This is a genomic window from Actinomadura napierensis, from assembly GCF_039529375.1.
Classification (GTDB): Bacteria; Actinomycetota; Actinomycetes; order Streptosporangiales; family Streptosporangiaceae; genus Spirillospora; species Spirillospora napierensis.
In genome coordinates this window covers 56,591-106,233 of record NZ_BAAAMR010000020.1, presented here as the reverse complement: position 1 = coordinate 106,233, position 49,643 = coordinate 56,591, and the positions used below count along the sequence as shown (strand labels likewise).

49 protein-coding genes and 1 pseudogene (1 of these 50 cut by a window edge) are annotated in these 49,643 nt (G+C 69.3%); 28 read left to right on the top strand and 22 right to left on the bottom strand.

The features are described 5' to 3' along the window. Window positions 1–632: pseudogene (locus ABD296_RS14250) on the bottom strand (FtsK/SpoIIIE domain-containing protein); the annotation flags it as partial. A gap of 14 nt (window positions 633–646) precedes the next feature. Continuing rightward, on the bottom strand, window positions 647–1,030 hold the full coding sequence (locus ABD296_RS14245) for an SCO3933 family regulatory protein (RefSeq protein WP_344266284.1): 384 nt from the start codon (window positions 1,028–1,030) through the stop codon (window positions 647–649). A 129-nt stretch (window positions 1,031–1,159) separates the two neighbouring features. Here ABD296_RS14245 and ABD296_RS14240 point away from each other — a divergent pair, with 129 nt between their 5' ends. Then, window positions 1,160–1,540 (top strand): GntR family transcriptional regulator, encoded by a 381-nt coding sequence (locus ABD296_RS14240; protein ID WP_344266282.1) that lies wholly within the window; start codon window positions 1,160–1,162, stop codon window positions 1,538–1,540. Here the strand turns inward: ABD296_RS14240 and ABD296_RS14235 are convergent. From ABD296_RS14235 to ABD296_RS14225, 3 genes are read right to left on the bottom strand one after another with little or no spacing between them, the layout of a single operon-like run. Next, window positions 1,500–1,730: a hypothetical protein gene (locus ABD296_RS14235; RefSeq protein ID WP_344266279.1), complete on the bottom strand. Its 231-nt coding sequence runs from the start codon at window positions 1,728–1,730 to the stop codon at window positions 1,500–1,502. The genes ABD296_RS14240 and ABD296_RS14235 overlap by 41 nt on opposite strands. Then, window positions 1,727–1,930, bottom strand: a complete 204-nt coding sequence (locus ABD296_RS14230; protein WP_344266276.1) for a hypothetical protein — start codon at window positions 1,928–1,930, stop codon at window positions 1,727–1,729. The genes ABD296_RS14235 and ABD296_RS14230 overlap by 4 nt, the downstream gene beginning before the upstream one ends. Next, complete coding sequence (locus tag ABD296_RS14225) at window positions 1,930–2,208, bottom strand: hypothetical protein (protein WP_344266273.1); 279 nt, start codon at window positions 2,206–2,208, stop codon at window positions 1,930–1,932. Before ABD296_RS14225 ends, ABD296_RS14230 begins: the two co-directional genes overlap by 1 nt. A 240-nt stretch (window positions 2,209–2,448) precedes the next feature. On the opposite strand from ABD296_RS14225, the gene ABD296_RS14220 reads away from it, so the two are divergent. Genes ABD296_RS14220 through ABD296_RS14210 form a run of 3 tightly spaced genes read left to right on the top strand, consistent with a single transcriptional unit; the run spans window position 2,449 to window position 5,069 of the window. Continuing rightward, entirely contained in the window at window positions 2,449–3,525 is a 1,077-nt protein-coding gene (locus tag ABD296_RS14220) for a hypothetical protein (protein ID WP_344266270.1), read from the top strand. Then, complete coding sequence (locus ABD296_RS14215) at window positions 3,512–4,693, top strand: hypothetical protein (RefSeq protein WP_344266267.1); 1,182 nt, start codon at window positions 3,512–3,514, stop codon at window positions 4,691–4,693. Before ABD296_RS14220 ends, ABD296_RS14215 begins: the two co-directional genes overlap by 14 nt. After that, a complete protein-coding gene (locus ABD296_RS14210; protein WP_344266264.1) occupies window positions 4,647–5,069 on the top strand; it encodes a gamma-glutamylcyclotransferase family protein in 423 nt (140 codons plus the stop codon). The genes ABD296_RS14215 and ABD296_RS14210 overlap by 47 nt, the downstream gene beginning before the upstream one ends. Window positions 5,070–5,287: 218 nt before the next feature. Here the strand turns inward: ABD296_RS14210 and ABD296_RS14205 are convergent, their stop codons facing one another. Further along, window positions 5,288–5,611, bottom strand: coding sequence for a hypothetical protein (locus ABD296_RS14205; RefSeq protein WP_344266261.1), 324 nt, complete (start codon window positions 5,609–5,611; stop codon window positions 5,288–5,290). A gap of 349 nt (window positions 5,612–5,960) precedes the next feature. Here ABD296_RS14205 and ABD296_RS14200 point away from each other — a divergent pair, with 349 nt between their 5' ends. Further along, window positions 5,961–8,408, top strand: a complete 2,448-nt coding sequence (locus ABD296_RS14200; RefSeq protein WP_344266258.1) for a tetratricopeptide repeat protein — start codon at window positions 5,961–5,963, stop codon at window positions 8,406–8,408. A gap of 664 nt (window positions 8,409–9,072) precedes the next feature. Further along, entirely contained in the window at window positions 9,073–9,219 is a 147-nt protein-coding gene (locus tag ABD296_RS14195; RefSeq protein ID WP_344266255.1) for a hypothetical protein, read from the top strand. 559 nt (window positions 9,220–9,778) lie between these two features. Here ABD296_RS14195 and ABD296_RS14190 read toward each other — a convergent pair. The 8 genes from ABD296_RS14190 to ABD296_RS14155 form a co-directional block, all read right to left on the bottom strand. After that, complete coding sequence (locus ABD296_RS14190; protein WP_344266252.1) at window positions 9,779–10,330, bottom strand: hypothetical protein; 552 nt, start codon at window positions 10,328–10,330, stop codon at window positions 9,779–9,781. 46 nt (window positions 10,331–10,376) lie between these two features. Next, complete coding sequence (locus tag ABD296_RS14185) at window positions 10,377–11,576, bottom strand: tyrosine-type recombinase/integrase (RefSeq protein WP_344266249.1); 1,200 nt, start codon at window positions 11,574–11,576, stop codon at window positions 10,377–10,379. Next, on the bottom strand, window positions 11,573–12,574 hold the full coding sequence (locus ABD296_RS14180; protein ID WP_344266246.1) for a bifunctional DNA primase/polymerase: 1,002 nt from the start codon (window positions 12,572–12,574) through the stop codon (window positions 11,573–11,575). The genes ABD296_RS14185 and ABD296_RS14180 overlap by 4 nt, the downstream gene beginning before the upstream one ends. After that, window positions 12,574–12,921, bottom strand: coding sequence for a helix-turn-helix domain-containing protein (locus ABD296_RS14175; protein WP_344266243.1), 348 nt, complete (start codon window positions 12,919–12,921; stop codon window positions 12,574–12,576). The genes ABD296_RS14180 and ABD296_RS14175 overlap by 1 nt, the downstream gene beginning before the upstream one ends. Window positions 12,922–13,183: 262 nt before the next feature. Beyond that, window positions 13,184–13,783, bottom strand: a complete 600-nt coding sequence (locus tag ABD296_RS14170) for a hypothetical protein (RefSeq protein ID WP_344266240.1) — start codon at window positions 13,781–13,783, stop codon at window positions 13,184–13,186. Beyond that, window positions 13,780–14,220, bottom strand: a complete 441-nt coding sequence (locus ABD296_RS14165) for a hypothetical protein (RefSeq protein WP_344266237.1) — start codon at window positions 14,218–14,220, stop codon at window positions 13,780–13,782. The genes ABD296_RS14170 and ABD296_RS14165 overlap by 4 nt, the downstream gene beginning before the upstream one ends. Beyond that, window positions 14,217–15,755 (bottom strand): DUF3631 domain-containing protein, encoded by a 1,539-nt coding sequence (locus ABD296_RS14160; RefSeq protein WP_344266234.1) that lies wholly within the window; start codon window positions 15,753–15,755, stop codon window positions 14,217–14,219. Before ABD296_RS14160 ends, ABD296_RS14165 begins: the two co-directional genes overlap by 4 nt. A 141-nt stretch (window positions 15,756–15,896) precedes the next feature. Continuing rightward, a complete protein-coding gene (locus tag ABD296_RS14155) occupies window positions 15,897–16,538 on the bottom strand; it encodes a hypothetical protein (protein ID WP_344266232.1) in 642 nt (213 codons plus the stop codon). Between the two features lie 195 nt (window positions 16,539–16,733). Between ABD296_RS14155 and ABD296_RS14150 the strand changes: the two genes are divergently transcribed. From ABD296_RS14150 to ABD296_RS14140, 3 genes are all read left to right on the top strand, one after another. After that, complete coding sequence (locus ABD296_RS14150) at window positions 16,734–17,081, top strand: GntR family transcriptional regulator (RefSeq protein ID WP_344266230.1); 348 nt, start codon at window positions 16,734–16,736, stop codon at window positions 17,079–17,081. A gap of 854 nt (window positions 17,082–17,935) precedes the next feature. Further along, the gene (locus ABD296_RS14145; RefSeq protein WP_344266227.1) at window positions 17,936–18,691 is read left to right on the top strand and encodes a hypothetical protein; all 756 of its coding nucleotides are present in this window, start codon (window positions 17,936–17,938) and stop codon (window positions 18,689–18,691) included. A gap of 1,004 nt (window positions 18,692–19,695) precedes the next feature. Further along, window positions 19,696–20,877: a hypothetical protein gene (locus ABD296_RS14140; RefSeq protein WP_344266224.1), complete on the top strand. Its 1,182-nt coding sequence runs from the start codon at window positions 19,696–19,698 to the stop codon at window positions 20,875–20,877. A 287-nt stretch (window positions 20,878–21,164) separates the two neighbouring features. On the opposite strand, the gene ABD296_RS14135 is transcribed toward ABD296_RS14140, so the two are convergent. Together ABD296_RS14135 and ABD296_RS14130 are read right to left on the bottom strand one after the other, a co-directional pair. Beyond that, complete coding sequence (locus tag ABD296_RS14135; RefSeq protein ID WP_344266221.1) at window positions 21,165–21,509, bottom strand: VOC family protein; 345 nt, start codon at window positions 21,507–21,509, stop codon at window positions 21,165–21,167. A gap of 239 nt (window positions 21,510–21,748) precedes the next feature. Beyond that, window positions 21,749–22,921, bottom strand: coding sequence for a glycosyltransferase 87 family protein (locus ABD296_RS14130; RefSeq protein WP_344266218.1), 1,173 nt, complete (start codon window positions 22,919–22,921; stop codon window positions 21,749–21,751). 134 nt (window positions 22,922–23,055) lie between these two features. Between ABD296_RS14130 and ABD296_RS14125 the strand changes: the two genes are divergently transcribed. Further along, window positions 23,056–24,189 (top strand): sensor histidine kinase, encoded by a 1,134-nt coding sequence (locus ABD296_RS14125; RefSeq protein WP_344266215.1) that lies wholly within the window; start codon window positions 23,056–23,058, stop codon window positions 24,187–24,189. Then, window positions 24,186–24,851 carry a response regulator transcription factor gene (locus ABD296_RS14120; RefSeq protein ID WP_344266212.1) on the top strand — a complete coding sequence of 222 codons (666 nt, stop codon included), beginning with the start codon at window positions 24,186–24,188 and terminating at the stop codon, window positions 24,849–24,851. The genes ABD296_RS14125 and ABD296_RS14120 overlap by 4 nt, the downstream gene beginning before the upstream one ends. An 11-nt stretch (window positions 24,852–24,862) precedes the next feature. Here ABD296_RS14120 and ABD296_RS14115 read toward each other — a convergent pair whose 3' ends face one another. Then, window positions 24,863–25,246: a MarR family winged helix-turn-helix transcriptional regulator gene (locus ABD296_RS14115; protein WP_344266209.1), complete on the bottom strand. Its 384-nt coding sequence runs from the start codon at window positions 25,244–25,246 to the stop codon at window positions 24,863–24,865. A 102-nt stretch (window positions 25,247–25,348) separates the two neighbouring features. Here ABD296_RS14115 and ABD296_RS14110 point away from each other — a divergent pair, with 102 nt between their 5' ends. Then, window positions 25,349–26,794 (top strand): MFS transporter, encoded by a 1,446-nt coding sequence (locus tag ABD296_RS14110; protein ID WP_344266206.1) that lies wholly within the window; start codon window positions 25,349–25,351, stop codon window positions 26,792–26,794. Between the two features lie 591 nt (window positions 26,795–27,385). Here the strand turns inward: ABD296_RS14110 and ABD296_RS14105 are convergent. Continuing rightward, window positions 27,386–29,881 (bottom strand): VIT domain-containing protein, encoded by a 2,496-nt coding sequence (locus tag ABD296_RS14105; RefSeq protein ID WP_344266203.1) that lies wholly within the window; start codon window positions 29,879–29,881, stop codon window positions 27,386–27,388. Beyond that, window positions 29,878–30,609, bottom strand: a complete 732-nt coding sequence (locus tag ABD296_RS14100; RefSeq protein ID WP_344266201.1) for a helix-turn-helix domain-containing protein — start codon at window positions 30,607–30,609, stop codon at window positions 29,878–29,880. The genes ABD296_RS14105 and ABD296_RS14100 overlap by 4 nt, the downstream gene beginning before the upstream one ends. Before the next feature lie 234 nt (window positions 30,610–30,843). Here ABD296_RS14100 and ABD296_RS14095 point away from each other — a divergent pair, with 234 nt between their 5' ends. After that, the gene (locus tag ABD296_RS14095) at window positions 30,844–32,646 is read left to right on the top strand and encodes an RNA polymerase sigma factor (protein WP_344266199.1); all 1,803 of its coding nucleotides are present in this window, start codon (window positions 30,844–30,846) and stop codon (window positions 32,644–32,646) included. Window positions 32,647–32,805: 159 nt separating this feature from the next. Continuing rightward, the gene (locus ABD296_RS14090) at window positions 32,806–33,996 is read left to right on the top strand and encodes a C40 family peptidase (protein WP_344266197.1); all 1,191 of its coding nucleotides are present in this window, start codon (window positions 32,806–32,808) and stop codon (window positions 33,994–33,996) included. A 176-nt stretch (window positions 33,997–34,172) separates the two neighbouring features. On the opposite strand, the gene ABD296_RS14085 is transcribed toward ABD296_RS14090, so the two are convergent. Further along, on the bottom strand, window positions 34,173–34,664 hold the full coding sequence (locus ABD296_RS14085) for an inorganic diphosphatase (RefSeq protein WP_344266194.1): 492 nt from the start codon (window positions 34,662–34,664) through the stop codon (window positions 34,173–34,175). Between the two features lie 140 nt (window positions 34,665–34,804). Between ABD296_RS14085 and dacB the strand changes: the two genes are divergently transcribed. The 11 genes from dacB (at window position 34,805) to ABD296_RS14030 (ending at window position 45,033) form a co-directional block, all read left to right on the top strand. After that, on the top strand, window positions 34,805–36,193 hold the full coding sequence (gene dacB / locus ABD296_RS14080; RefSeq protein WP_344266191.1) for a D-alanyl-D-alanine carboxypeptidase/D-alanyl-D-alanine endopeptidase: 1,389 nt from the start codon (window positions 34,805–34,807) through the stop codon (window positions 36,191–36,193). A 116-nt stretch (window positions 36,194–36,309) separates the two neighbouring features. After that, on the top strand, window positions 36,310–37,422 hold the full coding sequence (locus ABD296_RS14075) for a zinc-dependent metalloprotease (RefSeq protein ID WP_344266291.1): 1,113 nt from the start codon (window positions 36,310–36,312) through the stop codon (window positions 37,420–37,422). Between the two features lie 95 nt (window positions 37,423–37,517). Then, on the top strand, window positions 37,518–38,525 hold the full coding sequence (gene tilS, locus ABD296_RS14070) for a tRNA lysidine(34) synthetase TilS (protein WP_344266188.1): 1,008 nt from the start codon (window positions 37,518–37,520) through the stop codon (window positions 38,523–38,525). Between the two features lie 95 nt (window positions 38,526–38,620). After that, window positions 38,621–39,184, top strand: a complete 564-nt coding sequence (gene hpt / locus ABD296_RS14065; RefSeq protein WP_344266185.1) for a hypoxanthine phosphoribosyltransferase — start codon at window positions 38,621–38,623, stop codon at window positions 39,182–39,184. Between the two features lie 327 nt (window positions 39,185–39,511). Continuing rightward, a complete protein-coding gene (gene ftsH / locus ABD296_RS14060; protein WP_344266182.1) occupies window positions 39,512–41,518 on the top strand; it encodes an ATP-dependent zinc metalloprotease FtsH in 2,007 nt (668 codons plus the stop codon). 5 nt (window positions 41,519–41,523) lie between these two features. Beyond that, the gene (gene folE, locus ABD296_RS14055; protein ID WP_344266179.1) at window positions 41,524–42,138 is read left to right on the top strand and encodes a GTP cyclohydrolase I FolE; all 615 of its coding nucleotides are present in this window, start codon (window positions 41,524–41,526) and stop codon (window positions 42,136–42,138) included. A gap of 148 nt (window positions 42,139–42,286) precedes the next feature. Further along, a complete protein-coding gene (gene folP, locus ABD296_RS14050; RefSeq protein ID WP_344266176.1) occupies window positions 42,287–43,168 on the top strand; it encodes a dihydropteroate synthase in 882 nt (293 codons plus the stop codon). Further along, window positions 43,165–43,602 (top strand): nuclear transport factor 2 family protein, encoded by a 438-nt coding sequence (locus ABD296_RS14045; protein ID WP_344266173.1) that lies wholly within the window; start codon window positions 43,165–43,167, stop codon window positions 43,600–43,602. Before folP ends, ABD296_RS14045 begins: the two co-directional genes overlap by 4 nt. After that, a complete protein-coding gene (gene folB / locus ABD296_RS14040) occupies window positions 43,599–43,979 on the top strand; it encodes a dihydroneopterin aldolase (protein WP_344266170.1) in 381 nt (126 codons plus the stop codon). Before ABD296_RS14045 ends, folB begins: the two co-directional genes overlap by 4 nt. Then, window positions 43,976–44,563, top strand: coding sequence for a 2-amino-4-hydroxy-6-hydroxymethyldihydropteridine diphosphokinase (gene folK / locus ABD296_RS14035; RefSeq protein ID WP_344266167.1), 588 nt, complete (start codon window positions 43,976–43,978; stop codon window positions 44,561–44,563). The genes folB and folK overlap by 4 nt, the downstream gene beginning before the upstream one ends. Further along, entirely contained in the window at window positions 44,560–45,033 is a 474-nt protein-coding gene (locus ABD296_RS14030; RefSeq protein WP_344266164.1) for a DUF3180 domain-containing protein, read from the top strand. The genes folK and ABD296_RS14030 overlap by 4 nt, the downstream gene beginning before the upstream one ends. Before the next feature lie 23 nt (window positions 45,034–45,056). Here ABD296_RS14030 and ABD296_RS14025 read toward each other — a convergent pair whose 3' ends face one another. Then, on the bottom strand, window positions 45,057–46,205 hold the full coding sequence (locus ABD296_RS14025; protein ID WP_344266161.1) for an NADH-quinone oxidoreductase subunit D: 1,149 nt from the start codon (window positions 46,203–46,205) through the stop codon (window positions 45,057–45,059). A 79-nt stretch (window positions 46,206–46,284) separates the two neighbouring features. On the opposite strand from ABD296_RS14025, the gene ABD296_RS14020 reads away from it, so the two are divergent. Beyond that, entirely contained in the window at window positions 46,285–46,944 is a 660-nt protein-coding gene (locus ABD296_RS14020; protein ID WP_344266158.1) for a PH domain-containing protein, read from the top strand. Between the two features lie 230 nt (window positions 46,945–47,174). Further along, window positions 47,175–48,443, top strand: coding sequence for a PH domain-containing protein (locus ABD296_RS14015; protein WP_344266155.1), 1,269 nt, complete (start codon window positions 47,175–47,177; stop codon window positions 48,441–48,443). 90 nt (window positions 48,444–48,533) lie between these two features. On the opposite strand, the gene ABD296_RS14010 is transcribed toward ABD296_RS14015, so the two are convergent. Beyond that, the gene (locus ABD296_RS14010; protein ID WP_344266151.1) at window positions 48,534–49,373 is read right to left on the bottom strand and encodes an alpha/beta fold hydrolase; all 840 of its coding nucleotides are present in this window, start codon (window positions 49,371–49,373) and stop codon (window positions 48,534–48,536) included. A 94-nt stretch (window positions 49,374–49,467) separates the two neighbouring features. Here ABD296_RS14010 and ABD296_RS14005 point away from each other — a divergent pair, with 94 nt between their 5' ends. Beyond that, window positions 49,468–49,643, top strand: partial view of a MarR family transcriptional regulator gene (locus tag ABD296_RS14005; protein ID WP_344266148.1) — the start only. Its footprint extends 271 nt past the window's final position; only the first 176 of its 447 coding nucleotides appear in the window; its start codon is at window positions 49,468–49,470; the stop codon falls past the right edge of the window.

Below are 49,643 nucleotides of genomic sequence, written 5' to 3'. Positions count from 1 at the left end.
GCCAGGTTGGACTTGCCGGACTGCGTCGCCCCGGCGTTGAGCCAGTGCGGCACGGTGCGGAAATCCATCACCCAGTCGGCGCCGTTCTCCAGCTTCCCCGGACGCACCCTGAGCAGTTCCGCAGGCGCCAGCGACAGCGTCACCTCGGTGAGCGGGTCCCGCATGGTCGCCCACAGCGTCACGAACCCCGGCCGGACGTCGACCACCCGCACCGAGTGGACGCGCCAGGCGTGCGCGATGCCTTCCGCGGCCTTCTCATAGTCCGCCGGAACCTGCCCATCGTGCAGCCGCAGCCGCATCCGCCAGCCGAGCCGAGTCGGGCGCAGGATGCCCAGGCGAGGGGCGCGCTCGACGTCGACCCGCCGCACCCGCCGCTTCTGCTGCACCATGGCGGCCGCCGACCGGGACGCCACCCCGACGACCGGGACGGCGTCCAGGGTGAGCCGGAACCGGCGCCGGTTGCGGGTCAGCTTGCAGCCCGAGGCGACGTGATGCCACGTCAGGTACACCAGCACCGCCCGAGCCGGGAAGCCGACGCCGTACCAGAACGACACCGGGTGCCACCGGCGCCAGGCCCAGAGCCCGGCCGCCGCAGCGGCCAGGACCCCGAGCACTGTGTAGAAGTCAGTCATGACCGGGCCGCCGCTCAGGCCACGTCCGCCGCAACGGACGGAGCCGACGACGAGCCCGGAGCGTCCGGCACCGCCACCGGACCGGCCACCGCGATACGCGACGCCCGATAGGCGACACCCCACCGCTTCTGACCGCCGATCACCTGCTCCCACGGGAACGCCACCAGCCCCACCGGCGTCACGATCTGCCCGATACTCACCTCCTGATCGCCCGGAACCGACACGTTCACCAACTCGACCCGCCCCATGGCGTCCGCCGCCGACAGCCCGACCGTGAACACCGTCTTACCGTCCCGGTCCACCTTCACCTCCCCCGTCTCCTGACTCACCAGCTTGGGACGCGGCGCCGACACGCACACGAACGTCAGCGCCGACAGATCCACCGGGATGTTGCGCACGAGGAACCTCCGAGGTTCACGCTCACTTGGACAGATACCAAGGTACCTAGCTATGTATAGAAGTCAAGTGAGTGACCGAAAATTTCCTCAGGTACCTAGAGACCTAGAGCCAGGCGTACACTGCCTGACATGGCAAAAGGCCCGGTCGATCGACGCAAGCCGTACGTGCGCATCGCTGACGAGCTGCGCCACGACATCGCCACGGGCAAGTACCCCGTGGGGGAGACCCTGCCGCCGGGCGCCAGACTCGCCGAGACGTACCAAGTTTCCGGCATGACGGTCAGCAACGCGATAGCCGTCCTGCGGGACGAAGGGCTCGTGACCACGCGTCAGGGAGCCAGGGGAGCGACCGTCATAGCGACCCCGGATACGCAAGACGCCGGAGAGGCCCCGGCGGAGCGAAGCGAAGAATTCGAGATCATCTTCGCCCAGCTCCAGGAGATCCGGGGCCACATCCGGCGTCTGAATTCTAGGCTGGACGCGATTGACGAGCGGACTCGGGATCAGTGACCCGCATCGACAGTTCCGCCGTCCGGTCCTGTAGTTCGTCCAGCTCAGCCGCGATTTCGGCCAGCATCGCGAACAGGATCTGACGCTCTTCCTCGGTCAGTCCGACCGCCCTCCTTCGACCGTTCCTGCCATGGGCGCGCGACGCATCCAGCCGCACGATCTTGCCGTGTGATTGCCGACCGGTGGTCATGGCGTCGCGTCCTGGTCGTACTTGCGCAGCCGCTCCCGCAGTTCCGGCGCGTCCTCGGCGTACAGTGCGCCCCAGTTCGGTCGAACGGCGACCCATCGCCCCGAGCTTTCGCGAGAGATGAGCCAGCGCGGGAACTCTGTTTCGAGCTGGTACTCCATGCTCTCGATCAGCCCCGACAGGTCGATCTCATGCTTGCCCATCAGCCGGCACCCCCGAGCAGGTGCAGCCCCTCCACGTGCGTGGCGATGCGTCGCGCGGCTCCCGCCATGTCGTTGACCGGGTGCTGGTGGTTGCCCTGCGCCCAGGAGAAGAACCGGCCGGTGAAGCTGACGAACACCCACAGGTAGACGCCGGGCGCGTCGGTGGCGACGGCCAGGCCGGCGACGTCCTCTCGCAGGTTCGATCGGATCTCGTGTTCGGTGAGCGCGCCACGCAGTTCGGCGAGGAGTTCCAGCTCCAGCGTCATCTTCGTTTCCATCGTCTCGCCCCTCGTTGGAAGCGGTCCCGGTGACACGGGGCCACGGTCCGCGCCCGTCCTCGCCGTGTCACCGGTCCCGCCGTCGATCACAACTACGAGGCTTCCGAGGAGACATGTTGCGTCGCGATACCGTGCGTGACGCATCCCGTGCGGCTTGCTCTCATCCCGTCTCGTCTGTGTCGCATCTCGTGCTACTTTCGCCCTGTCGGAAGGCCGAAAATGACGACTCCCCCAGTGCGATTGAAGCTGCTGCTCCTCGAACGTCACTGGCAGACGCACCGGACGTTCGCGAGCGAATACGACAAGGCGGCGCGCAAGGTCGATACGGCGCTTGTCGGTAAAGGGCCGAGCCGTGCCCAGCTCCATCGGTGGACGTCCGGTGAGCTGAAGGGGCTTCCCTACTCCGACCATTGCCGGGTACTGGAGAAGATGTTCCCCGGCTGGACGGCGGAGCAACTGTTCGAGCGTGTCACCGACGACCAAGCCGCCGAGAGCGCCCCGACCGTCCAGGCCCCTGACGTGCCCGGCGCGAAAGACCTCCTCGCCACCATTGACCAGCGCCTTCAGGCACCAGCGGGAGAAGTGGAGTGGGGAACGCCCGAACCGCCGCCTACTCCCGTGTCGCCGGCCCTGCTCGACTCCGTCGAGGGAGTGAGCGAGGAGGCCCGCCACCTTGGACGCCACCTGTTGGAGTTGCGCAGCGTGCTGCGCCTCAGCGGCGAGGAGACCGCCCAACTCGCCGCCCTGTCCGGCAACATCGTGGAACTGTCCATGACGGCCGACATCGACATCGATCCGGACGGCTGGTCGACCGTGATCTACCGGCACCAGTTGCTCAACCTCAGCGACCGCCCTGTGACTCGGCTCGCCCGCGAAGTGTGGTTCGAGTACACCGAGAAGCGGCTCGACATCAGGCCGAACGCCGACTCAGACCGGCGGGTCATGATCCAGCGCATTCACGACACCGCGAACCTGTCGAAGTTCGCCCTTAAGATCTCGCCGTCGATCCAACCGGGGGAGTCGGCAACCGTCGGATTCACCGTCCGAGGTGGCCAGTTTCTCGAAGACCACTACTGGCGCCAGTCCATCCCGCGCTACCTGCGGCACTACACGCTTCGCATCCGTCACCGAGGCGCCGGACAGTTGGTGCGCTGCGGAGCGGCCGAGGAGCACCCGGACGGTTCGGAGAACTCCGCCGAGGACGCTCTCATGTGGGACTACGAGGGCGACGACGTTGTGATGACCTTGACCCGCAACTATCTGCGCCCGAACCAGGCCCTCACACTGCGATGGGACGTACCGCATGAGTCTGCGTGACGAGATCGAGAACGTGCTCCGCGGGTGGAACGCCTACGAGATCGCCCGCGGCGGATCACCCGTTCTCGATTTCGACTGCCACCCCGGCGGCCCCGATCCCGAGCCCGCGCCCGATCGGCTCACCGTCTACCGCCAACTGGCAGAACTACGCGCGACCGCCACCGGCCCCCTGGCGACCCGCCTGGACGCCGACCTGACCTACCTGGGTGCCCTCCTCGGCGAACACCCGCCATTCACCGACTACGTCCGCAAGACGCAAGGGTGCGGCACCGCGGGTTGGCCGGAGGAGTACGTGGCCGACCACGCCGAGCAGGCCCGCGCCGCACTGGCCGATCTCGGGATCACTTGGGGCGCCCACACCAACACCGAGTTGCGCCAGGCCGAGGGGCTCTTGGATGTCAGCGAAGCGCCGGACGCGATCCGCCAGGCCGCCGAGGAGCTGGAGCCTGCCGTACGGGAGGCGACCGGCAGCACCGCGCCCTACTCGCTCACGATCGAGACGGCCGAGGTGGACGCCTACTGGGCCTATTGGCTGGACGGTGCGGGCGACCAGGTTCGGCTACGGCTCAACCTGCCCAACGTCGAGTTCACCCAGACCGGCGCCCGCCAGTTCGCCCTGCACGAGGTCCTCGGACACGGCCTCCAAAGCGCCAGCCTCACCGCCCGCGCCGCCGCCGAAGACGTGCCCTGGGTCCGTCTGCTCAGCATCCACGCACCGCAACAGGTCATGCTCGAAGGGCTCGCCCAGGCATGGCCGCTGTTTCTGCTGCCCGAGGACAAGGTCCTGATCACGCGCGTGAAACTCGCCCACTACACCCAACTCGTCCTCGCCCAGGTCCACCGCGCCATCAACCACGGCACACCCGCCGTCGAATGCGCCGACCACCTCCGAGCCGCCGTCCCCTGGATGACCGACAAGACCATCACCGGCTACCTCGCCGACCGGGGAACCAGCCCCGAACACCGCTCCTACATGTGGGCCTACCCGGCCGGATTCGACTGGTTCGCCGCCCTCGCCGACGCCGACGCTAAGGTGTCCCGGGAGGTGCTTCATGCCGCATACCGAGCCCCGCTCACCCCGACCGACCTCGCCGACCTCTGGCCGGCCGGACCGGCTGTCGGTGGCCCCGGAGGCCCTGTTCGTCTACGGAAGCCTCCAGTTCCCTGAAGTCCTGTTCGCCCTCATCGACCGAGTCCCCGACCACGAACCGGCAGCGGCCGAAGGATGGCGCGTCGCCACCCTGCCCGGACGCGTGTACCCCGGTCTCGTCCCCGGCGACACCACCGCACAGGGCTACCTGCTGACCGGTCTAACATCCGACGAGTGGCGCGTCCTGGACGCTTTTGAGGACCCGGTCTATGAACTCGTTCGCGTGGACCTGGGCGACGGCCGCCACGGTTGGACCTATGCGTGCAACGACGGAGCCGACGTAGGCCCCGACGACTGGTCAGCCGACGACTTCGAGGCCCAACACCTCCCGGCCTACGTAGAGCGCTGCGCGGCATGGCGCCGCCGCTACGAAACCAGCGAGCAAGTCAGCTAAAACCCCAGCTCAGCCCGGCAGATCCCGTGCCGGATGAGAACTTTCTTTACGTCTTCAAGGGCGCCCGCTACGCGGCCGCCGGCGGGGGCCCCCCCCTCCGCGCCCGCCGGCGGCCGCCCGCCCCGGCGCGCCGGGCGTGCGGCCTGTCCCGTCCGGTCCCGCCGCGCCGCGCCGACCGGCCACCCGGGCTCATGAGGCGCCGTCTGACGGACGGGGAGTTACGAACTTGAGGTGGCAGCGTCTTCCGGCCGACCTATCAACTCCGCCATGCGGATCAAACGGCGGATGTGTTGTGCACCTTCACCACGCAAGCGGGGAAGGATCTTTTGAAGGTCACGTGCGCAGGCTTGGAGGACGCGGGACCGCTTCGCATCGAGCACCCCACGGTCCTGCACATAGGCCGAGATGCATCCAGCCATCGCCCCATCGATCTCGACCACATCGCCGTCACGGTCATCCACCCGGTACAGCTCTTCAGGCCACGGCGCACCGAGGTGTTCGGCCCACAGCACGGTGACCTCGATAAGGACTGCCTCATTCATTCGAATGAGGCTATGCGGTGGCTAGGAAGCGCAGGCCGAGGGGTCCGTGCGCTGTTTGGCTCAGCTGGTTGGACGTGCCCGAAGCGGGGGCTTCGCAGCCCCCAGCCCCCCGCGAGCCGGAGCACTCATCCGCGCGATTCTGTCTGTCACACCGTCTCACCGTTCGCGCGGATAAGCGCTCCGGAGCGAGGCGTGACCGTGCAGATTGGCCGGTGGTGCGGCCAGGTGAGGTCACATTGTGTCATCTGGGGTTGTTTCGGGATGGGGGCGTGTAAGCCTGCCGTCTACGGATTCGGCCGGGGATGCGGGGTGAGGTGTGGGCGGGAACCGGGGTGTCGGGACGGGGTTCTTGGCGAGTGCGGCGGCGCTGCTGGTGGCTGCGCCGGGGGTGTTGGCAGCGGCGGGGGTGAAGGATTGGCGGTTGCTGACCGCCGCTGCGGTACTGGTTCCGCTGGCGACGTTGTTCGCGGGCGTCTGGAAGACGCGGTTCGAGAAGGACATGCAGGACCGCCAGACCCTCGACCAGGAACTGATCAAGGGAACGTTCACCCCGGGCGGCAAACTCCCTCGTGTACGGGACATCATCGACCCGATCACGATGGGGGTCCATCCCGCGCGGCGTAGTGAGACCACCCTCTCGACAGGTTCCCGGGAGCCGGGACAGAGCGGGGACCGGGTGCCGGTGTACGTGCTGCGCGACATCGATGCCGAGCTTCGCCGGGAACTTGGCGGCGGCGGATTTGTGCTACTAGTGGGGGATTCGGCGGCGGGTAAGACGCGGGCGGCGTTCGAGGCGGTACGGGCGATGCTGCCCGACCACACGCTGATCGTTCCGGAGAACCGGGACGGGGTGGCGGCGGCGGTACGTAGGGCCGCCACGATCCGCCGGTGTGTGCTGTGGCTCAACGACATCCACGACTACTTGGGGACCGGTGGTCTGACCCGCAGGCAGGTCGCCGAACTGCTGGCCGGGGATGAGCACCACAGGGTGATCGTGGCCACGCTGCGGGCCGCCGAAGAGGACCGCCTGACCGCCGGCGGCGACGATGCCGAGGGGCGGCAGGTGCAGCGCGACAGCCAGGCGGTGTTGGAACAGGCCCACCGGATCTTCGTGGAACGCCGATTCAGCGAGACCGAGCAGAACCACGCCCGAGACCTTGCGGTGGAGGACTCTCGGGTCGCCGATGCACTTGAGCACGCCGACAGCTATGGGATCGCCGAGTACTTGGCCTGCGGGCCCCAACTGCTTCAGGAGTGGGAGCGGGCGCGGATCCGTGGCGGGCATCCTCGCGCCGCCGCGCTGGTGGCCGCCGCCGTCGACGTGCGCCGGGCCGGGTTCACCGCACCACTTCCCAGGGAACTGCTCGCCCAGTTGCACACCGGCTATCTCGACCGGGACGGCGGTGACCGGCTGCGCCCCGAGACCGAAGAGCAAGCCTGGCAGTGGGCGACCCAGTTCCGCGAGTCGGGCAATGCCCTGCTGCACGCCGTCACCGACGACCGCTATGAGGTGTTCGATTACCTGGTGGACAGCGTCCAACGCACCACCCCGGCCGGCGACCATGTGCCCGAATCCACCATCATCCAGACCTTGGCGCACGCCGACGCCGCCGACGCGATGAACCTCGCTGACACGGCGTCTGACCAGGGCCGCTACCGTCTGGCAGAGACCGCTCTACGCCAAGCTGTGGCCGCCAACCATGACCAACACGGCCCCGAACACCCCAGCACCTTGGCGAGCCGCAACAACCTCGCTAGCGTGCTGCACGACCTCGGGCGGTTGGAGGAAGCCGAGGCCGAACACCGCGCTGAGTACGAAATCTGTAGGTGGGTGCTGGGACCCGAACATCCGGACACTCTGATCAGCCGCAATAACCTCGCCCTCGTGCTGAGCGACCTCGGGCGGCTGGAGGAAGCCGAGGCCGAGGGCCGCGCGGTACTGGAGACCAGAATGCGGGTGCTGGGACCCGAACACCCCAACACCTTGACCAGCCGCAACAACCTCGCCCTCGTGCTGAGCGACCTCGGGCGGCTGGAGGAAGCCGAGGCCGAGGGCCGCGCGGTACTGGAGACCAGAATGCGGGTGCTGGGACCCGAACACCCCAACACCTTGATCAGCCGCAACAACCTCGCCAGCGTGCTGAGCGACCTCGGGCGGCTGGAGGAAGCCGAGGCCGAGGGCCGCGCGGTACTGGAGACCAGAATGCGGGTGCTGGGACCCGAACACCCCAACACCTTGATCAGCCGCAACAACCTCGCCAGCGTGCTGAGCGACCTCGGGCGCCTGGAGGAAGCCGAGGCCGAACACCGCGCTGAGTACGAAATTTGCAGGCGGGTGCTGGGCGCCGAACATCCCGACACTCTGACCAGCCGTAACAACCTCGCCGGTGTGCTGCAGGGCCTCGGGCGGCTGGAGGAAGCCGAGGCCGAGGGCCGCGCGGTACTGGAGACCAGAATGCGGGTGCTGGGACCCGAACACCCCAACACCCTGATCGGCCGCAGCAACCTCGCCGGTGTGCTGCAGGGCCTCGGGCGGCTGGAGGAAGCCGAGGCCGAACTCCGTGCGGTACTGGAGACAAGTACGCGGGTGCTGGGACCCGAACATCCCGACACTCTGATCAGCCGTAACAACCTCGCCGGTGTGCTGCAGGGCCTCGGGCGGCTGGAGGAAGCCGAGGCCGAACTCCGTGCGGTACTGGAGACAAGTACGCGGGTGCTGGGACCCGAACACCCCAACACCTTGACCAGCCGCAACAACCTCGCCAGCGTGCTGCACGAGCTCGGACGACGCATATGAGCACGCTGGTTGAAGTGAGCCGTACAGCGGAGAAGTAAAGCTACAGACGCACACGGACGTTAACGCGATCTTCCAGCGGCACACGTCACGAGATGGGGCGAGTCGTTAGGAGCCGCGCTCGCCGGTGGTTCGCATCGGGGTGGTGCGAGACGAGCGGTTGGGGCTCGCCGGTGCAGTTTGGGGCGGCCCAGTCGGTGCAGGCGAGGCAGTGGGCGGCGTGTCGCCCGACCGGATAGTCGCCGGCGGCCGCCCGCCCCGGCGCGTCGGGGTGCGGCCTGTTCCGTCCGGTCCCGGCGCGCCACGTCGCCCGTCCGCCCTTTCACGGAGAGGCCAGCAGGTTAGACCTAGCTAACCCGCGAGTACCCGTCGACCTCTCCAAGAAGTAGGACACGCCCCACTCGCATCAAAGCCGTTGCAGCACGTCACTCACGTTAAAGAGACCCTTAGTCGGGGCGCATTATAGATGAGCGCTAAGTACCTGCACAAGAGGGCGAGGGGTGATTTTCCCGTGGGACCTCGCTACGCTCCCGATCAGATGAGCCGTGCGGGATGGCCGACCTCCGACCAAGAGATATCCGGCCACCGCGCACGGCCCGACCCCACAGGAGGTAACCCCATGGACTCACTCCTCAGCCTAGCCGCCGTGGCCCTTGCCATGGTGGCCATGGCTCTCGGCATGGCCACGCTCCAAGCGGCCTTGGACGGCCAGCAGGTCGACGCCGTCCAGCAGAAGATCGTGGCGGACGCGTTGGCGATGCTCATCGGTGCCGCGGTGCGCAGTCTCTGGCAGCCCCCGGAGCCGAGAGCATGACGGTCTAGCGGGTTCGAACCAGGGGGCTGCGCCGTCCCCCGGACCCCCGCGAGCCGGGGCACTCATTCGCGCGAAATGGTCTGTCACACCTTGCGCGCCCTTCGCGCGAACGAGTGCCCCGGACCGGTCGGCGCGGAGTGCTCCGGTTTGCTAACGCCGCTGCTAACAACGGGTCTGGACGAGCCTGGACAAGGTCGGAACCCAGGGGCGTCCGAGAGGGCTGCCTAGCAGGCCAGCAGACGAGACTGGACGAGTGTGGATCTTGTTCGTGAGACTCGTAATGAATAGGTCATCGGTTCGATTCCGATAGGCGGCTCCAGCTCAGAGGCCCCTTCCGATCACTCGGAAGGGGCCTCTGACGTGAGTGCCTGACCAACTGCCCGACTAGGTAGCGCCCATGAGATGTGCCCCCGCACCAGGAGGCGCGGGCGGATGCCCCAAGTCGGAGCCTCTGTGCTCCACGGCGGAGCCCCCAGGTGAGGACGGGGGGGTAGGGGAGCGCTGGGAGCCCGCTCGACGCGTGTCACTAGCCGGCGAAGCCTTCCTGGCGTAGGGAATGCTAGACGCCCAAGTCGGCCCGCAGAGCTTCGACAAGAGCGTCGAGCCGCCTGTCCATCTCCGCTACCATCCGGTCAAGCCCGTCCTGGGGCACCGGCGTTCCGGTGGTTGCGGCAGTATTTGCGTACATCTGGGCGATGAGCGCTCGAAACGCCTTCTCTGTCGCAACCGTTCCGATGAGACTTAACGGCCTCCATGCTGTGTGTATGGCGCGGGATGCGGCGAGCCAGTCAAATGAACTGAGCTCCAATCTTTGTTGTCTGAGTTCTGCCGGTGAGGTGTGCGGCCAAGGTTTTGACCAGGAGCGTAGGTTTCGTAGCCAGGGATCTAGTTGCTCCAGCAATTCCATGGAAGCCCGTAGGTATTCTTTTGCCCACTGGTTTCCTGAAGTTGCTCGCATGGCGGTGGTAGCTTCTGCGGAGCGGAAGAAGTTAATATCGCCGTGTATCTGGCCCGCCTGAACGACAGAATCTGTGACCTCTACGCTCGACTCGTTGTGCACTGCAGGGGCGCACTGATCGGGAACATTTTCGGACTTGTCCGTGCTCGCCATATTCGCCCCATGGATAAATTCGCAAGTTCACAGTAGAGGATCCCGTCTATTTTACTTCACCATCAGGTGATGGAAAGATCTCGTCCATGGCCTCTGCTCCGGCGAGCAGGGCGGGCCGGATCTGGTGCCAGTACACCGTCTCCGTGACCTCGGTGCTCTTGTGGCCAGCCAACCGGGAGATGTCCTCGATCGGTACCCCCGTCGCGGACAGGACCGACACGAAGCTGTGCCGCATCTCCCGCGGAGTCCACGCGGCCGGGTCTAGGTCCGTAGCGGCCAGCACCGCCCGGAAGGAGCGGAGCACGTTGTTCGCGTTCCGTGCGGTCCCCACCGTGGAGGCGAACACCAGGTCGTGTTCCTGCCATGCCTTGCCGGCCGCTTCCCGCTGGCGTGTCTGCAAGTCCCGCTGGAAGCGCAGCGCTTCCACGCAACGCTTCGGCAGCGCGAGGGTGCGTCGGGACTTCTTGGTCTTGGTCTTCCCGCCAGCTCGTACCGAGCGCCAAACGCGAATGGAGGGCGGGACGGGAGGTTCGGCGTCGGGTGATCCGTCCAAATCCACGTGCGCCCACGTGAGCGCCCGCAGCTCCTCCGTGCGGGCGCCAATCAGTAGGGACAGCACGATGTAGGCGTACATCGCCGTACCCTTGGCGGCATTGAGCACAGCGCCCACCTGTTCAAGGGTGAGGGATTTGGATGGCCGCCCTACCCTTCCCTGCGGGACGTCGCAGAGCAGGACGACGTTTCGCTTGACCTTGTCGCGCTTCTGAGCGCGCGTGACTGCCCGCTTGAGGATTGACCTGATCTGCCGAACGGTGTCGGTACTCAGCCTCTCCGCCTTTCGTGCTAGCCAGGTGTCCACGTCGTCGGCGGACAGTTCCCGGAGCTTGCGCGCTCCCAAGTCGGGAATGATGTGGTTCTGGGCCAGACTCCGGCATTTCGCGCGGGTGTCTTCGTCTCGGTCCGACAGTCCGTGATCTAGCCAGTTTTGGACGGCTTGGGCAACGGTGTACCTGGTGTCTTCGCTGGGAAGCCCATCGGCGCGGTCGCGCAGCTTCTCGTGAAGCTTCTTGAGCGCGCGGGTCTTGCTTTTGTCGCTGGCGGTTCGGACGATCCGTTTCCCGGCCGGGGTGTAGCCGATGGTGATTTCTGCGATCCACCGTTGGCGCTTTTCGCTCCAACGGAGTCCGCCGTCACCGCGGGGACGGCGCTTGGCCGTGTCGCTGTTGGTTGTGTTGTCGGTCATCATGCGGCCTTTCGTGGGGTGATTTGGCGGGGGTTGCGGGTTCCGGCGGTGAGTCCGGAGGTGATGGTGGCGTGGGCTTCGTCGGGGCTCATGTCGTGGTGCAGGGGTCCGAAGTGGACGCTGGCGGCGTGCCAGAGCGCGTCGTATGCCTGGTCTTGGGTAAGGGCGCCCGCGCCGACGAGTCGGCCGAGGTGGTAGGCGGCTTTGTTGAGGGCGTGATTGCGGCCACCGATGACGGCGACCTTGACCCGCTGGGCCTCTTCCTGGAGTGCAGCCCTGGCGTAGGCGGTCGTGTCGCTGACGCGTCCGGCCGGTGCGGGGCTGCACTCCAGGGGGGGAGCGCCGTGCTCGGGCTTCTGCGTCGCGCTGAGGCGGTCGGCCAGCCATTCCGGGAGCGGCGCCGGCGGGACGTCGTAGACGGTGCGGTAGGGGCCGGTGCCGTCGGGCAGGGCGACGTGGCTGCCTGGGGCGATGACGTAGCCGCCGTGGGCGCGGGTGTCGATGAGCCAGCCCAGCCCGTTGCGCTGGCGGCCGGTGGTGTTGCCCAGTCGCAGGCCGGGCGGGGCGGTGAAGTACAGGTGCATCCCGCCGCGGCGGGTGCTGGTGGTGAAGGTCTCGGTGGGGAAGGGCTGGCCTGCCAGCTCGCAGAGCGCGGCGAGCACGTCGGCGCCGTCGTTGATGCCCGGCTGGTCCCACGCGGCCGGGGGCCGCTCGCCGGGCTTGGGCTGGTCCAGGTCGAGCACGACCAGGCCGGAGGGCCCGCACGCGATGCCGACGTTGTACGGTCCGGCATCCCAGCAGCGGCGGACGCGCTCGGGGTCGGTAGTGGCGCGGTCTTCCCAGGTGATGTGTCCCTGGTGGCACGGGCCGGTGCGCGGGCAGCGGCTCTCGCTGTGCAGGGCGGGCCGCTTGCCGCGCGGGACGAGGGGGAAGACGTGCCAGCCGCGCGCCGCGCAGTCCAGCGCGGCGCGGGCCAGCTCGCTGCCGGTGGGCGCGGCCATCAGGCGGCCCGTCCGTGCGTCGCCCTGGCGGCGGGCGACGCGTCGCTGGCAGCTGGGCTCGACGCGTCGCCCGGGGCCGTACCCGACGCCTCACCGTGGGCGGCTTCGGTCTCCAGCAGGGCGACGTAGTCCAGGATGGCGGCGGCGGGGATGCGGCGGGCGCGGCCCTGCTGGACCGAGCGGAGCCGTCCGGCGCTCATCTGCTCGTAGATGACGGTGCGGCTCATCGACAGCAGCGCCATGACTTCGGGGATCTCGTACAGCAGCTTGGTCAGGACGGGCGCGGCGAGGATCGGCGCGGCCGGGTTCGTGGTGTCGGGGCCCGTGGGCGTGGTGTGGGCGGTCATGATGGTGGGTGCTCCTTCTGAGGGAGGGGCGGCGGGCCCGGCGGGTTGCTGTGGTGGTTGCGTGCCGGGCCCGCACCGTGGTTGCGGACAGTGAGCGGATCGGGGGCGCGAACTGGCCGGGTGATTCGTCTACGGGTTTCGTCTATTCGTCTTGTCCGGCCGCCCGATGCGCGCGCGCGTTGTGGACCCGGACGAGACGAATAGACGAATCGGGGCCGGGCGCGTCCGGACGAATGGGGGAGTCGAATCCGGTCACGCACGGTTACGGTTCGGGGGCGTGCTCGGGGAGGTAGTAGCGGGTGGCGCGGGTCGATCCGGCGACCGCGATCACGCCGTCGTCGCGGAGATCGGCCAGCCACTTGGCGACCGTGGACAGGGCGTGTCCGGCGACCTCGACCAGTTCCGGGCGGCGGGCTCCCTGGGGCCCGCGTTCGGCCAGCAGGGCGAGCATCGCGGCTCGCGCTCGGGCGGGGATCTGCCCGTCACGTCCCCGCTCGTCGCGTTCCTGCGCAGCGGGGCCCGCCGGTCGCTGCGCGGTCTCGGGGCGTGCCGGGCGGGGTGCTTCCTGCGGCTCGGGGTCGTCGGCGGTGCCGGCGTCCGGGGCGGCGGGGGTGAGGAAGTCGGCGGTGGTCTTGTCGGGGTGGTCGTAGCAGTGCCCGGCGGCGTTCTCGGCGGCTTGGGCGGCCTGGGTCAGCAGGTCGGCCAGGGCGGCCACCTCCGTGCGCGCTCCGGGCGGCAGCGCGGCGTCTTGGACGCTGCGAAGCTCGGTGTCGACAAGGTTGGTCAGCGCGTTGCGCACGGCGGTGAGGTAGTCGCCGTAGCGGATCATGCTGCCGGGCAGGTCGCGGGCCGGGGTCTTCATCGGCGGGTTCCCTCCAGGTGGCGGGTGCAGGGCGGGCAGAGCCCGAACGCGATCAGCAGCGGCCCGAAGCTGGCCAGCGCCGGGGTGACGACGTCGGCGGGCTTGCGGCAGCGGTCGCAGGTGGCGTCTTCGGCCGGGTCGGGGATCAGGGCGGGCAGGCAGTGACCGCAGACCAGGCGGCCGGGTGCCCACACGGCGGCGTGGACGACGGCGGGCGCGTCGGTGATGTGCGGGCAGGTCTGGGCGGTTCCGGTGGCCAGCGCGGCGCCGAGGGCGGCGAGCTGGCAGGCCAGCCAGGGGCTGGCGGTGCCGGTGACGGGGCCGCCGTGGTCGGCGCTGAGGGCGGCCAGGTGGCGGCGGGCGTGGCGGGTGGCGGCGCGGTACTGGTCACGGTGGGCGGTGCGGCGCGCGTGGTCGGCGCTGTGGTGGGCGGTCATGATGCGAGTCGCTCCGAGCGGTTCGGGGGGCACAGCGGGTGTGTGGTCTGGCCGGGCTCGATCGGCGTCATCGGCTCGTGGCAGGTGGCGCACTGGCCGACGGGGCGGGGGGTGTCCGCGACTTCCGCGACTTCCGCGACTTGGCTGGTCACAGACGGGTCGCCGGTCGCGGGTCGCGGAAGCTGTCCGCGACTCGCGACCGGTGGGGGGTCGATGACCTGCGCGGTCGCGGAAGTCGCGGAAGTCGCGCTCCCCTCCTGGGGTGCGGGCAGGTAGCGGCTCCAGGCGTCGGCCAGGTGCTCGCGCCGGTACCCCTTCAGGCCCTTCCCGCCGACCTTGACGTCGGTGGAGGTGACGCCGTAGGGCTTGAGCAGCTTGGCCAGGTTGCGGGCGTTGAGGGGCTGGCCGTACCAGTCGGCCCACGGCGCTTCTTCCATCGCGTGCAGGCGTTCCAGGATGACCGCGCCGTGCAGCCCTTCGGGGTGGTCGGCGTCGGCGAACACGGTGCGCAGGTCGGCCAGCAGCCGCACCCCAGCGGAGGTGTCGGTGTCGGCCGCCTGGGTGAGCGCGATGCAGGCGTTGCGGGCGCGGTGCGGCCAGTCCCCGCCGGCGGCGTCGGCGACGGCGATCAGCGGTTCCCAGTTGTCGGCGGCGCGGTCCTCTACCGGCATCTCGGGTTGGGCGTCGGCCAGCTCGTCCAGCCGCTGGTTCGCCCAGGTGGCCAGCCGCTCGCGGAGCGCTTGCAGGGGCGGCGCGTCGCGGCGGGTGCGGTAGGGCTTGACGGTCTCGCCGGGAGCGCGGCGCCGCATCCCGACGATCACGGCGCGGTCGGCGATGGTGTCGGGCATCTGCCCGATCCCCGCCAGGCTCGCCATGGCGAAGGTGTGGCAGTGCTCGGGCGCGCGGGCGGCGGCGTCCCACCGGATGTAGGGGCGGTTGCGCTGGTGACCGGCGTTCAAGATGCCGCGCAGGTCTTCGTGGTCGGCGGCCTTGGGCCCGAACACGGTGTCGGCCTCGTCTAGCAGCAGCGTCGGCGGGTTCGGTCCGATCGAGCGGACCAGCGCGGCCGGGGAGATGTTCACCGCGATCAGCGGGTTGTGGCACGTCGCCTCGATCACGTCCAGCAGCCGGGATTTGCCGCACCGCTTCTCTGGCGCGGAGATCACCAGCCGCGTGGCGGTCTCCCAGGAGGGTTGGGCGTGTGTGGCCGCGATCCACAGCACCACCGCATCGGCGGTCTCCGGGGACGGGAGGATCACGTACCGGCACAGCGCCGCCCGTAGCTCGTTCAGCAGCGCCGCGCCGTTCGTCGGACCGTTCACCGTGTTCACCGATTCGGGGCCGGGCGTGAACGGTCCGGCCTGCTGTAGTGAACGCGTCCCCGTGGGGGCGGGCGCGGCGTTCACGCCGTTCACGTTCGCCGGGCCGGTGTTCAGGGCGGTGTTCTCGGAGGTCGCCGGGTGCTGGCGGGTCTCGTCCTGCGGTGCGGGCGGCTGAGCGTGCCCGTTGGGTGTGTGATCTGGGAAGTCAGCCAAGATCGGGGATTCCTTCCGAGCGGGCGGGAGACGCCGGGCGCCTCCCGCCAGGCGGGGCGCGAAACGGTGAACACGGCGTTCCGGGGGGCGCACGGGGGTGTTCACGTGCGGGCGTCCGGGGCGCGGGAACCGGTTCGGTGTTCAGCTCACGCGGGGCGCGGCCAGGGCAGGGTGAACGGGCGCCATGCGGCGCTTGGTGTCGTTCCAGAGCCGAACCTTGGCTTGGCCGTGGTGGCTGAGGTTCAGGTACGGGCCGTTCTGGAACGGGGTCGCGGCCAGCTCCAGCCCGCGCCGAACGGCCGCTTCGACGTCGGCCGCGCCGTGGTCGGCGCGCAGCCGCGCCGCCAGCTCGACCAGCCCGCGCCCGTCGCTGGACAGGATGCTCACGGTGTCGTGCCCCGCCCACGCCCACACGGCCGCGACGTCGGCGAAGAACTCCGCCGGCACCGGCACCGACAGGTGACCGCACAGCGCCCAGCAGCGCGCCCAGTCCAGCCGCTTGGCCTTGGGCCAACGGTGGTAGCTGACCTTCGCGGGCTCGACTGCGAGAAGCTGGCGCCGGTCGGCCGCGTTCAGGTCGTCGGCCAGAGCGGCGAAGTGCCCCAGTCCGTGCCGCTCGACCATGACGGCCACCGCGTCCGCGACGGCCCCCTTGTCCCTCTCCCCGGTCGCGAGCGGCGAGTCGTACAGCGCCATCGCCGCTTCCTGCCCCAGCGCGTACGGCAGCGTCGCCACTGCGGTGGGGGACTTGTCCAGAACCGGGGTTGTACCGTTGACCTGCATCGTGACGTCTCCAAACGATCGATGCTCCGGCCCTGGCGGGTGGCAGCCCGCCGGGGCCTCTTGTGTCTCCGTAGGTACGCCACCGTTCGGTGACGACCGCTACTGTGCTAGTACGCATCAACATAGCTAGCACTGTGCTGGTACGCAATAGCTCGTGCCATGGCGTCTGAGGCAGACGGCGCTTACCCTTGACGGGTGGCCATCAACGCGAACGATCCCCGCCCGCCGTATCAGCAGGTGGCGAGCGACCTGCGGCGCCGCATCCGAGAGGGGGGCGCCTACGCTCCCGGAAATCGACTCCCGTCGATTCGTGCGCTGGCGAAGGAATACGAGATCTCTCCTCAGACGGTCCAAAACGCCCTGCGGGAGTTGCGCCAGGAGGGTCTCGTTATCTCTCAGCAGGGCCGGGCGTTCTTCGTGCGGGACGCCGGCAAAGCGCTCGGAGATGCGGACCCGGCGGCTGTGGCTGACCGCTTGGCGCAGGTCGAAAGGGAATTGAGGGAGCTTCAGACTCGTGTCGCCTCCCTGGAGGCCCGTGGCTGATCGCTGTTGTTCGTTCACGTCCACTATGAGACGTGATCGAACCTGGCAACGGCCATGCAGACGCGATGCAGGGGCAGTGCAAAAGCAGTGCAACTCCGGCCGTCGCGCCGGATGCGGGAGGTTCTCGAATGGCGGACGTCGTCGCTTCTTGGACGAGTGCTCGCGCGGATGCGCTTCGGCAAGCGCTGCGGATGAGCAATGAGGCATTCGCGGAACACCTGGGGGTCGCCGTCCGGACCGTGGCATATTGGCGAACGAGGGCCAATATCGTGCCTCAGCCAGCGATCCAAGAGACGCTAGATGCTGCGCTTGCCAATGCGCCAGAGTCGGTTAGAGCTCAGTTCTTCCTACTCCTTGAAGGTGAAGGACGAGACGAGAGCTCGTCAGGCCCTAAGGTAGGTGGCGGCGGCGCAAACTACCGCACTGGTGAGGCGGACGAGAACGTGCGGGCCAGTCATCACGAGTGGCTGTCTGTGCGTCGCAACCTGAATCAAAACAGGGCAGAGCTGACACAAATCGTCAGCCGTATATACCCCGAGGAGATGCGGCTCGGACAGACGGGCGTACTGATGCCTGAGTCATGGCGCCTTCAAACGCCCATCGACCTTATGTCAGTTGAACTCAAGTGGGAGGAGTCTGCCTCTCAGCCCCCCGTCGCTGGTCAAAGTGCCGAAACGGCTCGACTCCGCCCGCTGGTTTCACCAGGTCGGCAGTACACGCGGTACCACCGGGCAATGCGCGACCTAGACCGCCCCAGGCTGTTCGAAAACCGACTGTGCTACCGGCTTCTCAACGTTGACGCTGAGGACGTCGCCGCCTCCAACCGACTTACCCTAAGCATGACGCTAGGGAACATGTGCTACTTCGACATGATCGACGTGGGTGAGGCGCTCGCACACGAGACCGGTCTTGTCGGCTGCCCGGAGGGCACGGTGGTTCCCGAGCGACTCGCGTGGGAAAATCTGCCGTTTAGGCGAATGGTCCGTGACCCATTCGACCTAGCCCGCTATCCGCTGATGCTCTCGGTGAGTACCTTGACCGTCCGCCAGAGCGAGGCAGGAACAACTTTCTTGCTCTTGCGTCGAAACCCTGCAAAAGTCGCGATCGCGGGAGGGATGCTAAGCGTATTCCCGACTGGAGTATTTCAGCCTGCATCCGTCGTTCCCGCTCCGCACTCGCCAGACTTCAACCTCTGGCATAACGTCATGCGCGAGTACAGCGAGGAATTCCTAGGGAATCCCGAGCATGACGGTGATGGACCGCCGATCGACTATGAGAATGAGGAGCCGTTTAGGTCGCTCAATCTCGCCTTGCAAGCGGGAAAGATTCGGGTTCTGTGCCTGGGGGTAGGCGTCGATGCACTGAACTATGTCGGAGACGTGTTCACTGTCGCAGTATTCGACGCCGACATATTCGACAAGATCTTTGATGGGATGGTCGAGCAAAATGACGAGGGGGACGTAGTCAGCAGCGACGACCGTCAAGCGTTCAACTTCGACGGCCCGACCATCGAGCGGCTATTGCGTACGGAGCCCATTGCGCCTAGCGGCGCGGCCTGCCTCTACCTCGCATGGCAGCACCGAGACGCCATCATCGGCTCTCAGGCATGAGTACCTCGACTCCAAGAGCGGACGACTAGCGGAAGACTCGTCCAGTGCCCTTGCATGGGGCGCAGGTAACGTATTCCCACTCGACACTGTTCCTCATCTGCTTGTTGCTGCCTTTACCTCTACAGAATCGGCATTTATCATTTGTCATTTGTGGCTCAACGATTTTGCCCGAGGAGTTGCGGAGTGGACTGAAGTCCGTCTTGTGTCGACCGCCCCACGGAATGAACGAGAGCGCTAAGAACGCCCCTGCACCGATAAGTCCTGTGTACGCGTTGACGCTTAGCCCGAGCCCGAAGGCCAACGCGACCGTGCAGAGGAGACGGAACATTTGGATCATCCCCCGTGGATGGCTAAACGAGGGCACCAATGCTCTCATGGTGCGCCCGCCAGCACATAGTCGTTCGATCACTGACTGTGAAGTATGGCCGCATGTGGCTAAACCGGTGAGCCTCGGCAGCAATTTTCCGATAGGCATCTCCGGCGTCCTGAGCGACCGGTGCGTCAGTGGCGCTCGGTCGCGGGACAGCGCTACCTGAGCGCCGGCCGGGGATGGTGCTCGGCTAGAGGCTTCCCGTCGGCGCTGCATCGGCTCGCGCGAGGTGTGAACCTACGAGCCCCGTTCGACATGCCTCTGGTCTATCTCCGTCGTCCCCGCTCCTGAGAGCGGGGGACACAAGTGCCTGACGAATTGCATGACGACAGAGACGTCGGTGGGCGTACTTCTACGGACGTCAGGGGACTGCCTCTAATGCGGTCGCGAGCGCTGCGGACTGGTTGGATGGTCGCGGGTGTGCTCTCGTAATGAATAGGTCATCGGTTCGATTCCGATAGGCGGCTCCACCTCAAAGGCCCCTTGCGCTCACCGCAAGGGGCCTTTTGCTACGGGTCAGCGTCCCCCAGCCGAGCGGCCACCACGGACTACGAGGGCGATGACGTTGTGATGACCTTGACCCGCAACTACCTGCGCCCGAACCAGGCCCTCACACTGCGATGGGATGTACCGCATGAGTCTGCGTGACGAGATCGAGAACGTACTCCGCGGGTGGAACGCCCACGAGATCGCCCACGGCGCATCACCCATCATCGATTTCGACTGCCACCCCACTGGCCTGGGACCCGAGCCCGCGCCCGATCGGCTCACCGTCTACCGCCGGCTCGCAGAACTACGCGCGACCGCCACCGGCCCTCTGGCGACCCGCCTGGACGCCGACCTGACCTACCTGGGTGCCCTACTCGGCGAACACCCGCCATTCGACGACTACGTCTGCAAGACGCAAGGGTGCGACCCGGCGGGCTGGCCGGAGGAGTATGTGGCCGACCGCGCCGAGCAGGCCCGCGCCGCACTGGCCGATCTCGGCATCACCTGGGGCGCCCACACCAACACCGAACTGCGCCAGGCCGAAGGACTGTTGGACGTCAGCGAAGCCCCCGACGCCATCCGCCAGGCCGCCGAGGAGCTGGAGCCCGCCGTCCGCGAAGCGACCGGCAGCACCGCTCCCTACACGCTCACGATCGAGACCACCGAGGTGGACGCCTACTGGGCCTATTGGCTGGACGGCGGCGGCGACCAGGTCCGGCTCCGACTGAACCTGCCCAACGTCGAGTTCACCCAGACCGGCGCCCGCCAGTTCGCCCTGCACGAGGTCCTCGGCCACGGCCTCCAAAGCGCCAGCCTCACCGCCCGAGCCGCCGCCGAAGACGTCCCCTGGATCCGCCTCCTCAGCATCCACGCCCCGCAGCAGGTCATGCTCGAAGGACTCGCACAGGCATGGCCCCCGTTCCTGCTGCCCGAGGACAAGGTCCTGATCACACGCGTGAAACTCGCCCACTACACGCAACTCGTCCTCGCCCAGGTCCACCGCGCCATCAACCACGGCACACCGGCCGTCGAATGCGCCGACCGCCTCCGCGCCGCCGTCCCCTGGATGACCGACAAGACCATCACCGGCTACCTCGCCGACCGGGGCACCAGCCCCGAACACCGCTCCTACATGTGGGCCTACCCAGCCGGACTCGACTGGTTCGCCGCCCTCGCCGACGCCGACCCCAAGGTGTCCAGGAAGGTGCTTCATGCCGCATACCAAGCCCCGCTCACCCCCACCGACCTCACCAACCTCTGGCCGGCCGGCCCGACCATCGGCGGCCCCGGAAGCTCTGATCGTCTTCCAAAGCCTCCAGCTCCCTGAAGCCCTGTTCACCGTCATCGACCGCGTCCCCGACCACGAACCGGCAGCGGCCGAAGGACGGCGCATCGCCATCCTCTCCCAACGCATCCACCCCAGACTCGCCTCGGCGACACCACCGCACAGGGCTACTGCTGACTTCAAGGCCCAGCACCTCGCCGCCTACGTAGAACGCTGCACAGCATGGCGGCGAGCAAGTCAGCTAAAACCCCAGCTCAGCCCGGCAGAACCCGTGCCGAATGGCAACTTTGCCAGCGGGCCATTCAAGGCTCCGGGCAACGGCTTGTGAGCTATTGGGCAGGTGCCTCGGCGAGTGACAGGCTGTTCCCGTCGGGGTCCAGCACGACGACGTGGCGAATGCCATTGCTGTAGGTCTCAACTGGTTCGTGGCCGATGCCGTGCGCGGTAAGGCGGGCCAGGATGTCGTCGAGGTCAGTCACACCGAAGGTGACCATAGCGCCGCCTACCCGGGCGGCCCGCACGTCCCGATCGTCGATGACGACCCATGCGTTCTCGCCGACCTGCCACAGGTGCTCTTCGCCGATGACCTCGTCGGCCGGGCGCCCGAAGAACGCCCCGAACCACTCCAGTGCTTTGGCTCGGTCACTCACGCACATGATGCTGTACAAGTCCATTCCGGCCCACTCCTCTTGTCGTTTCGAAAGGTTGACCATTGCCGTGGCGGAAACTCACCGGGGAGGATGGCTTAGGTCCCGCAAGGAAGTAGACAGACGGGTTGAGCGAGCCCGGACCAGGGGGCTGCGCTGCGCCGATCCCCGCGAGCCGGAGCACTCAAACGGGCGAGACGGTCTCCTGCTCCGGTGTGCGCAGCCGGGATAGCAGGCCCGCGGTCGTCAGGCCGACTGCTTCGTCTTCAGGCTGGTGTGCTGCACTCTGGATTCGTTCGGTCTGGGACGAGTTTGCGCGGGTGGTTGGTGGCGAGGCTTGGGAGGGCGGGGTCGGTCCGGTGTCGTAGGTGGGTGGTCATGAGGGTCAGGAAGAACAGGCCGGCGACTAGGTAGCAGTTGGCGATCGGTGTCAGGAGATGGAAGCCGTATTCGCGCGGGTCGCCGTTGTGGGGTGTCCACCACAACGGTGACAGGACGAAGACGACGTAGCCGGCCGAGGCGGTTTTCCAGTTGCCGTTCCGGATCAGCACTGCCAGAGCCGGGACGATCCATACCCAGTGGTGTGCCCAGGAGATGGGCGAGACGAGCAGGCCGGTCACACCGGTGACTGCGGTGGCGGCTAGCCAGTCGCCGCGCCTTGCCCAAAGTGACGCGACCGTGAGGCCGAAGAGGCCAATGACCGGCGGGACGGCCATGTACCAGGCGCCCACCTCGGCGGTTCCTCGGAGAATGCGGGACAACGCGCCATACGGGGACTGGTTGCTGATGTACGTGACGCCGACGCGGGACGTGTCGAAGAAGGTGTGCAGCCAATAATCGTGGGACGCGTCCGGTGCGATGGCGTAGGCGAGCAGGGTGCAGGCGGCGAAGACCGCGACGGCCGTGGTGGCGTCCCTGGTTTTTCTCGTGAGTAGCAGGAGGACGACGAAGACGGCCGGTGTGAGCTTGATCGCGGTTGCTATGCCGATGCCGATTCCGGCCGGACGGTCGCGGGCGACGCGGTGCATGTCGGCGAGGACGAGGGCCAGCAGGAACAGGTTGACCTGGCCAAGGAAGAACGAATGCCAGACGGGTTCGAGAAGCAGGCCGCCGACCACGACGGTCACGAGCGAGGCGCGGTGGCCGGTCAGTTTTACGGTCAGCGAGCAAGCCCATATGAAGGCCCCGAGAGCGGCCAGTTGCCACAGCATTCTGGCGAGCGTGAGAGGCAACGCTGCCAGAGAAGTGAACAGCGCCGCCATGAAAGGCGTGTTGGTGAACCAGTGGTCGGCGAGTTGTTCCTGGTAGAGGCGGGATCCGTCCGTCACGGCGTGCCCGCCCAGCCAGTAGATGCGGAAATCCAGCGAGTCGTACATCGCGGAGAAGACCACGATCCCCAGGATTTCCAGGGCCAGAATCGACGACGCCCAGCGTTTCATGCTAAGAACGGTGCCGCCGGGCGTGCTCGCCGGGCATCGGGCCGCCGGACACATTCGCCGCCGCTGTTCATAGCCCGCGGGATTACGCCTGCGGGCCAATGTGGGGGCGGGCGGGCAGAGGTTACGATCGGCGCATGTCAGCCCTGACGTGGCGGCGAGCGAGCCGAGTCACCTGCGCGGCCCTGGCCTGGTGTGCGGCCGTCCTCTACCCCGGCGTCCTCTTCCTCACGGTCTCCACCGGGAGGTTCACCGGGGAACGGGAACTGGACGTGTTTCTCGCGTTCGCTCTCACGGCGCTGGTCGCGGCCCTGCTGAGGCGCCGTGCGTTGCCGGCTCACGGCATCCTGCTCTTCGCCTGGATCGTCGCCCTCATGGAGATGCCGAACGGGACGATCGCGGGCCTGGAGATACTGCTCACCGATCTCTCGGTCTGCTACATCGCGGTCACATGCGCGCGAAGGCTCTCGATTCCCATCGCCGTGACCACCTGTGTGTTGCAGGTCCTGTCCGTCGTTGCGTGGCTGCACGCGGACGAGGTGCTTTTCGTCACCATCGTTCTCGCGATGGCGGTGACCTGGATGACGGGAAACTCCGTCCGCGTTCGCCGGGCTCACGCGGAGACGCTGCGCGAGCAGGCCACGGCGCGGGCCGTCTCAGCCGAGCGGCTCCGGATTGCGCGGGAGTTGCACGACATGGTCGCGCACAGCATCGGCATCATCGCGATCCAGGCGGGCGTGGGCGGGCGGGTGATCGACACCCAGCCGGGGGAGGCACGCAGCGCACTCGACGCGATCGAGGCCACCAGCCGCGACACCTTGTCCGGATTGCGGAGAATGCTGACCGCGCTCCGCAAGGACGATCCGGGTGCGGCGCCGCTCGGCCCGGCGCCCGGCCTGGACGACCTCGGCCGCCTGGCTGCGGCGGCGAAGGACGCCGGCCTCGAGGTCGACATCAGGCGGACGGGCGAGCCGAGGCCGCTCCCGCCGGACGTCGACCTCTCCGCCTACCGGATCGTGCAGGAGGCGGTGACGAACGTCGTCCGCCATGCCGGCACCGAGCGCTGCCGCGTGACGATCGACCACCGGGACGAGGAACTCGCCATCGAGATTGACGACGACGGGCGCGGCGGCATGATCGGGACCGGGTACGGCATCGTCGGGATGCGGGAGCGGGTCGCCCTGCTGCGCGGCGAGTTCACCGCCGGCCCGCGTCCCGGGGGCGGGTTCCGCGTGGCGGCGCGCATCCCGGTGCTGGCGGCGGTCGCATGACGATCCGCATCGTCCTGGCGGACGATCAGCCGCTGATCCGCGCCGGCCTGCGCGTCCTCATGGCCGACACCGCCGATCTGGAGATCGTGGGGGAGGCAGGGACGGGCGCCGAGGCGGTCGCGCTGGTGGAGGAGGTCGGCCCCGACGTGGTCGTGATGGACATCCGGATGCCCGACATGGACGGCATCGAGGCCACCCGCCGGATCACGACCGCGCACGTGCTGATGCTGACCACCTTCGACGACGACGAGTACATCTATGGCTCGCTCAGGGCGGGCGCCAGCGGGTTCCTCGTCAAGGACATGGCGCTGGAGGAGATCCTGGCGGCCATCCGCGTCGTCGCGAACGGCGAGGCCCTGATCGCGCCGGGCGTCACCAAGCGGCTGATCGAGGAGTTCGCGGCCCGTCCGGAACCGGCCATCAGGCCGCGTCCCGTCGACGGCGTAACCGAACGCGAGCGGGAGGTTCTCACCCTCGTCGGGCGCGGGCTGTCCAACCAGGAGATCGCCGGGGAGCTGTTCATCAGCCCGGCCACGGCCAAGGCGCACGTCGCGCGGCTGCTCGCCAAGCTCGATGCGCGCGACCGCGTCCAGTTGGTCATCATCGCCTACGAGTTGGGCCTGGTCAGGCCTTCCGCGGGAGGCGGAGCTCCCCGCGGTTGATCAGATCCGCGTCAGGAGACCGGGACGGGGAGGTGCTTGGCGAGGACCTCGATATGGGTCTTGTGCGCCTGGGCGTGCCGTTCGCGGCCGGCCTCGGTGACCTCGACGAAGACGCCGCGCCGGTCGGACTCGCACAGTCCGCGCTCGACCAGGCCGTTCTTCTCCAGCCGGGCGACCGTCCGGGACAGCGCGCTCTGGCTGAGGTACATCGCCGCGGCGATCTCCTGCATGCGGCGCTTCTCACAGTCGGCCTCGACGAGCCTGTCGAGCGTCTCGAACTCGCTCATGCTCAGGCCGTGGGCCTCCTGCAGCGTGCGGTCGAGATCGCAGGCGACCGTGTTGTAGCAGGTCGCGAGCGTCCGCCACCGGCCCACCAGGGCCGCTTCCGACTCCATGCCGCGCATCTTAGCATGCAGGCGCATCAGATGCACTCACATTAAGTTCCGAAGAAATTTATGCTTGGACATTGGATGCATGTGCATGTACTGTCCTCCGACGTGACTATCACCGACACCTCACCTGCCTCCGCCGTCCGCGGGTCGGCCGCCGCGAGCGCGCCGGCCGAACAGACCTGGACTCCCCGGCTGTGGGGAGTCCTCGCGGTCCTGTGCGCCGTGCTGTTCCTCGACGGACTCGACGTCTCCATGGTCGGCGTCGCGCTGCCGTCGATCGGGACCGAGCTCGGCCTGTCCACCACCTCGCTGCAGTGGATCGTGAACGGGTACGTGCTCGGCTACGGCAGCCTGCTGCTCCTGGGCGGACGTACCGCCGACCTCCTCGGCCGCCGCCGGGTCTTCCTCACCGCGCTGGCCGTGTTCGCCATCGCGTCGCTGGTGGGCGGCCTGGTCAGCGACGGGACGCTGCTCATCGTCACCCGTTTCGTCAAGGGCCTGGCCGCCGCGTTCACCGCGCCGACCGCCCTGTCCATCCTGACCACCACCTTCCACGAGGGGCGCGCGCGCAACCGGGCGCTGTCGGTCTTCTCGGTCTTCGGCGCGAGCGGCTACTCCTCCGGGCTGATCCTGGGCGGGCTGCTCACCAGCTTCGGCTGGCGCTGGACGTTCCTGACCCCCGTGCCGCTCGCCCTCGTCGCGCTGGTCGCGGGCATCGCCCTGATCCCCCGCGACAAGCCCGCGGCCGACGGCGGCCACGACCTCGTCGGCGCCGTCACGCTGACCGGCGGCATGCTCCTCGCGGTCTACACCGTCGTCTCGGCACCGGACCGCGGCTGGCTCGACCCGGTCACGCTCGGCTCCATCGCGCTGGCCGCCGCCCTGCTGATCGGCTTCGTCGTCACCGAGAACAAGGTGCGGCACCCGCTGATCCGGCTCGGCATCCTGAAGATCGGCTCGATCGTCCGCGCCAACCTCAGCATCGTCGCGCTCTTCGGCTCCTACCTGAGCTTCCAGTTCATGATGACCCTCTACCTGCAGGACGTCCTGCACTGGTCACCGCTCAAGATGGCCATGGCGCTGCTGCCCGCCGGACTGATCGTCGCCTTCGGCTCCCCGTTCGTCGGCCGGCTCATCGACCGCTACGGGACGCCGCGGCTGATCATCAGCTCCATGACCTCGCTGAGCCTCGGGTACGTGTGGTTCCTGGCCACCGCCGGGAACACCCCGCACTACGCCTTCACCATCCTGCCGACGATGCTCCTGCTGGGCGGCGGCTTCGCCTTCGGGTTCAGCTCGATCATGGCCCAGGCGACCGACGGCATCGAGGACTCCGAGCAGGGCCTGGCCTCCGGGCTGGTGCAGACGTCCGGCCAGGTCGGCGCCGCCCTGGTGCTCGCGGTGGTGACCGCTCTGGTCGCCGGCGGCACGGGCGGCAGTGACTTCGCCGAGTTCCACCCGGGCGTCAACCTGGTGAGCGGCGTCGCCGTGGTCGGCCTGGTGCTGAACCTGATCCCGCTGCTCCGCGTCACCCGCGCGAAGCACGCCTGACCTCCATCCCCCCGGCCGCGGCCGGACCACAAGGGCGGCCTCCCGACCGGGAGGCCGCCCTTCCGCTGCCGCGCCCCCTCCTACCCGTCCGCGCCGACGAGACGGGCGGCTGTGGTTGGCTCTCCGAACGTGAGTGACTCGCGGGCAGCCATCGGATCTGAGTACCTACGCGCGCATCCGGAACGCCGCGTTGCAGGGGTTCGCCGACAGAGACGTCGCCGCGACATCGATCCCGACGGAGAACCCCAACGGGGCCACACCCCGAGCCCTGAGATTCCTAGCGATCAAGCCCCCACGACCACCCCCAGCCGAACCCCGCCCAACACCGCACCAGCCCCGCCCAACAGCCAACGCGGCATCGGGCTAATGCACAGGCCAGTGACCTGGCCCTCACCGGCGGCGGTCAGGGGGCCGGGCGTGCACGACCTCGGCCCGTGTAGCAGGCCGGTGCATGCTCCCGCCGCAAGCCACTCCGGCGGACGCGGTGGCGGAGTCAGGGCCGGTGGACGTCGCCTCGGGCCTGGTCCGCGTCGGTGGAGGTGTGCTGGGGGCGGGCGCATGGGGCAGGTCGGGGACCTGTCCCATGCGAGATCAGGTGTTGCGCTTCCAGAAGGGGCGGCGGGTCGGTGGGTTGGCGGGCTCGCCGACGAAGTCGGCGAGGGTCTGCAGCGCGCGGGTCCAGAGGGCGTCGACCTCGTGCTTTGGGCTCTGGGGGGTGACGCGGAGTAGGGCGTGGCGGAGCGAGTCCAGTATGCGGAGGTGTTCGGTGTCGGGCGTGAAGTGCGCTCGCATGCGCTCGGTGATCGACGTCAGCGCAGGCAGCACCTCGTGCTGCAGTCGGCCGATGCGGTGGTCGGTGTCGTTCGGGCTCCTGCGCAGCGAATCCAGCAGGCGTGCCAGTTCCTGCTTGTAGGTGTCGAGGTCGGGCGTTGGGGGCTGCCCTGGCGAGCCGTATGGGGGAGTGGCGGGGGGTGCGGAGTCGCGGAGGAAGTCGGGCACGTCGCAGTCGTCGTGGTCGTCGAAGATGGCCGGGCGGTGGCGGCTTGCGGGTGGGGAGACGTGCGGGGCGGGAGCCGGGGCACCACCGGCGGGGCGCATGCTCCGAGGAGCGCTGCCGGGGGCGCCCGGAGCAGGTGGCGCGAAGGTGGACGGGGGAGGGCCGCCCGCGGGCGGGAGTGGTGGCGGGGCCATGAGCGGGCTCGCGGCTCCGTACGCCGCCGCGGGCGCCGCCCAGCCGTCCGGTGTCTCCACGGGCTGGATGACCTGGTGCGGTGCGCCGGACTCGGAGACGACCCGGCTGTCCACGGCGACGAAGGCGGTGAAGCGGCACAGGACGCCGAACCGCAGTGAGGTGCTGATGATGCGGTGTTCGAGGTCCGGGGGGCCGCCGATGGCGTAGCGGTCCTCGAGGTCGCGCAGGTGTGCGCGTGCCCAGATCGACGTGGCGGCGGAGTTCTTGGTGACCGTTCTGGTCGCCTGCTGCCGCCAGGCGGTGCCGTCGGAGGCCGCGCCCTGGACGGTGACCGACCCCTGGGGCGCGCCCCGGAAGCGGCCCGTGAGCACGAGTGGCACTCCTGGGAAGAGTGCGCCGAGGCGGGCGGGTGCCATCGAATCGGGGATGATCTCCAGGCCGTCGGCGTGCAGGGTGAGGCCCGTGGCGACGGGCGCGCCGATGCGGTGGTGGATCTGCTCCATGGCCTCGTCGAGGCGGTCCTCGGACTCGACCAGTTCGCAGCGGCCCTCGCCGATCGCGGCCAGCCGGTTGAGGAAGCCCGCGTTCACCGCGCGGTCGATGCCGACGGTGTGGACGCGCACGCCGCGCAGCCGCAGGGCCAGATGGGCGAGGATCTGGTCCTCGTTGCCGACCTGCCCGTCGGTGATCAGGACGAGCACCCGGTCGCGGCCCGGGTCCGCGAGCAGGGTGCAGGCCTCGTCGAGCGGGGTGAGCATCTCGGTGCCGCCGCGGGCGGCCAGCGCGGCCAGGTGCTCGACCGCGCGGAACCGGTTGCGATCCGTGCCCGGCACGAGGCCGGAGCCGAGATCGCGGGGGCGCTCGATGACGGTGTCGAAGGACAGGACGGCGAAGCGGTCCTCGTCGCGGAGCGTGTCGGCGATCCGCGCGGCGGCGCGCCGGGCGGCGACCATCTTCCAGCCGTGCATGCTGCCCGAGCGGTCGAGGACGAGGACGACGTCGCGGGGGCGTGGCCGGACGTCCCCGGAGGGAAGGACGGTCAGGCTGAAGGTCCCCTCGTCGCCGGTCTCGTCCGGGACCAGGGACAGGGCCGCGCTCTCCTGCGGGGCGAACCCGAGTCGCAGGACGAAGTCGCGGTCGAGGCGCTCGCCGGGCCGGAGCCGGACCGTGGTGCACTCGCCTTCGCTGTCCTCCGCCACCACGTGCAGGGCGGAGTGGATTTCGGTGAGCGGCAGCCCGGACGGGTCGATGTCGACGGCCATCGACAGCCGCACCGGGTTGGGGAACCCGGGCAGCAGCACGGGCGGGCTGATGCGGGACGCGTCCGGCACCGCGTCGGTGTCCTCGGCCACGCCGGCCCCCGCGGCCTCCTCGCCCAGCGGGATCCCCGGGATGTAGCGGGGCGCGACCACGAGCGGGAAGCGGAAGGTGGCCGTCGAGGACGATTCGTGCGGCAGCGGCTGGGTGAGCGCGAGCCGGACCGTGACGCGTTCGCCCGGCAGGATGTTGCCCACCTGCATGGTGAACACGTCCGGGCGGTCCTCTTCGGCGATGGCGGCGCGCTTGCCGGCCGCTATGGCGGCGCTGTAGTCCTGACGGGCCTGGCCGCGTTCCTTGAGCGTTCCCTCGATGACCCGGTCGTCCGCCTCCATGCGCAGCGCGGTCACCGCGGCGCGGTCGGGGAGCGGGAAGACGTAGGTCGCCTCCAAGGGCACGTCGAACGGGTTGCGGAAGCCCTGGACGACCTCGACGGCGGCGGCGAGCCCCGCGATCGAGGCGTGCACGCCGACGGAGTCGAGCGGCAGGTTGCCGCGGTCGGTGGTCAGCGCGCCGAGCCCGCCCTCGGGGGTCGGCGGCGTCTCTGGCTCGGGCAGCGGCAGGATGCGGACGGTCATTGCGGCCTCCGGGGAGGGTCGGCGGGCGGGCGGACGGGGCCTGCGGGGGAGGCGATGAGACCTCGTGCGGCCAGGACGTCGAGCAGCGGCCGGGCGGCGGACTCGATGGCGCGGAGGTCCTCCGCGCTGAGCGTGCCGGCCTCCAGCAGCAGGGTGAGGTCGGGGGCGAGGCGGACGCCTTGCACCACCGGCGGGACGGGCATGGAGTAGTCGTCGGCCACGGCGGCGCGGCCGAAAGACATGTCGGGACGCGCGCTCCAGAAGCGTTCCTTGGGCCGTGCGTCGCCGTCAGCGGTGCTGGCGGACGATCCGGCGTGCGCGGCCTCTGTAGCGGTTCCGGGCTTGGACTCGGCGCCGGCCGCTGCCGGGGGCGTGGCGGGTGCCGGCACGGCGGCTTCCGGATCGGTCGCCTCGGGCGGGAGGGCGGCGATCCGTTCCAGTGTGGCGTCGGTCGCGGCGGCGAGTTCGAGCTGGATCTCGGCGATCGAGCGGCCCGTCGCCTGCCGCCGCTTGACCGCGACGAGTTGGAGGAGGTGGCGCGGGCCGTACAGCGCGGTGCGGCCCCGACGGCCCGCGGGCGGGTCGACCAGCCCGATGGTGGTGTACCAGCGGATCAGCCGCTCGTTGGGCAGATCGCGCACCCGGCCGTTGACCTGCGCGGATGCGCCAGCGGCGAGAGCCGCGGCGGCGCGCTCCGCGAGTTCGCCGATCGTCCAGGTACCGTCCATGAGCCGATGATGACACTGTCACGATGACACTGTCAAATCGATGGGGCCCGCACCCGCTCCGCCGCCGGCCGTCACCGGACGTGCCACCAGAAGATCGGACGAACCCCCTTCAAAACCACTAATGGCAACACTCGGGAAAAGCGTTCCAAAAAGCGGAAGAATTGAGTTCGGTCGCCGGGTTCGATCTCTTGAAATTGCCAGTAAAGAGCTTCGGGAGGCTTTACCTTTTCCGGTATGAACGACCATCTCCTGGTCGCGGCGCTGCGCGAGCGCGATGCCGGTGCCCCGGCCGACATGTACGCCGCCTATGCCGATCGGCTCTACGCCTACTGCTGGTTCCAGCTGCGGGACCGGGACGCCGCACAGGTCGCACTGCGGGACACGTTCGTCGTCGCCGAGGCGCATATCGACAAGCTGCGGGACCCGGACCGGTTCGGCCCGTGGCTGTACGCCATCGCCCGGCAGGAGTGCATCCGGCGGTCGCCGGCCGGGGAACGTCCGCCTGATTTGCCGGTAGCCAGCCACGACCAGGAGGACGTCGATCAGAGGATCACGGCATGGGAGGCGGTGGCGGCGCTGCCGGCAGCCTCCAGGGAGATCCTCGAGTTGCGGGTACGGCACCAGATGTCGATTCCCGACCTCGCCGCGATCCTGGACGTCCCGGCCAAGGAGGCCGAGGCGACCCTGGAACGCGCGCACACCGGGCTCGAAGCGGCGCTGACGGCCGACATCCTGGCGAAACAGGGGCCGTACGGCTGCACCGAACGTGCCCAGCTGCTGCGTGAGCGGCACGGCGATCTCACCCCGGAACTGAGCGAACGGCTCATGGAGCACGCCCACGAGTGCTCCATATGCGGCGCGTTCCGGCCGCGTAGCGTGTCGGCGGCCAAGGTGTACGGGCTACTCCCGGACGCGGACCCGCCCGACGAGCTGCAACTGCGGGTGATGAACTGCTTCATGGACCCCGAGCTCGTCGGCTACCGGCTGTTCGTCGCCACACGCGTCACCGAGTTCACGCCGGCCGGTTTCCCCGTACAGCCGGGGCAGCCCACAGGGGCCTTGCGTGCGCCTCGTCCCAGGAGGCGGCTCTCACCGCGACGGCGGCCGCGGGGCGAACGCGGTGTGTTACCGCCGGACGGCCTGGCCGCACAAGCCGCCCGCGCCTTCGCGGTACTCGTCATCGTGGCGATTCTCTTCGGCGGCGGGATCGCCATTGTGCGGGGGCTCTTCGGTACGTCCGAAGACGCGGGTCCGGCCGGAACTCTTGCGCAGCCCCGTCCGAGCGCGATCCCCGGCCTCTCGCAGAAGCCGGTGCCGGACGGCCATTCGGGGGGTGCAGGACGGAATGGCGTCGTGGACGTCGCACCCGTGTCCGCCACATTTCCACTAGGGGCGCTGGGTTCTTCCGCACCGCCCACGGCCCTGTACGTATCGCCTCCTGTGCCGGTGTCGAGCGGCCCTCTCCCGTCGCCGGAGAACCCCTCGGGGGCGCTCGTGGTCTCCCCGCTTTACCTGGACATGGCCGGTGGAGCCGACGGGTCCGTGGAACTGCAGGCGGTGGGCGCTCCCGTGTCGTGGAAGGCCGAGACCTGGGGCGCGCTGCGGCTGGACCGGACCTCTGGACGGCTCGGGACCGGGCAGACCGTGACCGTCGCCGTCCACGTCTCCCGCCAATCGCGCTCGCGCGGAGAGGGCGGCATCAGGTTCCGGCCTGGTGGCATCGAGGTGTGCGTCACCTGGCGCGCCGACGCGCCGGGCACTCCAGGGGAGGGCACTGACCCCACCCCACCGCCGACAGGGCCCGGCACGGGTGCACCATCGACTCCGCCGGAAACGGACAGGCCCAGTGGCCCGTCCACGTCGCCCAACCCGGATCCGCCTTCATCGTCCGAGCCGACGCAGCCGGATCCGCCCACGACGTCCGATCCACCGCCGACAGGTGGCGAATCCGATCCGCCGCCGTCTTCGAACCCGCCCGCCTCGTCCGCGGCCCCCGGCTCGCCGACCTCTTCCGGTGGGAACGCGACGCCCGCGTGACGGACGTTCCGATTGTTGCCCGTCTCAACTACGCTTCGTAGGTGATCATTTGCGCTAAGTAAAACACGCCACGGGGAGGACGTGTTCATGGGACCGAGCGCAACACGGCCGCACCGTCGCGGAACCACGTCCTCCGCCAAGAACGCGACCCTCCGGTTGATGGCGTTCTCCGCCGGAATGGCGGTCGCCGTCAACTGGCTGGTGCCGCCGGCGTCCGCCCGCCCCGTGCAGCGCGCCGCGGGCAAGCCGGTCCCGAGCGCGCACGACGTCGAGAAGAGCAGGCAGCAGGCGAAGGACCGCGCCGCCGACATCGGACGGACGAAGGCCGAGCTCGCCCAGGCCGACGGGGAACTGGACCGGCTGAACGCGGCGGCCGAGTCGGCGGTGGAACGCTACAACGGGGAGCGGCTCAAGCTGGAACGGTCCCAGCAGACCTACCAGGGCACCCTGCAACGGCTCTCCGACGCGACCCGCAAGGTCGGAGAGGCGCAGGACCAGCTGGCGGCGTTCGCCGCGCGCGTCTACCAGGACGACACCGGCTACGACCAGGTGTCCTCCGCGATCTCCGGCCGGGGTGGGCCGCAGGGCTTCATGGACCGGGCCGGGATGGTCGAGGTGCTGGCCGGTCAGCGGACCGCGATGGTCCGCCATGTCGAGGCGTCCAAGACGGTCGCGGACGTCTTCCGGCGGCAGGCCGGGAGCGCGCTCCAGGAGCAGACGGCGGCGACCAGGGACGCCGAGCAGGCCAAGCGCCTCGCCCAGACGGCGGTCGCCGAGCAGCAGGCCTCCATCCAGCGGATCACCGACCGGAAGCGCGCGCTGGAGAAGCGGCTGGGCGAGGCCAGAGCGCGCGCGGCCCGGCTCGCGCGTGCGCGGGAACGCGCTCTTGAGGTGAAAGCGGCCGGCAGGGCCCGCGCGGGCCTGGAAACCGCGAACATCACCAGGCGCGGCGTGTCGGTCGCGGAGGCGGCGCTCCAATGGCTCGGCACCCCGTACTCCTGGGGCGGGGGCACTGCCGCGGGCCCGAGCCTGGGCGTCGACCAAGGAGCGGGCATCTTCGGCTTCGACTGCTCGGGCCTGTCCATGTACGCGTGGGGCAAGGCGGGCGTCCGCCTCGACCACTGGACGGGCACCCAGTGGACGTCGGGACCGCACGTCCCCGTCGACAGGCTCCGCCCAGGCGATCTGGTGTTCTTCGCCACGGACACATCGAACCCGAGCACCATCCACCACGTGGGCGTCTACATCGGCAACGGCCGGATGGTGGAAGCGCCCTACACGGGCGCGCGCGTGCGCATCTCCAGCATTCACCGGAGCGACCTGATCGGGGCGACCCGCCCTGCGGGCTGACCGCGAAGTCATGGGAGGCGGCCGGACGGTCTTCTCAGGCAAGCGAGAACCCTTCCGCACGGTCTCCCGTACGGAAGGGTTCTGCGCGAGCGCTGACGCGGGTACGGCGGGGAGCGGATCGGCGCCGTTCCGCGGCATCCGGGCCCGGCTCACCGGCCGGGTGCACCGGACGTGTGTCAGTGACCGCCCCGGTCGGCCTCGCGCTTGCGGGACCGCTCGATCTCGGCCTCCGCCTCGACCCGGCCCACCCAGCTGGCGCCCTCGACCGACTTGCCGGGCTCGAGGTCCTTGTAGACCTCGAAGAAGTGCTGGATCTCCAGCCGGTCGAACTCGGGGACGTGGTGGATGTCGCGCAGGTGCTCCATGCGCGGGTCGGTCGCCGGGACGCACAGGACCTTGTCGTCACCACCGGCCTCGTCGGTCATCCGGAACATCCCCACCGCGCGGCAGCGGATGAGGCACCCGGGGAACGTCGGCTCCTGGAGCAGCACCAGCGCGTCCAGAGGGTCGCCGTCCTCGCCCAGCGTGTCCTCGATGAACCCGTAGTCGGCCGGGTACTGCGTCGAGGTGAAGAGCATGCGGTCGAGCCGGATGCGGCCGGTCTCGTGGTCCACCTCGTACTTGTTCCGCTGGCCCTTCGGGATCTCAATGGTGACGTCGAAATCCAAGATGTCCTCCGCTCCCTGCGCGGTCGCAGTGCATAGTCTTTCGGGGGTCTGTGCGGGCGAGGCGGGCCCCCACAGGGGTGAGTTCCCTTATATAAGGATGTCGCACGTTGGTGAGTGCTGAGTGGGAGAGGGGCGGTGCCGTGTCTGTGCGCGGCCGTTCCCTCGCCGTACTGTCGCTGTCCCTCCTTAACGTTTTCGCCCTCGCTGCTGGGCTGGCAGTGGCGAAACTCACACCGGAGCGGCACCTGTCGCCGCAGCCGCCCAGCGTCGCGGGACGCGACCTGGTGCGGGCCTCGGCCGAGATCCCGGCCGCCGATCCCGCCGGCGGGCGGATGCCGGCCGCCCAGGCCCTGGCGGGCCGGCTGTCCGCGGTCATCGGCGGCCCCCAGGCGAAGATCAACGCCGTGGTCGTCGACGCGAAGACCGGCCGTGCGCTGTTCGAGCAACGCGCAGACCAGCCCGCCACACCGGCCTCCACGACGAAGCTGGCCACCACCGTCGCAGCGCTCGCCACGGTAGGCCCCTCGCACCGGATCACCACCCAGGTGGTGCGCGGCACCGGAGGCGGGATCGTACTGGTCGGAGGCGGGGATCCTACCCTGACGGCCCTTCCCGCGCGCGCGGACGCGGGCCACCCGCCCTATGCGTCGCTCCTCGACCTCGCCAAGCAGACCGCCACGGCACTCAAGGCGTCCGGTGTGACGCGTGTACGCGTGGACTACGACGCGTCCGCGTACCAGGGCCCGCGTACCGCCGCCGGGTGGAAGCCCAACTATCTGCCGGAGGGGGAGTTGGCGCCGGTCACGGCCTTGACGGTCGACGAGGGACGCGTGTCTCCGGCCGATCCGTCCAAGCGCTCCCGTGTCGCGGACCCGCCGTCCGTAGCCGCGGGCATCTTCGCGCGCCTCCTGACCAGGGACGGTGTGGCGGCCAAGGCCGGACGCAAGGCCACCGCACAGCAGGGGGCCGCGCGCCTGGGGGCGGTGCAGTCTCCGCCGCTGTCCGCCCTTATCGAGCATCTGCTGACCGAGAGCGACAACGACGTGGCCGAGGCGGTTGCCAGGCAGGTGGCGCTCAAGCTGGGGCGTCCGGCGACGTTCGCGGACGCGGCGCAGGCAGTGCGGCAGACCCTGGCCAAACTGGGCGTCACGCAAGGGGTGTCGGTCAACGACGGCAGTGGCCTGTCGCCGCGGAACCGCATCACGCCGCTCGCGCTCGCTCGCATCATCGCGCTCGCGGCCGACCCGGCGCACCCGCAGCTGCGTTCGGTCATCACCGGCCTCCCCATCGCCGGCTTCTCGGGCACCTTGAAGCCGCCGCGCTACACCGTCGCGGCCAGTCAGGGCGGCGCCGGCGTCGTGCGCGCGAAGACGGGCACGCTGGCCGGGGTCAGCACGCTGGCCGGGCTGACCTACGACGCGGACGGCCGGCTGCTGACGTTCGCCTTCATGGCGGGGGACGGGAAGGGGCCGGTGGATCCGGGCAAGCTCGACCAGCTCGCGGCGGCCGTCGCCACGTGCGGCTGCTGATCGGAGTGTGGGCGGGGCCGTACGGGAGATAACCAGAACGGTTGTTCGTTGAACGATCGTGCAGGGGCGCTCCGGCGCCGTGTCCGAAAAGTACGGTGGAGCACATGAGCGCCTCAATGATCGACTGGAATGTGGCGGTCCAGGCGGGAACGCGTCTGGTGCGGCCGGGACCGCAGGTCAGCCACGAAGAGGCCCGCGAGGTGGTGGCGCAGCTGCGGGAGCTGTCCAAGGACGCGCACGGGCACGTGCGGGACTTCACCGGCATGGCCTCCGAGCTCGATCCGGACCCGGCGACGGTCGTGGACAGGCCCGGATGGATCCGCGCCAACGTGGACGGCTTCCGGGTCGTGCTGGAACCGCTCATGGAGCAGATGTCCGAGCGCAAGGGCCCCGGCCCGCTGGGCGGCGCGGGCAACGTGGTGGTGCAGGCGGTCGGCTCGCGGGTGACCGGTATGCAGGTGGGCGCGATCCTGGCCTACATGGCCAGCCGTGTCCTCGGGCAGTACGAGCTGTTCCTGCCGCCGGACCCGTCCGGGCGCGCCCCCACGGGACGGCTCACGCTGGTGGCGCCCAACATCGTCCATGTGGAGCAGGAGCTCGGCGTCCACACACGCGATTTCCGGCTGTGGGTGTGCCTGCACGAGGAGACGCATCGCGCGCAGTTCACCGGGGTTCCGTGGCTGCGCGAGTACGTGCAGGACCAGATGACCCAGTTCCTGCTGGCGTCCGACCTGGACCCCGGCGTGATGCTGGACCGCATCCGGGACGCGGCGGAGGCCGTGGCCGACGCCGTGCGCGGCGGGGACTCCAACCTCATCGACGCGATCCAGACCCCCGAGCAGCGCAAGATCCTGGACCGGCTGACCGCCGTGATGACCCTGGTCGAGGGGCACGGCGACTACGTGATGGACGCGGTCGGGCCGGAGGTCGTGCCTTCGGTGGAGCAGATCCGCGCCCGCTTCCAGGGGCGCCGTGACGGCGGCTCCAAGCTGGACAAGACGATCCGGCGCCTGCTCGGCATCGACCTGAAGATGCGGCAGTACGCGGAGGGCTCCCGGTTCGTCCGGCGGGTCGTCGCGGAGGCCGGCATGAGCGGGTTCAACCAGGTGTGGCAGTCCCCGGAGACCCTGCCCACGCACGAGGAGATCAAGGAGCCCGCCCGCTGGATGGACCGGGTCGTCGGCCCGCGTGCCATCGACGTGGTCCCGCCGGAGGCCAGCGAGGCGTGAGGTCCTCGATGGCGCCGTCGCAGAGGCGTGCCACGGGGACATGAACGCGGATGCCGCTTCCGCCGCGTCAGGGCCTCCGGTGGTAGACGTTTCCCATGGGGCCTGATCCGGCGGTGGCGGCGGTACGGCTGGCGGTGCGGCGCGTCCTGGCCGACCTGCCTGCCGGAAGCATGGCGCTCGCCGCCTGTAGCGGCGGCGCGGATTCGCTGGCGTTGGCTGGAGCCCTCGCCTTCGAGGCGCCCAGGGCGGGCCTTCACGCGGGCGGAATCACCATCGACCACGGCCTGCAGGACGGCTCGGGCGCGCGCGCGGACGCTGTCGTGCGCACGCTCGCCGACCTCGGTCTGGACCCGGCCGGCTCGATCGCCGTCACGGTGGACGGCGAGGGCGGGATGGAGAACGCGGCCCGCAATGCCCGCTACGCGGCCCTGGACGAGGCCGCCGATCGCCTAGGAGCGGCGGCGGTACTCCTCGGCCACACCCGGGACGACCAGGCGGAGACGGTCCTCCTGGGGCTGGCGCGAGGTTCCGGGACCCGTTCCCTCGCTGGGATGCCCGCGGCCCTGAGACGCTCCTCGGCCCGTGGTGAGGTTCTGTATCTCCGTCCCTTGCTGGAGCTGGATAGGGCCACCATGCGCAGGGCCTGCCTGGCGATGGGCCTGGAACCCTGGGACGACCCCCACAACGACGACCCCGCCTACACGCGCGTGCGCGTACGTCACCAGGCTTTGCCCGTCCTGGAGGCGACGATCGGGCCGGGTGTGGCCAAGGCCTTGGCGCGAACCGCCCAGATGCTGCGCGATGACGCCGACGCTTTGGACGATCTGGCCGCGCGCGCTTACGAGGAACTCCGATCCACCGAGGACGGCCACGGCCTCGCCCTTAGCGTCGACGGTCTCGAAGAACTGCACAGAGCCGTCCGTACGCGGGTCCTGCGGATGGCCGCGGTCAAAGCCGGCAGCCCACCGGGTACGCTCGCGGCCGTCCATGTCGATGCAATGGATCGGCTGGTCACGGCCTGGCACGGCCAGCGGCACGTCGACCTGCCCGGGGGTCTTCGAGCGTTCCGGCGGTATGGGAGGCTGCTGTTCGGCCCGGTTTGACGTCGCGTCGTGTGCGACCCGTCACATGGCGTGTCCTGCGCGCAAGGCGTCCGTCCCGCGCAGGCGGGCGAATTCACAGCGATGAGGGTGGGGTTGTGGACGAGAAGGACCTGGGCAACGACCTGGCGAAGGTGCTGATCCCCGAGGCCGACCTGCAGGCGAAGGTGCGCGAGCTCGCCGCCCAGGTCGACGCGGACTACGACGGCAAGGACCTGCTGCTCGTCGGCGTCCTGAAGGGCGCCGTCATGATCATGGCGGACCTGGCGCGGGCGCTGCACTCGCCGGCCTCGATGGACTGGATGGCCGTGTCGTCCTACGGCTCGGGCACCAAGTCGTCCGGCGTGGTCCGCATCCTCAAGGACCTGGACACCGACATCCTCGACCGCCATGTGCTCATCGTGGAGGACATCGTCGACTCGGGTCTGACACTGTCGTGGCTGGTCAGCAACCTGCTCTCGCGCGGGCCCGCGTCCCTGGAGATCTGCGCGCTGCTGCGCAAGCCGGAGGCGGTGACGGCCGACCTCGACGTGAAGTACATCGGCTTCGACATCCCTAACGAGTTCGTCATCGGGTACGGGCTCGACTATGCCGAGAAGTATCGGAACCTTCCGTTCGTGGGGACGCTGGCACCGCACGTGTACGGCGGCGACGGTGCCTGAGGCCGTGGCCTCCGGGCCCTCCGCGCGCGCTGCCTGGAGCCCCCAGGGAACAAGCGGCCGTGACGGATCGTTGCAAAGGTCGTTGACGGGTATATGGAGAGGATCAGGAGATCGGCGCTGGCTGCGTCTCCTGTGCCCTGCGGTGTACCGTCGTTATCCCGGACCCTCGGGTCGGGGAACCAGGTGAGGGAGACCGCCATCGACGGGTCCGATGCCCCGGGCGACGGGCCTTTTGTTGGTCGCAGTGGCGTCCGCCCCCCGGGACGGGCGAGGATCGCACACAGACGTTGGTCAGGAGGGACGGGCCCCGTAGGGGTAACCGGATAAATGGACGTGAAGCGCTATTTTCGCGGGCCGCTGCTGTGGATCCTGCTGTTCGGCCTCTTGGTCGCCCTGGTGATGTGGGGCGTCAACCCCGGCCGCTCGTTCGAGAAGACCGACACCTCGAAGGTCGTCCAGGAGATCCAGGCGGGACAGGTGAAGTCCGCCAAGATCGTCGACAAGGACCAGCGGATCGAGGTCACGCTCAAGAACGGCAAGCAGCAGCAGGCCTCCTGGGTCGACGGCCAGGGCCTCCAACTGCAGAACCAGTTGCAGAAGCAGGCCGACGCCAAGCAGCTGCCCGGCGGCTACAACGTTGATGTCCCCAAGCAGAGCTTCTTCCTGAACCTGCTGTTCAGCCTGCTGCCCATCGTGGTCATCGTGCTGATCTTCCTGTTCATCATGAACCAGATGCAGGGCGGCGGCTCCCGGGTGATGAACTTCGGGAAGTCGAAGGCGAAGCTCATCACCAAGGACACTCCGAAGACCACCTTCGCCGACGTGGCCGGGGCCGACGAGGCCCTGGAAGAGCTGGAAGAGATCAAGGACTTCCTGCAGAACCCGGCGAAGTTCCAGTCGATCGGCGCGAAGATCCCCAAGGGCGTGCTGCTGTACGGCCCGCCCGGCACCGGCAAGACGCTGCTCGCGCGCGCCGTGGCCGGCGAGGCGGGCGTGCCGTTCTACTCGATCTCCGGCTCGGACTTCGTCGAGATGTTCGTCGGCGTGGGCGCCTCCCGCGTCCGCGACCTGTTCGAGCAGGCCAAGACCAACGCGCCGTCGATCATCTTCATCGACGAGATCGACGCCGTCGGCCGGCACCGCGGCGCGGGCCTCGGCGGCGGCCACGACGAGCGCGAGCAGACGCTGAACCAGCTGCTGGTCGAGATGGACGGGTTCGACGTCAAGGGCGGCGTGATCCTCATCGCGGCGACCAACCGTCCCGACATCCTGGACCCGGCGCTGCTGCGTCCCGGCCGGTTCGACCGGCAGGTCACCGTGGACCGTCCCGACCTGGAAGGCCGCAAGGGCATCCTGCGCGTGCACGGCCGCGGCAAGCCGTTCGCCCCGGACGTCGAGCTGGACGTCATCGCGCGCCGCACCCCCGGCTTCACCGGTGCGGACCTGGCGAACGTCATCAACGAGGCCGCGCTGCTCACGGCGCGCTTCGACCGCAAGCTCATCGACATGGACACCCTCGAGGAGGCCATCGACCGCGTCATGGCCGGGCCCGAGCGCAAGACCCGGGTGATGTCGGAGAAGGAAAAGAAGATCATCGCCTACCACGAGGGCGGGCACGCTCTGGTGGCGCACGCGCTGCCGAACTCCGACCCCGTGCACAAGGTGACGATCCTGCCGCGCGGGCGCGCGCTGGGGTACACCATGACCCTGCCGATGGAGGACAAGTTCCTCACCACGCGCTCGGAGATGACCGACCAGCTGGCCATGCTGCTGGGCGGGCGCACCGCGGAGGAACTGGTCTTCCACGAGCCGACCACCGGCGCGGCCAACGACATCGAGAAGGCCAGCTCCATCGCCCGCAACATGGTGACCGAGTACGGCATGAGCGAGCGCCTCGGCGCCCGCAAGTTCGGCACCGGGCAGGGCGAGGTCTTCCTGGGCCGTGACATGGGCCACGAGCGGGACTACTCCGAGGACATCGCCTCCGCGATCGACGACGAGGTGCGCCGCTACATCGAGGCCGCGCACGACACCGCGTGGGAGATCCTCATGGAGTACCGGGACGTCCTGGACGACCTGGTGGTCAACCTGATGGAGAAGGAGACCCTCTCCAAGGAGATGGTGCTGCGGATCTTCGCGCCGATCCAGAAGCGGCCGCACCAGAACTCCTACACCGGTTACGGCAAGCGCCTCCCGTCGGATCGTCCGCCGGTGCTGACGCCGAAGGAACTGGCGCTGCTCGGTCCGCAGGACGTGACCGACCTGACCAAGAACAACGGCCAGGGCAGCGGCGTCTCCTCCGAGTCCGCCGACCCGGCCCCGGGCGAAAGCTGACCGCCTTGGCCATCCCCTACGACGAAGAGCCGGTGCGGGAGGACCCCCCGGGGTTCGACCATGCGCGGATCGAGAAGGCGGTGCGCGAGATCCTGTTCGCGATCGGGGAGGACCCCGAGCGCGACGGGCTCCGCGACACCCCGGCGCGGGTGGCGCGCGCGTACGCCGAGCAGTTCGCCGGCCTGCGGCAGACGCCCGAGGACGCGCTGACGACGGTGTTCGACGCCGACCATGAGGAAATGGTCCTGGTGAAGGACATCGAGGTGTACAGCGTGTGCGAACACCATCTGGTGCCGTTCCACGGAGTGGCCCACGTGGGGTACACGCCCAACAAGAAGGGGCAGATCACCGGCCTGTCGAAGCTGGCGCGGCTGGTCGACGTGTACGCGCGTCGCCCGCAGGTGCAGGAGCGGCTGACCAGCCAGGTGGCGGACGCCCTGATGAGCGTGCTGGAGCCGCGCGGCGCGATCGTGGTGATCGAGGCCGAGCACCTGTGCATGACCATGCGGGGCGTGCGCAAGCCGGGGGCCAAGACGGTCACCTCGGCGGTGCGCGGAGATTTCCGTGATCACCCGGAGACGCGGAGCGAGGCGATGAGCCTGATTCTGGGCCGCTCCTGACCCGGCCCCCGCCCCTTGCCCGACCGAACCGCCGAACGGGCCTCAGCGACGAGCTGAGGCCCGTTCGGCGTGTGACGGGTGAGCCGCGACGGACGGGCGGGCGGCGGGCGCGAACGGCGAACCCGGCCCAAGGCATAGGGTTGGCGGTATGGCCAGTGCCGCAGTTCCGGGTCTGCCCCAGCCGGGGCGATGCCTCGTCATGGGCGTGGTCAACGTCACACCGGACTCGTTCTCCGACGGCGGATCCTGGTTCGATCCGGAGAAGGCCGTCCGGCACGGGCTGGACCTCGTCGCCGAGGGCGCCGACATCGTCGACGTCGGCGGGGAGTCCACGCGTCCGGGGGCCCAGCGGGTGTCGCTGGACGAGGAACTGCGCCGCGTGGTGCCCGTCATCGAGGCGCTCACCGAGGAGAACGTCCCGGTCAGCGTCGACACCATGCGCGCGGAGGTGGCGGAGGCCGCCGTCGCCGTCGGCGCCCGGCTGGTGAACGACGTGAGCGGCGGGCTGGCCGATCCGGACATGCCGCGCGTCGTGGCCGCGGCCGGCGTCCCCTACGTGGTGATGCATTGGCGCGGCCACAGCCACGACATGCAGACCCGGTCCGTCTATGCCGACGTGGTCCGCGAAGTGCGCGAGGAGCTGCTGCATCGCGTCGACGCCGTCCTGCGCGAGGGCGTCGATCCGTCCATGGTCGTGCTCGACCCAGGGCTGGGATTCGCCAAGAGCCCCACCGCCGGGCACAACTGGGCCTTGCTCGCTCATCTGGACGAGCTCATCGGCACGGGCTACCCCATCCTCGTCGGCGCCTCCCGTAAGAGCTTCTTCACGACCCTGCTGGCCGAACCGGACGGGACGCGCCGCCCGTTCGCCGAATGCGATGACGCCACCGTCGCCGTCACATCCCTTGCCGCGACGGCCGGTGCGTGGTGCGTGCGCGTGCACCGGGTACGTCCGAACGTGGACGCCGTACGGGTGGCGGCCGCGATCGAGGCCGCCCGACCCATGCACCCCGGGAGCGACCACGTATGAGCCGTGCAGTGAACCGCGCCGACCTGGAAGAGGTCCACGCCGAGTTCTACGCCGCCTTCGAAGCGGCGGACTTCGACCGCATGTCCGCCGTGTGGGCGGACGGCCCCTACGCGGCGGGCGTCTCATGCGTCCATCCCGGCTGGACCATGCTGCGGGGACGCGACGAGGTCCTGCGCTCGTGGGCCCTCATCATGGCCAACACCACCTACATCCAGTTCGTGCTGACCGACGTCGAGACGGACGTCTACGGCGACCACGCCGTGGTCACGTGCAAGGAGAACGTCCTCACCGCGGACGAGGACACCGAGGCGGGTTTCCTCGCGGGCGGAAGCATCGTGGCCACGAAACTGTTCGTACGGGTCGATGGGCAGTGGCGGCTGCTGCTGCACCATGGTTCGCCCGTCCTCAACGCCGTGGATGCAGAGGAAGAATGAGCCTGGACCGCACAGACCTGGACCGCATAGAAGTGCGCGGCCTGCGCGCCCGGGGACGGCACGGCGCGCTGCCGGCCGAGCGCGAGCTCGGGCAGGAGTTCGTGGTGGACGTCTCGCTCGGCCTCGACACCCGTCCGGCCGCGGAGACCGACGACCTGTCGCGTACCGTCGACTACGGCACACTGGCCGGGCGGCTGGTCGCCGCGGTCGAGGCGGACCCCGTCGACTTGATCGAAACGCTGGCCGACCGGCTCGCGAAGATATGTCTGGAGGACCCGGTCGTGGCGGAGGCCGAGGTCACCGTCCACAAGCCGAGCGCCCCGGTGCCGCACCCCTTCACGGACGTCGCCGTGAAGATCAGGAGGAGTCGCCCATGACAGCGTCCGACCGCATGCCCGACCGCACCGCGACCGGCGGCCACATGCTGGTCCAGCACCGCGTGGTGTTCTCGCTAGGCAGCAACCTCGGTGACCGGCTGGACAACCTGCAGGAGGCGGTCGACGCGCTGTTCGACGCCCCCGGCCTGGATTTCGTGGCGTGCTCCCCGGTCTACGAGACGCCCCCGTTCGCGCCGCCCGGGGAGACGATCCCCGAACAGGGCGACTATCTGAACATCGTGGTCGTGGCCGACACCCGGCTGCCACCGGAGAACCTGCTCGAGCGGGTCCTCAACATCGAGAACTCCCTGCGCCGCGTCCGCGAGGTCCGCTGGGGGCCGCGCACGCTCGACATCGACATCGTGGTGTTCGGGGACATCTCCTCCGACGACCCCGACCTGACCCTCCCGCACCCCCGCGCGCACGAGCGGGCGTTCGTGCTCGTGCCGTGGGCCGACATCGAGCCGGACGTGCTGCTGCCGGGGCACGGCCGCGTGGGCGACCTGGCGGAGGCCAAGCAGGCGGAAGGGGGCCCGTCGGCCGTTCGCCGCCGGAGCGATCTGACTCTGCAGCAGCCTGCATGAAGCCGTCCCGCCCGCTGTTCCTCGTCGCCCTCGTGATCGTCGTGGCACTGATCACCTGGGCGGTGCTGCGTTCCGCGTACGTCTCGCTGCCGCCACTGCCGTGGACGGCGGTGCCGACGCTGCTGCTGCTGGCGCTCGGTGAAGGATTCACCGGGTTCAACCTGCTGCGCCGCATCCGGCGAAAGCCGAACACCAAGCCGGTGGAGCCGCTGGCGGTCGCGCGCACGGCCGCGCTGGGGAAGGCCAGCGCGCACACCGCGGCGCTGATAGCCGGGGTCTTCGGCGGGTTCGCCGCCAGCCTGGCGGACTCGCTGGACAAGTCGACTCCGCGGCACGACTTCTTCGTCAGCATCGGCACGTTCCTGGCGGCCGTGGTGCTGGTGGGCGCCGCGTTCTTCCTGGAGTACGCGTGCCGCGTGCCGAAGGACCCCGACGAGGAGCGGCGCGACCGGAACGCCTCCAGGGCTTGACCCGGGGTCTCCGGTGGGCGCCGCTACTTGTCGATGTCGCCGACGACGAAGAACATCGAGCCGAGGATCGCGATCATGTCGGCGACCAGGTTGCCGGGCAGCAGCTCCGCCAGCACCTGGATGTTGTTGAACGAGGCGGACCGTAGCTTCATCCGCCACGGCGTCTTCTCGCCCCGGGACACCAGGTAGTAGCCGTTGATGCCGAGGGGGTTCTCCGTCCAGGCGTAGGTGTGCCCCTCGGGCACCTTCAGGACCTTCGGCAGCCGCTGGTTGACGGGTCCGGGCGGCAGTTCGCCGAGCCTGTCCAGGCACGCGTCGGCGAGGTCCAGCGATGCGTACACCTGGTCCAGCAGGCACTCGAAGCGGGCGAGGCAGTCACCTTCCTGCCGCGTGACCACCCGCACGTCCAGTTCGCCGTAGGCGAGGTACGGCTCATCGCGCCGCAGGTCGAAATCGACTCCGGACGCCCGCGCGAGCGGTCCCGACACGCCGTACTGGAGGATCTGCTCCTGCGTGAGCACTCCGACGCCGCGTGTGCGCGCGCGGAAGATCTCGTTGCCCATGATGAGATCGGCGATGTCGCCCATGCGGGAGCGGACCTCGGAGACCGCCGTCCGCGCGCGCGCCGTCCACCCGGCGGGCACCTCGTCCTTCAAGCCGCCGACACGGTTGAACATGTAGTGCATGCGGCCGCCGGAGATCTCCTCCATCACCCGCTGCAGCGTCTCGCGCTCGCGGAACGCGTAGAAGATCGGCGTGATCGCGCCCACTTCCAGCGGGTACGAGCCCAGGAACATCAGGTGGTTCAGCACCCGGTTGAGCTCGGCGAGCAGCGTCCTGGTCCACACCGCGCGGGCCGGCACCTCCATGCCGAGCATCCGCTCGGCGGCGAGCACCACGCCGAGCTCGTTGGAGAACGCCGAAAGCCAGTCGTGCCGGTTGGCCAGCACGATGATCTGACGGAAGTCCCGCACCTCGAAGAGCTTCTCGGCGCCCCGGTGCATGTAGCCGACGATGGGCTCGGCCGCCGAGATCCGTTCGCCGTCCAAGGTCAGCCTCAGCCGGAGCACCCCGTGCGTGGACGGGTGCTGGGGGCCGATGTTCAACGTCATGTCCTCGGTCGCGAGCTCCTTGGCGCCCGCACCGATGCCGACGATCCGCTCGGTGGTCATGGTCGCGTCTCCGCCGCTCCGATCACCGCTTCATGGTCCCATGGCGAGCGGTGGGCGTTATCCGATTGACTAGGGGGTGATGAACCCCAGCCAGAGCGGTCACCCGCAGGATCCCGCGGACGCGTCACCGGGCCGGCCCGGCTTCGTGCCAGGTGCGGGCGGGCAGGCGCCCGCCGTGGACGGACGGCAGCCGGGCGCCCACCCGCAGCAACCGGGACCGCCGGTCGCGGCACCGCCGACCTACCGAGCCGACCAGGCGTTCGCCCCCGGAGGCGGGCTCCAGTGGTCGACGATCTCCGGACGCCACGCGCCGCACCGGCTGCTCACCGCCGTGCTGTGGGCGGTTCCGGTCGGAGCTCTGGGCGCGTACGCGGTGTGGCTGAACGGGGGTGCGGTCGCGGCCGTCATGTGGATCGCCGCCGTGCTGCTGGCGACCGCCGTCACGTGGGTCGTCGCCGAGCTCGACCGCAGGTCGTTCGGATATGTCGAGCGCGCGGAAGACCTCGTCGTGACCCACGGTGTGCTCGTCAAGCGGCTCATCGTCGTCCCTTATGGCCGCATGCAGTTCGTGGACGTGACCGCGGGGCTTCTGGAGCGATGGATGGGCATCGCCACGGTCCGCCTGCACACGGCCGCCGCGGCGACCGACGCGGCCATTCCCGGCCTGCCCGCGCTGGAGGCCGCGCACCTGCGGGACCGTCTCGCCCAGAAGGGCGAGGCCAGGAGCATGGGCCTATGAGCCGCCCTTACGGCCCGCCGTACGGAGCACCCGGTCCTTATGGGCCGCAGCGAGGCCCGTACGGTCCGCCGGGACAGCCGCCCTACGGGCCGCCTCGTCCGCCTTACGGCCCGCCTCGCCCGCCCTATGGGCCTCCATATGCCTACGGGCCGCCGCCCGGCTACCGTCCGCCTCCGCCTCCGATCCGGTTCTCGGAGGGGACGCACCGGCTGCACTGGTCGACGGCTCCGTTGCGCGCCTTCGTCTTCCTCATCATCTACTTCGTGCTGCTCGGGTTCCCGCTGCTGCTGACCCAGACGCACAACGGCGTCGCGCTGGAACTCACACCCGAAGTGGTGACGCGCTTCCTCGTGGTGTCGGTGGTCATGACGGCGGTGGCGATCGGGTCCGGCCTGTGGACCTGGCTGGCTCTGCGCTTCCGCATCGACGGCGACGACCTGGTGGTCGAGACGGGGCTCCTCCACAAGCGCGCGCGCCGCATTCCCCTCTCGCGGATCCAGGCCATCGACGTCGTCCGTCCGCTCGTGACACGGGTGTTCGCACTGGCGGAGGTCCGAGTCGAGCTCGCGGGCGGCGAGCAGAGCGAGATCGCACTGCGCTACCTCGGGCGCCACTCCGCCCAGCAGTTGCGCGCCGAACTCCTCGCGCGCGCGGCCGGCCTGCCCGGGCACACGCCCGAGGCGCCGGAACGGCACATGTGGCGCGTCCCGTTCGGAAACCTGCTCGCCTCGCTGCTCCTCCGGCTGCCGGTGCTCGGCACGGGAGTGCTCTTCTTCGCGACGCTGGTGTTCCTCGTGGTGTACGCCGAGGGCGGCATCCTGGCGGTCACGGTCCCCATCGTGCTCGGGCTCATCCGGGCCGTCATCGCGCCGCTGGTGATGTACGCCAACTTCACGGTCGCGATGTCACCGGACGGGATACGGCTGCGGTACGGGCTGCTCGAGACGCGGATGCAGACACTTCCGCCCGGTCGCATCCAGGCCGTCAGCATCATCGAGCCGGCGATCTGGCGCCGGGTCGGATGGGCCCGCGTCGAGGTCACCGTCGCCGGCTACGCGGGGGAGCGCCAGGCGCTGTCCTCGACGCTGCTGCCGATCGCGCCCAGGCACGTCGCCATGCACCTCGTCTCGCAGGTCTTCCCCGGCACCCGCGTCGATTCGGTGCCGCTCGTCCCCGCCTCCTCGAAGTCGATCGCGATCGACCGGGCGGACGGCGCCGGTTCCGACGACGTGGTCTTCGTGGCGCGGCACGGATGGCCCTGCCAGCGCACCGATGTGATCGCTCATGCGCGCGCGCAGAGCGTCCGGCTCACCGTGAACCCGTTCCAGCGCCTGTTCGGCCTGGCCACCGTCCACGTCGACGCGCCGCCCGGACCCGTCCAGGTGGCCGCGGCCGACCGGGAGCTCGGCGAGGCCCGCGCGATCGTCGAGTCGACCGCCCGCCGCGCCCAGGCGGCCCGCAGCGCCGGCGGCGACCCCGCCCACTGGGCCGCCCGCTGACGGACCCGGTTATCCACAGAACGACATTCCACTTCCCTGCCCGTCCGGGCCCGTCGAACATGAGTGGCGTCGGACGGGATCTCGAAGGGGTCAGGAGGACGTCGTGAACAGTTCGCGGACGCGTGCGGCGAAGCCGGTCGGGAACGAGGTGTTGCCGTTGTGGCCGCCGGGGAACTCCTCGATGGGACGTCCGAGCAGCGCCGACAACTCGACCGCGCACTGGTGGTTCCAAGCCTTCTTGGAGTCCTTACCGGCGGCGGGAATGATCCGGGTGTGCGCCGCTGCGGCGGCGACCTCGGCCGGGCCGAGCGTGTCCATGCGGCATTGGGGGACGTCGTTGGCCAGGTAGTAGCCGAAGTTCGCCGCCCGCTCCTCGGTCATCGGGGCTGCGACGACGCCGGCCTCGGTCTCGATCCGGGCGGGGTCCAGGCCGGTGAGCGCGGCCGCCGCGGGCATGGCGGCACGCCAGCCCTCCGTCCGGTAAAGGTCCTCGATCTCGCCGAGCCGGCGTTCGATGTCGGCGCGGTCTGCGGCCGACAGCAGACCGGGCGTCGCGGGGTCGTGGGCGATGAGGGCGGATAGCTGCCCGGGGTGCGCCGCCGCCAGGTGCAGTCCGTACAGGGCACCGAGGCTGCACCCGAGCATCAGGGCCGGTTCGTCGGTCAGCGCGGCGAGCAGGTGGTGGACGTCCTCGGCGTGCATGGCGGGCGTCACCGGGAGGGAGGGATCGTCCACCTCCGTCCGGGAAAGGCCCCGGCGGTCGTAGGTGGCGACCGTGTAGTGCCCGGCGAGCCGGTCGACGAGATCGGCGGTCCGGTGGGCGTCGCCCTCGCCGCTCTGCCCGATGACCAGCAGCGGCCCCTCCCCGCGGACCTCGTAGTACAGCTTCGCGCCGGGCACCTGCAGCATCGCGGTCGTGGTCGCGTTCATCGCGTCCTCCTGAGGAGTGGGTCGAGCCATCGGCAAATACATCTCTATAGATATATCTAAAGAGATGCATCTGTCCAGATGTAAGTTGGGAGGTGTGAACGGAGTCGAGTTGTTCCTGCTGGGACGGACGCTGATGAAGATCGGGGAGGAGGCGATGCCGGCGCCGCACGGCGGTCCGGCGGGCGGCCCCCGCGCGGTCCTGATCGTGCTGAGCGACATCGTCGACCATCCGGACAGCGCGATCGGGGAGATCGCCGAGCGGACCGGGCT

Coding starts and splice junctions, on each gene's coding strand:
- ABD296_RS14240 (WP_344266282.1), top strand. CDS start 1,160: ATGGCAAAAGGCCCGGTCGATCGACGCAAGCCGTACGTGCGCATCGCT.
- ABD296_RS14235 (WP_344266279.1), bottom strand. CDS start 1,730: ATGACCACCGGTCGGCAATCACACGGCAAGATCGTGCGGCTGGATGCG.
- ABD296_RS14230 (WP_344266276.1), bottom strand. CDS start 1,930: ATGGGCAAGCATGAGATCGACCTGTCGGGGCTGATCGAGAGCATGGAG.
- ABD296_RS14225 (WP_344266273.1), bottom strand. CDS start 2,208: ATGGAAACGAAGATGACGCTGGAGCTGGAACTCCTCGCCGAACTGCGT.
- ABD296_RS14215 (WP_344266267.1), top strand. CDS start 3,512: ATGAGTCTGCGTGACGAGATCGAGAACGTGCTCCGCGGGTGGAACGCC.
- ABD296_RS14205 (WP_344266261.1), bottom strand. CDS start 5,611: ATGAATGAGGCAGTCCTTATCGAGGTCACCGTGCTGTGGGCCGAACAC.
- ABD296_RS14195 (WP_344266255.1), top strand. CDS start 9,073: ATGGCTCTCGGCATGGCCACGCTCCAAGCGGCCTTGGACGGCCAGCAG.
- ABD296_RS14190 (WP_344266252.1), bottom strand. CDS start 10,330: ATGGCGAGCACGGACAAGTCCGAAAATGTTCCCGATCAGTGCGCCCCT.
- ABD296_RS14185 (WP_344266249.1), bottom strand. CDS start 11,576: ATGATGACCGACAACACAACCAACAGCGACACGGCCAAGCGCCGTCCC.
- ABD296_RS14180 (WP_344266246.1), bottom strand. CDS start 12,574: ATGGCCGCGCCCACCGGCAGCGAGCTGGCCCGCGCCGCGCTGGACTGC.
- ABD296_RS14175 (WP_344266243.1), bottom strand. CDS start 12,921: ATGACCGCCCACACCACGCCCACGGGCCCCGACACCACGAACCCGGCC.
- ABD296_RS14170 (WP_344266240.1), bottom strand. CDS start 13,783: ATGAAGACCCCGGCCCGCGACCTGCCCGGCAGCATGATCCGCTACGGC.
- ABD296_RS14165 (WP_344266237.1), bottom strand. CDS start 14,220: ATGACCGCCCACCACAGCGCCGACCACGCGCGCCGCACCGCCCACCGT.
- ABD296_RS14155 (WP_344266232.1), bottom strand. CDS start 16,538: ATGCAGGTCAACGGTACAACCCCGGTTCTGGACAAGTCCCCCACCGCA.
- ABD296_RS14145 (WP_344266227.1), top strand. CDS start 17,936: ATGTGCTACTTCGACATGATCGACGTGGGTGAGGCGCTCGCACACGAG.
- ABD296_RS14140 (WP_344266224.1), top strand. CDS start 19,696: ATGAGTCTGCGTGACGAGATCGAGAACGTACTCCGCGGGTGGAACGCC.
- ABD296_RS14135 (WP_344266221.1), bottom strand. CDS start 21,509: ATGGACTTGTACAGCATCATGTGCGTGAGTGACCGAGCCAAAGCACTG.
- ABD296_RS14130 (WP_344266218.1), bottom strand. CDS start 22,921: ATGAAACGCTGGGCGTCGTCGATTCTGGCCCTGGAAATCCTGGGGATC.
- ABD296_RS14125 (WP_344266215.1), top strand. CDS start 23,056: ATGTCAGCCCTGACGTGGCGGCGAGCGAGCCGAGTCACCTGCGCGGCC.
- ABD296_RS14120 (WP_344266212.1), top strand. CDS start 24,186: ATGACGATCCGCATCGTCCTGGCGGACGATCAGCCGCTGATCCGCGCC.
- ABD296_RS14115 (WP_344266209.1), bottom strand. CDS start 25,246: ATGGAGTCGGAAGCGGCCCTGGTGGGCCGGTGGCGGACGCTCGCGACC.
- ABD296_RS14105 (WP_344266203.1), bottom strand. CDS start 29,881: ATGACCGTCCGCATCCTGCCGCTGCCCGAGCCAGAGACGCCGCCGACC.
- ABD296_RS14100 (WP_344266201.1), bottom strand. CDS start 30,609: ATGGACGGTACCTGGACGATCGGCGAACTCGCGGAGCGCGCCGCCGCG.
- ABD296_RS14095 (WP_344266199.1), top strand. CDS start 30,844: ATGAACGACCATCTCCTGGTCGCGGCGCTGCGCGAGCGCGATGCCGGT.
- ABD296_RS14090 (WP_344266197.1), top strand. CDS start 32,806: ATGGCGTTCTCCGCCGGAATGGCGGTCGCCGTCAACTGGCTGGTGCCG.
- ABD296_RS14075 (WP_344266291.1), top strand. CDS start 36,310: ATGATCGACTGGAATGTGGCGGTCCAGGCGGGAACGCGTCTGGTGCGG.
- tilS (WP_344266188.1), top strand. CDS start 37,518: ATGGGGCCTGATCCGGCGGTGGCGGCGGTACGGCTGGCGGTGCGGCGC.
- ftsH (WP_344266182.1), top strand. CDS start 39,512: ATGGACGTGAAGCGCTATTTTCGCGGGCCGCTGCTGTGGATCCTGCTG.
- folP (WP_344266176.1), top strand. CDS start 42,287: ATGGCCAGTGCCGCAGTTCCGGGTCTGCCCCAGCCGGGGCGATGCCTC.
- ABD296_RS14045 (WP_344266173.1), top strand. CDS start 43,165: ATGAGCCGTGCAGTGAACCGCGCCGACCTGGAAGAGGTCCACGCCGAG.
- folB (WP_344266170.1), top strand. CDS start 43,599: ATGAGCCTGGACCGCACAGACCTGGACCGCATAGAAGTGCGCGGCCTG.
- folK (WP_344266167.1), top strand. CDS start 43,976: ATGACAGCGTCCGACCGCATGCCCGACCGCACCGCGACCGGCGGCCAC.
- ABD296_RS14030 (WP_344266164.1), top strand. CDS start 44,560: ATGAAGCCGTCCCGCCCGCTGTTCCTCGTCGCCCTCGTGATCGTCGTG.
- ABD296_RS14025 (WP_344266161.1), bottom strand. CDS start 46,205: ATGACCACCGAGCGGATCGTCGGCATCGGTGCGGGCGCCAAGGAGCTC.
- ABD296_RS14020 (WP_344266158.1), top strand. CDS start 46,285: ATGAACCCCAGCCAGAGCGGTCACCCGCAGGATCCCGCGGACGCGTCA.
- ABD296_RS14010 (WP_344266151.1), bottom strand. CDS start 49,373: ATGAACGCGACCACGACCGCGATGCTGCAGGTGCCCGGCGCGAAGCTG.